Below are 57,671 nucleotides of genomic sequence, written 5' to 3'. Positions count from 1 at the left end.
TTCAATCAGAGTTTCTATATGATCCGAGACAAAGGAAATGGGCACAACTATTATGTTATCAACACCTTTAGCCACCAAATTTTTTAAAACGTCCCGGGTTTCCGGCCCCAGCCATTTCATTGGCCCCGTTCTGCTTTGATAGGCCAGAGAATAGTTGGAATGTGACAGTCTGTCTGTTAAAAGCTTTATCTGTTCATCAATGTGGCGGGCATAATAGTCACCTTCCCTGAGTGTATATTCAGGCAGAGAATGGGCTGAAAAGAGAATATAAGCATCATTAATGTCCACTTCTAATCTTTCAGCAGCACTTTTTATTCTTTTCAAAAGACAATTATTATAGGATTCATTCAAATGCCAGTGGGTAATTGCTTTGAACCTTTCAAAAGGTCTCATGTTCATATTCGCATAAAAACGTTTAAAACAGGCACCGCTTGTTGTATATGAGTAATGGGGATACATACTGATAACGTAAATGTGGTCATATTCTTCAGGATCGATGCTTTTAAGCGTGTCCTGAATGTAAGGATGGTAATAACACATCCCTATCCTTGTATCCAGGCTTCTGCCGTATTTTTCATGGTATATAAACTCAGTTTTTTCCAGCAGCGATTGCATATACTTCAGTTGTGGGGATCCCCCTCCCATTTTTTCGTATTCAGGAGCAATTTTTCTACTTCTTTTTGTTGATATTATTTTTGCAAGCCACTGCTGAGGTATCCTGCCGATTTTAAAATTAATTATATCTCTATCTGTAAAAAGATTATACAGGAACGGCTGTATAGACTGTATACTGTCAGGGCCTCCCATGTACATAGCAAACAGAAGATCATGCATCGGCTGTCTTTTCCTTTACGTAATCCACCATAAACTTTACATTTTCAACAGGGGTTTTAGGCAGAATACCGTGACCGAGGTTAAAAATATGACCTTTTATATCTTTTGCCTCCGAGATAATTCTGTCAATCTCATCTGCAATTGTTTTCTGATCTGCAAAAAGAACTGCCGGATCAAGATTTCCCTGCAGCACAAATTTGTTATCCAGAATATCTGCAGCATCGTTGAGAGCTATTTTCCAGTCCACTCCAAGTCCTGAACAGTTAAGCTTCTTAATATCTTTATAAAATGTAGCGCTGTCTTTTGCAAAATAAATCACATGAGCATTTTCCAGCTTGTTTACAAGTTTCTCAACAAAAGGATAGACGAATGTTTTATAGTCAGACGGAGAAAGAATCCCTGCCCATGTATCAAAAACCTGTACTATGCTGCAACCGTTATTTATTTGTGCCTGTAAATACCTGTAAGTACTTTCTGTAATTTTTTCCATAAGCTCAAAAAAGGCATCGGGATTTTTGTGCATGAGTGTTTTTATTTCCAGAAAATTCTTCGATCCGCTCCCTTCCACCATATAACATGCAAGAGTAAACGGTGCTCCTGCAAAGCCAATAAGCGGTACGTTTATATTATCCTTAATAAGTCTCACCGCTTCAAGGACAAACGGAAGTTCTTCCTCCGGGTCAACGGGTTTTAAACGTTGAACATTCTGAGAATTTCTTACAGGATTTGCTATTACCGGTGCCGGAGTGAACTCAAGGTCAACACCCATCGGTTCAATCGGCACGAGGATGTCGGAAAAAAGGATTGCTGCATCAAGTTTGAAAGCTTTCAGAGGCTGCAGCGTAACTTCACATGCCAGTTCAGGAGTTTTACAGAGCTCCAGAAATGATACTTTTTCTCTTATTTTTCTGTATTCACTCATATATCTTCCGGCCTGCCGCATGAGCCATACAGGTGTTCTTTCCACATCTTTTCCTTCCAAAACATCCAAAATCAATCTGTTGTTTTCCATAAGATTACCCCGCTTATTTAATCTGAAATATGAAAATGAAACAATACAATGTATCTTTTAACTTAAAAATATCAGTAAATAAAGGCAAAACAAACATTTTTTCCAAATTTTCTGTTTTTTACTATTTAAAAGACGTTTTTTCAATATGAGTCCTCTGTCCCTACCCTTTTTTAAATTTATACATCCTTAATAACCTTTGTGGCAACCACCATAACATAAAAAAATGTAGGAGAGCTTTGAATAATCCAGGAAGCAGGGCTTCAGCCCTGCAAAGCTTATTCCGAAACCCTGTATTATCAAGCATGCGGGACTACCAAGGCACTTAATTATTAAGTGCCTTGGCCTAAAACGGAGAAAAAGATATTAGTCAAAGCTCTCAATATGATTTATTTGGAAACCTTCATTGCCGGTAAGACAGGGAGATTGTGAAGTGGAGAGGTGGAGAAATTATAGGCAGAGGTAAAGGTTAAGGTTAAGGTTGATGCAAAGCTGTTTGGATGTATTTAAGATTGTTAGAGGTCGTTAGATGTTTATTCCTCATTGTTTAATCAAAGATTGAGCGCTTAAAGCGTTAAGTGCACAGTCGTTTTGAAAATTGAATTACATAAAAAAATATGGATCGACATCGAGTTTGATCTGCATATTTCCTTTCTTCAGCACTTCAAAATTTTCCCGGGCAATTCTACCTAAGACCTGAATTGTTGACACGTTCGGCGTTTTAATAATAAGAGAATATCTGTATCTGTTTTTTATTTTAAATATTGGAGCCGGAGACGGCCCCAGTGTTTTAGTTTCTGAAGATTTTGCTTCATTAATCTTCTCAGAAATAGTTTCCATCGTTTTCTTAGCTCTGTCTTCTTTTGTGTCGGAAATAATTATACGGACCATTCGCATGAAAGGGGGGTAATCATGTTCTTTGCGTCTGCCAAGCTCTTCCATATAAAATTTTTCCGAATCGCTGTTTAACAGCTGAAAAACAGGCATTTCAGGATTATAGGTTTGAATAAAAACTTCCCCTTTCTTAATAAAACGCCCTGCCCTGCCAGCCACCTGCATTAGCAGCTGGTATGCTCTTTCATTGGCTCTGAAATCAGGCAGAGACAAAAGGTTGTCAATGTTCAGGACGCCGACAAGAGTGACTTCCGGAAAATTAAAACCTTTGGCAATCAGCTGTGTGCCAACCATAATATTATATTTGCCGGAGTAAAAATCATTCAGAATACTTTGCATTTTTTTCTGAGATGTCACACTATCCGTATCGAGTTTTATTACAGTGTCGCCAAACAGTTCTCTCAGTATTTCAACGGCCTTTTCCGTACCATGTCCAAAATCAAGAAAATCATTTTCTCCGCACTCACTGCATTTGAAAAATTTATATATTTCCCCGCAATAAGAGCATTTTGCATAATCACCTTTTTTGTAATACGTCAGCGCTATAGAGCAGTTCAGGCACTGAAGGGTTGTTCCGCATTTTTTGCATATCAAATGTTTTGAGTAACCCTTTTTGTTGAGAAGAAGCAAAACCTGTTCATCCTGTTTAATTTTTTCAAAAATTTTATCATATAGTTTTACCGATAACAAATTGTCGATGATGTCGCTGGTTTTTAAATCAATAATTTTGATCTCCGGTAACTGTTTTTTATTGAAGCGTTTGTTGAGTTCAAGATATCTGTATTTACCGTTTAATGCATTGAAATAAGACTCCACACTTGGGGTTGCACTTCCCAGTACAACCGGGACATTAAGGATATCCGCGTACATTACAGCCATATCCCTTAGTTGGTAAGAAGGTGATTCCTCCTGCTTGAAACTGCTTTCATGTTCTTCATCCACTATAATAAGCCCGATGTTGTCAGAAGGTATGAAAAGTGCGCTCCTGGCACCGATGACAAGCGGATAACAGCCGGAATTAAATCCCCAGAAAACCTTTTGTTTTCGTTTGGGTGATAATTTTGAGTGATAAACGGGCACTGAAAAACCCAGTCTTTCCGATAAGCGTTGGACAATTTGCGGCGTGAGTGAAATTTCGGGAACAATATATATAACCTGTTTCCCTTTTTTAATACACTCTTTAACAAGCTCTATATATATTTCTGTTTTACCGCTGCCTGTTATTCCATGCAGCAGATTAGCCGAAAAACCGCTATCAATTATTTTAGTAAGGGAGGTGTAAATAGAGTGCTGATCATTGCTAAGGCTCAGCAGTATACTCTTATCAGAAATATCACAGTCCACACCCAGTTTCTCCGAACTGAGAATGGATTTTGCTAAAACTCCCCTCATGGCAATTCCTAACGGTGTTTGATAATAATTTGACATCTTGTTGAGCATTGTCAGATATTTTTTTGGAAATACCGGATTATCATCCAGGACTTCATTGATATTTTTGTAGCTGATGTCCGGATGAATTTTGTCGGCTTTCCCCTTTACAATGCCATGTTCAAGGCGGCTGCCGAAGAAAACCTTTACCCTTGAGCCGACAGGGATGTCATGTTCATATGTGTAAGTAAAGGTGCCTTTTGGGATTACAGGCAGTATTAAATCGTAATAGTTGAGCGACATTCTTTCTTTATCCTTATAAATAAAAATATTGTTCTAAAATTTCCAGCTTGACATTAATAATTATTTTTATTAAATTCTCATAAAATTTACAAGGAGGAATTAATGAAGAAGCTTTTTGTGATAATGTCAATCATGATTTTTGCTGTGATAGCTTATGCAGCTCAAAAAGGACCAGAGACAATCAAAATGACAGAAGTTTTTAATGTGCCAAACCCAACAAAAAAGGTTGTTGAATTTCCCCATGCTTTTCACCAGACAAAAAATGAGTGTACTGAATGCCATATGAATCCCGACGGTGGCAAGGCTTTGAAAAACATAAAAACAGGTGAAAAACTTGAAGTTGGAAAGGTAAGCGGTATCATGAACCCTGTCCATAAAGATTTCTGCTGGGCATGCCACACAAAGAAAAACGTGCCTCAGGGCAAATCCTGCAATAAATGTCACAAATAATTAAAAAATGAACATAAAAGCCCCTATTCAGGGGCTTTTTCTTTTATATAAATCTCCAGATTTTCCAACTGTTTTCCAAACATAGGCTCATGTACCCACTTTAGAGCTTCCTGCAGAAACTCCCTGCTTTTTTCAAGCATCTTCAGTTCTTCTTCTTTTGTTTCTGAGTTTTCGGATTGTTCAATAAGGATAATAGCATGCTCTCCCAGGGAGGCAACCATGCTCCTTATCTGATTTGCTTTGTCTATTTTCATTGCAATTCTCAGTCCCGGAATCACAATAATAAAAAAAAGCAGCCAGTACCAAAAACTAAACGAACCGGACAGCAGTACGAATGCGAGCGCTACTACGAGCGTTATAAAAAAAGCTACTGACAGTCCCGGACCTCCGATGAAATAAACCGGCTCATTTGCCCCGTCCTTATGTTTATAATATTTGAAAGGTCTGAAACTCCCGCCTCTGTAATTTTTTTTGCTGTTACTTTTGCAGAATTCACGAAATTCCTGAATAACCACTTCTCTTTTTTCCATCCTAACAGCCTCCTTATAAGTCGAGTATCACGACGGCTTCAAAATTTTCACCGGTTTTTTTAACGTTCAGTTTATGTTTTGTTGCAGCTTTTATCTCAGTTTCTATATATTCTGTATTTTTAAATATTGAATACTTTACTTCATTTTCGGATATAATCACGGGGTATATTAATGAATTTTTGGTAAAAAGCAGAAAAACAGCCTCATTTAAAAGTGAAAATATCAAATCTTCCGGATTTTCAAAAGTAAGTGTCTTCAAGTTGCTGTACCCGAGTTGATTAAACACATACGCTTCTTTATCAAAAGCTATGCAGTAAAAACCTCTCAAAAGGTTTCTGCATAAATCGGTTAAATCTGTGCCTTCGGCTTTGATGCCTGTGTCTGCTGTGGTATCAATTATTTCATAATCATTCATCAGTAGATAAACCTGCCTCCTAAGCGGTAATAAAAATAACCGTCCACATGAAGTACATTAATGTCAAATGAATTTTCAAAAGGTACTTTTCCCATATTCTTCAGCGCGTCAACAGCTGCCCTGTCAAGGTCGGGATATCCGCTGCTGCTAACAACCCTGATATTTGTAATACTGCCATCTTTTTGAATGCTGAATTGTATTCTTACCCTGCCCTGCTCATTATTCATAATGGAGTTTCTGGGATAAGTCCATACCTGATAGAGACTTCTCCTGAATTTATAAAAGTATGACGCATATTTGTTTTCCATGGAGTTAAAATTAACAGAATCCTCTCCCTCTTTCTGTTTCTTCTCCCCTTCAGCGTAATCCTGTATTATCTCTGATGGGTTAAAAATATTTTCCATCTGTTTTTTGGAAAGTTTTGTCTTATCACTTTTTTCTGTTTGACGTTTCTCTTGCATATCCTGCTGAGGTTGAGCTTCAGCATCTTTTGAAATTATTGCCGATTCCTTTTTGGTTTCAGCGGTTTCGGGTTTAGGTTTAGTCTTAGGTTTAGGTTCAGTCTTAGGTTGAGGTTGAGGTTGAGGTTGAGGTTGAGGCTTAGGCTGGGGCTGGGGTTTGCGATCCGGGATTTCTGGCTCCTCTTTTTTGCTGTCCGTTTTCTTTTTCAGATTAAGATTTTTGTCGCTGAGAATATCCGGCTTTTTCTTTGGCTTCTCAGGAGTTTCTTTTTTTGGCGGTTTGATTATATCGACAATCATAGGTTTATCTTTGCTAACATTGTCGGTATCTATTTTCAGGTATTTCAATAATAAGGAATGAAGTAGTATCGATATTATCAAAGCAATAAGAAACTTATAATTTTTCATAAATAATCATACCTTATAGTCCTTTCTGTGAAAATACACTTTTATTATTTCGAATAATATAATAATACAAAATCACCGATTGTTCAAAAATTAATTAGTTCAGCACACACAATCTGAATAACTAACTTAATATATCTTGACATAAACCGACTCAGATATTATATTTTCTATTAACTAATATAATCTGGAGGTAATTATGGCTATAGTAAGATGGGATCCTTTTAAGGATTTATTATCAGTGCAGGAGAGAATCAATAAGATATTTGATGAAACTGTCAGCAACGAAGCTAATATGCGCCAGGGGGACTGGAATCCTCCTGTGGATATATATGAAACTGACAGCGATATTATTCTGACCTTGGAGCTGCCCGGGACAAAAGAAGAGGATGTGGATATTCAGGTAAATGAAGGACTGCTTGTTGTAAAAGGTGAAAAGAAAGTTCCTTACAGCAAGAATGACAATAATTTTTACAGGCTGGAAAGACCTTACGGTAAATTCACACGATCTTTCAGCCTGCCGAATAATGCCGATCTGGAAGGGATAAAAGCTAAACTAAAAGACGGTATATTGGCAATCAAAATAACCAAAAAGAATGAATCAAAACCTGTAACAATTAAAGTGGATAAAGAGGACTAAAAGGGAGTCTTATGGCTAAAAACTATTATGAAATTCTCGGAATTGACAAAAACGCTTCTAAAGATGAGATAAAAAAAGCTTACAGGAAACTTGCAAGGAAATATCATCCTGATATTAATCCTAACAATAAAGAAGCAGAAAACAAATTTAAGGAAATTTCCGAAGCTTACGCCGTTTTGTCTGACCCTGAAAAAAGAAAGCAGTATGATCAAATGGGACATGATGCTTTCACACAGAGTGGCAAAGGATATGATTATTCAAATGTTAATTTCGAGGACTTCAGAAATTTTAATTTTGAAGGTTTTGATATATTTGATGATATCTTCAGTGATCTTTTCGGCGGGCGGGGCGGCAGAAACCGCCGCACAGAAAGACCCAGCAAGGGAGAAGATATATACTATTCTGTCCAGATACCTTTCGCAGATGCTGTCAAGGGGAATTCTTACGAAATAAACCTGAGTCGCCATGTCAACTGCAAATCCTGCGGAGGCTCCGGCGGAGATGTTGTCACCTGCCCTGCCTGCGGCGGTAAGGGAGTCAGTTCAGAAGGACGCGACTCAATCTTCGGATTCGGCAAACCCTGCCCCAAATGCGGAGGACAGGGGAAAATTCTGACCAATGTATGTACCAGCTGCAAAGGAAATGGCTTTGTACAGAAAACGGAAAAAATAAAGATAAAAGTACCGGCCGGTGTTGATAACGGTTCGAAAGTCAGGATTACCGGAAAAGGGCATGAAGGCAGAAATAATGCACCTGCGGGCGATCTTTATATCGTTACCAAAATAATCCCTCATGAGTTTTATGAGAGAAAAGGAAACAATCTGTATGTAAGTGTGGATGTGGACATGTTTGAAGCTGCACTGGGGGAAAAAATATCAGTTCCAACCCCATATGGGGCTGTTAACATTAATATCCCTGCAGGAACTCAGCCTGATCAGAAGTTCCGCCTCAGAAATAAAGGGATGCCTAAACTTAAAGGCGGCGGTCACGGTGATTTGTATGTTGTAATTAAAGTTAAAATCCCTCAGGTTGCTGTTGAAAATGACAGAGCGGCGCTGAAAGAAATGAAAAATCATTATGATATCGTTAACAGACAAAAAATTATGCAAAAAGGAAAACTGTAAGGGGTAAAAAATGAAAAACAGACCACTATATATGATAAGCGTCGTTGCTGAGATACTCGGCATTCACCCGCAGACACTCCGTCAATATGAGCGTCTGGGTTTAATAAAGCCCTCCAGAACAATAGGTAACACCAGACTCTATTCCGAGGAGGATATAGAGCAAATTAAATTTATTCTGACACTTACCAAAGATCTGGGAGTTAACCTGGCGGGTGTTGAAGTGGTTTTAAATATGAAACAGCAGCTTGAAGAAACACAGAAGCAGCTGGATTTATTGAGGGATTTTATAAGAAAACATGCTGACAACTTCGATATGGAACAAGGTGATAAAGGTTTGGTTCCTTTGAGGAACAGAGATATAATAAAAATAGAAATAGAAAATGAAGACGAGTAAGGAGGAACTATAAGTGATAAACTGGAACAAGATGACCATAAAAGCCAGTGAAGCTGTTCAAAGTGCAGTTGAGTTGGCAGAAAATAAAAATAATCAGCAAGTTGAGCCTGCACACCTGCTCCTTGCCTTGGTGAACCAGGAAGAAGGCTTTATTAAACCTTTGCTTCAGAAACTGGGTGTTAATATCCCATCCTTAAAAGATGATATTAACAACGAAATAGCAAGCCTGCCGGCAGTAAGCGGATCGGAGCAGGTATATATTTCAAATGATACTAAGAAAGCACTTGATTATGCTTTCAAAGTCATAAAGGAATTCTCCGATGAATATGTTTCCACAGAGCATCTTCTGCTTGGAATTGTGGAAAATGCCGGATATTCACTCAGACAAACCCTGCTAAAACACGGTATAGATAAAAAGGATCTAAAAAAAGCGATTAAAGATGTAAGAGGCAGCACTACTGTTACGGATCAAAATCCGGAAGAAAAAATGGAAGCCCTGGAAAAATATACCATTGATCTGACTGAAAACGCCTCAACAGGAAAACTCGATCCCGTTATTGGAAGAGATGAGGAAATAAGGCGGGTTATGCATGTACTTTCAAGAAGAACAAAAAACAATCCGGTTCTTATAGGTGAACCGGGTGTCGGTAAAACAGCAATTGCAGAAGGGCTTGCACAGCGTGTCGTTAACGGTGATGTACCGGAGACACTAAAGGATAAAAGGGTTCTGGTCCTCGATTTAGGCTCCCTAATTGCCGGGACAAAATACAGAGGAGAATTTGAGGACAGACTGAAAGCTGTTTTGAAAGAAATTAAAGATCGTGAGGGAGAGATAGTTCTGTTTATCGATGAAATGCATACACTGATAGGAGCCGGTGCTGCTGAAGGTGCTATGGATGCAGCAAATCTTTTAAAACCCGCTCTGGCAAGAGGTGAACTGCATTGCATCGGAGCAACAACTCTGGATGAATATAAAAAACATATCGAAAAAGATGCAGCTCTTGAAAGGCGTTTTCAGCCGATTTACATAAAAGAGCCTTCCGTAGAGGACACCGTTTCCATATTAAGAGGTTTGAAGGAAAAATACGAAGTACACCACGGTGTAAAAATAACCGACTCAGCCATTGTGGCTGCTGCTCATCTTGCTGACAAATATATCTCAGACAGATTTATGCCGGATAAGGCCATTGATTTAATAGATGAGGCGACGGCAAAGCTCAGAATGGAAATAGACAGCCTTCCAACTGAACTGGATGAACTTGAGCGTAAATTAAGACAGCTTGAGATTGAAAAACAGGCCATGAAAAAAGAGAAGAATGAGGCCGGTAAAATAAGACTGGGAAAAATTGAAAACGAAATCAGCAATCTAACTGAAAAAATTTCAAGACTGAAAACTCACTGGCAGAATGAAAAAACGCTGATACAGGAATCAAGGGAAATAAAAAAGGAAATAGAGGAAGCCAAAATAAGGATGCAGAATGCTGAAAGAGAGGGCAATTTAGAAGAGGCTTCCCAGATAAAATACGGAAAATTGGTGGAACTCGAATCAAAACTTAAAGAGACAAATGAAAAGCTGAAAAATATCCAGGAAGACAAAAAAATGCTTAAAGAAGAAGTGGACGAAGAGGATATAGCATCAATTATATCAAAATGGACCGGTATTCCTGTTACAAAACTGCTCGAGGAAGAAGCCGATAAGCTCATTCATATGGAAGATTTTATCCATCAAAGGGTAATCGGGCAGGATAAGGCTGTTGCGGCAGTTTCAGAGGCTATCAGGAGAAGCAGGGCCGGGCTCAGCAATCCGAAAAAGCCTATAGGCTCGTTTATATTTCTCGGCCCCACTGGTGTTGGTAAAACAGAGCTGGCAAAATCTGTTGCAGAGTTTCTCTTCGATACGGAAGATGCAATGATACGATTTGATATGAGCGAATTTATGGAAAAGCACTCTGTAGCTAAATTGATAGGCTCGCCTCCCGGTTATGTCGGATATGAAGAAGGCGGACAGCTTACAGAAAAAATCAGGAGGCGGCCTTACAGCGTAATACTTTTCGATGAAATAGAAAAAGCGCATCAGGACGTATTCAACATCCTGCTGCAGATACTGGACGACGGCAGATTGACAGATTCCAAGGGAAGAACTGTCAGCTTCAGAAACACTGTCGTTATAATGACTTCAAATATCGCAAGTGACCTGATACAGGAAGAATTTACGGGCGATTTGGACTGGGAAGACGAATACAGCAGAATAAATGCTCTGGTTTTCAATCAGCTTTCCAAACACTTCAAACCGGAATTTATTAACCGGGTGGATGATATAATTGTATTCCATCCGCTGAGCAATGAACATCTGAAAGAGATAGCAAAGCTTCTGCTGGATGACTTTGCCAAACGATTAAGTGAAAACATGATAAACTTCCATTATGATGATTCCGTTGTGGAGAAAGTGGTAAAAGCCGGATACGATCCTAAATTCGGCGCAAGACCGATGAAAAGAGCTATACAAAAGTTGATAGAAAACAAGATAGCCGATGAAATTATCAAAGGCAATATCACAAACAACCAGGAAGTGAAAGCCTCTATAAAAGACAATTCACTTGTTCTGGAATAAGATAAAGGGGAAATATTTCCCCTTTACTTTTTTTTGTGCTATAATTATGAACAAAATCATATAGTAACTGTCATTAAACATAAATATTTTCGGAGAGATTATGTCGGAAAAAAATCTGAAAGAAGAAATTGCAGAGGAAGAGGACGAACTTTTAGAGAAAGATGTGGAGGAAGACTCGAAGGAGTTGGAAAAGAAACTTGAAGAAGACCCCTCTGCCCTTGCCCCTGTTTCTGACGACATGCTCAAAAGTTATCTCAATAAAATTTCTCAGTTTTCCCCCCTCTCCCGTGAAGAAGAGTATGAGCTTGGGAAGCGGATTCAGGATGGTGATGAGGAAGCATTGAATAAACTTATCCTGAGCAATCTTAAGTTTGTAGTTTCCATTGCAAACAGGTATAAAAACTCAGGTATAAATATGACCGATCTGATTAACCAGGGTAATGTCGGTCTGGTGGAAGCGGCAAAACGTTTCGATCCTGAAAGAGGTGTCAAATTCATATCCTATGCCGTATGGTGGATAAGGCAAGCCATTATACAGGCTTTGGCCGAACAGTCCGGAACGGTTAAACTGCCAATCAAACAGGCCAGTATACTTTACAAAATAAATGGAGCTGTAGAAAAGCTGACAAAAGAATATGGCAGAGAACCCACTCCTTATGAATTATCACAGTATCTCGATATGGAAACGGAGGATATTGAAAATATATTGAGGGTATCCAGAAATTATCTTTCCCTTGAAGCACCCATCAAGGAGGGTGAAGACAAGAGTTTTATAGATTTGCTTGAATCCGAAACGGGGAGTGTTGAGCAGGAAATAATTCACGGCACTCTTACAGAGGCCCTCAGTGAAATTGTGGATGAACTTTCCGAACGGGAAGCCAAAATTATTAAGTGGAGATTCGGGATGGAGGGTGAAGCACCCAAAACCCTTGAAGAGGTTGGTGAGATGCTTCAAATAAGCAGAGAAAGAGTCAGGCAGGTGGAATCAAGAGCTCTCGCCAAACTGAGAAAAAAAGCTATGAAAAGAAAGCTGTCGGACTATTTAAACTGATCCGTCCGCGCCGGTCACGAATCTGCAGAGTATACACAAATGAAACTTTATGATTGATAATGTAATAAGATATATTAAAAACGGCAAATTTGCTTCGAGTCTTGTTTTTGAGCGGGAAATTCCATCCAAGCCCCCTGCTCTGGTTGACTACAAAGAAGATGTTGAATCTCTGCTTCTTCATTCAGCTCTGGAAAAATTCGGGATAAAGTCCTTATACTCCCACCAGACAGATGCTTATCAGGCCATTAAATCAGGCCGTGACACATTAATAACGACCCCGGCAGCTTCAGGGAAAACATTGTGTTACAACCTTCCCATTATGGAAGATATGATAAACAATCCGTCTGTAAAAGCCCTTTATCTTTTTCCAATAAAAGCTCTCGGTTACGATCAGAAAAAAGCATTCGAAAATCTTGCTGAGCAGATACCTCTGGGAGAGAAGCTTACAGCAGAGATTGTAGACGGGGATACAGGGAAACAAAAAAGACGGAAAATTTTAAAAACCCCGCCCAACGTTATTATCTCAAATCTGGATATTATCCATTACAGTATGCTTCCCGGAATATCCGAATGGCGGAATTTCCTTGATAATCTCAAATATGTTGTAATCGATGAAATCCACACTTATAAAGGCATCTTCGGCACACAGGCATACAATCTGCTTCAAAGGTTTCTTCGCTTAGTTCCCAATGTGCAGTTTGTATGTGCATCAGCCACCATTGGTAATCCGGTGGATTTGGTTGAAAATTTTACTGGACGTAAATTTTATCATATAAATGAAAATGGTGCCGAAACAGGGGAAAAAAATGTCTTAATTTTTAATCCGGACATTCCTGAGTCTGCGCTTGCCCAATACCTTCTGAAAATTAATCTTGATTCCGGAGTCAAGACCATCTGTTTCACAAAATCCAGAAAACAGACGGAAAAAATTTATGCCAAGCTTGTAGCAGGTGATCCCTCCCGGAAAAATGTTGTTTCCTCATACAGAGCCGGCTTTCTTCCCGAAGAAAGACGTAAAATCGAGCAGGCTTTTCATAAGGATACGTTAAAAGCTGTTGTGGCAACTTCCGCTATCGAAATGGGGATAGATGTCGGCGGTGTGGATTCAACAATACTGGTGGGATACCCGGGATCATTAATGAGTCTCTGGCAGAGAGCCGGACGTTCAGGACGAAGCAGTAAAGATTCACTTATCTGCCTGATAACTTCTAAAGACGCTTTGGACCAATATTACGCGAAAAATCCTGAGGAGCTTTTCACCGATAAATACGAAGTGGTGACTATCGACAGGGAAAACACGAATATCAACAGCAAACACATACTCTGTGCAGCTAATGAAAAGCCAGTTGAAAAGAATGAGCGGTATTATGATATCATGAAAAACGATATAGAAAAACTTGCTTCGGAAGGTAAACTTTTCACAGATAGGGACGGACTTAAATACGTATCCCTGGAAAGATATCCTCATAAAAATGTTGATTTCAGGATGGCCGGAGACACATATACACTTGTATGCAACGGCATCGTAATAGGTACCAATTCCGGTAGAAGGCTGTACACAGAGCACTTTGAAAATGCTGTTTATCTTCATCGGGGAGATTACTTTATCGTTAAACGTGTTGATCACAATAAAAAAGAGATTTATTTGGATCCTTTCAGGGGAAATTATTATACAATGCCCAAAATAAACAAAGAAACCATGATTTTATCCAAAGTGATGGATTCTGATGATAAAAATATACATGCCGGATTTTGTAATCTTCAGGTTTCCGAACAGCTGACAGGATATGATAAGATTTCGGGTAAAACCGGAGAAAAACTCCAGACAATTGATTTGGAAAAAGAACCGGTGCAGTTTGAAACAAAAGGTTTTTATCTTATTGTGACAGAGGAAGCCAGAGAAAAAGTAGAGGAAAATAATTTTAATTTCATGGGTAGTATTCATGCACTGGAGCACTCGCTTATTGCTATGGCGCCTTCTTTTATACTGTGTGACCGCTCCGACATTGCCGGTATTTCATACCCGTTACACCCTCAGCTGGAATCTTCAGCTGTTTTTATTTATGATTCGTATGCAGGCGGGGCGGGAATATGCAGCAGGGTTTTTGAAATAATCAGACCCCTTCTCGTAAGGACATTGAAAATGATAAAATCCTGTGATTGTGAAGAAGGCTGCCCATCTTGTATTTATTCACCTAAGTGCGGGTCCGGAAATTATCCTCTGGATAAAAAAGGTGCAGAATTCCTTATTGAATATTTACTGCAAGAGAACACCGGTGATGCAGGTAAAAGTGATATTAAAGAAACGTTTACCAACATAAAAAATATGCCTGAAAAAGATGATGATGTGCTTGTTTTCGATGTGGAGACAAAATATTCGGCCGACGAAGTGGGAGGTTGGAAAAAAGCTGATAAAATGGGAATTTCAGCACTTGTGGCATATTCCATGATTCATGAAAAATACTATATTTATGAAGAAAATGATATAGGAGACTTTATTGAAAAACTGTCTGCAGCAAAAGCGGTTATCGGTTTTAATATTATCAATTTTGATTTCAAAGTAATTTCAGGCTATGCAAAAGATACACCTGAAGATTTCAACAGGATTCTAAAAACTGTGATAAAGATTGATTTACTTCAGGACATACGAAACATCACCGGACGCCGTTTTTCTCTGGACAATCTTGCCCAGGCAACAATTAATGCCCAAAAATCGGCTGACGGACTGCAGGCATTGAAATGGTATAAAGAAGGAGAGATAAAAAAAATAATCGATTACTGCAAAATCGATGTCGATGTTACCCGTGATCTTTTCCTGTACGGCATAAACCACAATAAAATATATGCCGCGGTAAATGAACTTATTGTCCAAATCCCCGTAAACTGGAAACATTATCACAGATTATATTTATCTCAGCATACAGCCGGATAAAAACAATATTATTATTCAGCCTCCACACCCCTTTCAATAAGATAAAGGCAGGAAAGTTTAAGGGGAATGGTCAATGTATGGTTTTTGCCGTTCTGGTCATCTTTGATAATCATGGACAGCTGCTGAAGTGAAATTCCCGTCAAATCAGCCAGTGCTGATACTCCAATGCAGCATCTTTTTAACTCATCCACAAGATCCTTCAGCTTTACTGATTTCAAATAAAATTGAAGTTCTCCGGTGGTGGATATTTTATTTCTGTCGAGCTCTTCTTCAGTAGTGAAAACCCAGGGTGTATAAATATATGTTAAGCCCAATGCAGCAGCGTGCTTACAAAACATTTCCTTTGATGATGAACAGTCACATTTAAAATCAAGTGGGTCTGAATCAATTATCAGTTCAACATTATATACTCCATGGTTCCCTTTTATTTTTCCTCTCAACCTGTTTCCCTCAATTTCACATTCGTAAAATTTACCCACATAATTTTCTGCCCTCTGCAGGGTGATTCCGCTGGAAATGTTCTTCAGTTGCTCTTCCGTTAATTTTAAAAGCTGCATCGGCGACCTCCTGAATGTTTTATTAAATTATATAATATCATGAATGCTTAATCAACACATTTAACTGGCAGCCTCGCAAAATTTTTGTATTTAAAAAGCCGTGATGCGTAAAAACGTGACACGTAATGTGTGATACGTCGGTTCAATGTTCAAAGTTCAATGTCAAATGCCCAATCAACCAATACACCAATACACTACTCAACCACAGGAATTCAGCCAATGTTCGTTAAATCCAAAGCCTGCTTCCATCTGAAATGTAAAATTTCTTTCAAAACAATATGCTCCGGCTTTTCCAGAAACGGGTCATATTTCAGAATATTATCCGCATCGTTCCGCGCTTTGTTCAATATCGGGACATCTCTGACAATATTCGAAAATCTAAACTCTGGTAGCCCTGACTGACGGGTACCAAAAAAATCTCCCGGCCCCCGTATTTCCAAATCCACTTCCGAAAGTTTAAACCCGTCATTTGTGGATACCATGGAATTAAGACGTGTTTTGCCGTCATCTGAAATTTTATCCGAATAAACAAGATAACAGTACGATTTTTTATTGCTTCTGCCCACCCTGCCCCTCAGCTGATGTAACTGGGAAAGACCAAAACGTTCTGCATTTTCTATAACCATGACAGTTGCATCCGGTATATCCACTCCAACCTCTACTACTGTGGTTGAGACGAGTACATCGATATTTCCGTTTTTAAATTCAGTCATAAGGCTGTTTTTTTCAGAGGCTTTCATCCTTCCGTGCAAAAGTGCAACATTGTAACCGCTAAAACGCGAACTAATGTATTCAAAATTTTTGGTTGCATCTTTTAAATCAATTTTTTCACTCTCATCGATTAAGGGGTAAATAAAGTATGCTCTGTTGCCTTTCTCCAGCTCTTTCTCAGTTAGCTCAAGGACATTATCAAAATTATTAGCGGAGAAACTTTTTGTTTTAACAGGGGAACGGCCGGGAGGCATTTCATCAATAATGGAGACATTGAGATCTCCGTAAAACGTCAGCGCAAGTGTTCGGGGGATAGGTGTAGCCGTCATCAGGAGTATATCGGGGTTATACCCTTTATCCACAAGGTTTTTCCTCTGTAACACACCAAACCTGTGCTGCTCGTCGATTATTGCAAAGCCCAGATTTTTGAATTCCACGTCATCCCGGATAACGGCGTGGGTTCCCACAACAAAATCAACATTCCCATCTTTGATATTTACCATATCATTCTGTTTTTCATTTTTCGGAGTTGAGCCTGTTAACAGTGATACTGCGTAATCATTTTTCAAAAAATGGATAAGATTTATAAAATGCTGCTCGGCAAGAACTTCAGTGGGTGCAATAATAGCAACCTGGTAACCGTTTTTCACAGCAACAAGAGCGGCGATAAAAGCAACAATAGTTTTCCCGCTTCCCACATCACCCTGCAGCAGCCTGTTCATCTGATGCTCTGATTTCATGTCATTAAAGATATCTGCCAAAACCCGCCTTTGGGCAGTAGTCAGCTTGAACGGAATATATTTTTTTATGTCATCAAGATATTCCTGTTTTACATCATATTTTATTCCGTATATTTTGTTATAATTGGATTTTTTTATAAGGAGCCCCAGTTGAAGATAAAACAACTCTTCATACACAAACCGTATAAATGCCGGATGACGGTTTTCATTTAACAGAGTTATATCTTTTGCCTTTTCAGGAAAATGGATTGTGTGAAGCGCATTCTTTATATCCGGAAAATCATATTTTGCTATAATTTTCTCAGGAAGTGTTTCAACAATATCGCTTCCGGTGTAAGTAAATGCTCTGCGTACAATTTTTACAAACGATTGATTCTTAACATTCCCCGGTAAACTGTAATATGTTTTCACCTGTCCCCGGTCACTTTTATCCACAAAGACAGGATGAATAACAGAGGGCTTACCGTTAAAATTTGTATATTTACCATAAAGAGAATATTCTTTTCCGATTGAAAGTACAGGATCCGGATATTTTCTGGAAAAGTTAAACCATATGCCGTAATAATACCCGTCGTCACATTTGAATACAGCCTGAAATATTCTTTTTCCATATTTTGTTTTTATAACATTTTTGGAAGACAACACACCTGTAATGAAAAGCTTTTCTGACTTCAAATCGGTATCAACGAGCTCATATTTGTACGGAAAATGAAGGATAACATCCTGCAGTGTCTCTATACCGTTTTTTTTCAGAGAAGATGCCGTTTTCGGGCCTACTCCGTCTATATTTTCTATACTTATTGTCAGTTTTTGAAAACTGTCTCTTATGGACTTGTTACTGGAAACCAGGATATTTACTTCCTGAATAATTTTTTCAAGAGACAAAATATCGGGATTTTCATTATTCAGAATATCATTTAATTTGCCGGCCAAAAGAGGCGAAACCTTTTTTAATTCCTCAGCCAAATGAGTAAAATATTTTTTCGGATTATTTATCAAATCCTGACTGCTTAAATCCAGAGTTTTAAGAATCTTTTTAATATTAGAGACAGATTGCATATGCTCCGCTTTTACCGATAAGTTGTAATCTCACTATAAGTCTATAGTATTCGGTGAAAAAATTCAATTATTCTGTGTGGAGGTATGGGTATTATGGGTGGTATGGGTATTATGGGTAGTAGGGGTATTAGAGATGGCAACCGCGCACACAACTTTAGATACTGGTTATTTTACATAACGTAATGAATTCAATGTTCAACGTTGAATGCCCAAATCAACCAAGCATAGACGCAGAAATTATTAGCATATAGGAAGAAATACAGGTTCCCCTATGTTTCGCTCGGAATGTTAAGTACCCAAATCATGCCATCTCGATCGGAACGGAGTGGAGTCGAGAGATATATAGCGTTGTTTGACAATGAGACCTCTCCGCTTCAATCGAGGTGACAAGTATCTAAATGTGTCTATCATCTGCCTTATACCAATTTGCAATCAAAAAAGTAACAAATCCAAAAGGGAATACTTATCTTTTGGAAGTGGCGCTTCAGCGCCGCCATGACCGCAATGATAACTTTGCAAAACTACTTTGGCACGGCTAAAGCCGTGCTTCCTGTATTATTGAAAACCTTCAGATAATATTCAAACAAAGAACAGGGAATCCCCTGTTCTTTGTTCAGACAGAAGCAGTCTGGGTATTTTTCGGCGTGTTAAACTCATCAACCTGAATGACAACAGGCTCATAATTTTCAAGTTCTTCTTCATTATACATTGCATACGAAGCAATTATAACGAGGTCGCCCTTCTGAACATGTCTGGCAGCGGCACCGTTGAGACATATTTCACCACTTCCTCTTTCACCGTCAATAGTATAAGTGGCAAACCTTGCTCCGTTATTGATATTGTAAATTTCGACCTTTTCATAAGTATAGATGCCGGCTGCATCCATCAAATCTTTATCGATGGTTATACTGCCCTCATAGTTAAGGTCTGCATCTGTAACTGTTGCTCTGTGAATCTTTGACTTAAACATTTCTCTCAGCATATTACACCTCAAATATTTTATTATCTATTAGCCTTGCTTTTCCTACATAAACAGCCAATGCCAGCAAAAATTTATCTTTTATCAATCCTTTATATTCAAGTGTTTCAGGATCCACAATGGAAACATAGTCAATATTCGTATTTCTAAAACCTGAGATAAAATCAATTACCCTTTCTCTGATAACATCAGCATCCCTTTCACCTTCATCAAGGAGGTTCTGCACGACATCAAAAGATTTTACCAGGGACAGTGCCGACTTTCTTTCATCGTCGGACAGATAAATGTTTCTTGAACTTACCGCCAGACCGTCTTTTTCTCTGACAATGGTGATACCTTTGATTTTTGTGTTTATGTTTAAATCTTTTACAAACTGCTCAATTACTTTCAACTGCTGATAATCTTTCTTGCCAAAATATGCTCTGTCAGCATCGTTAATATTCAAAAGTTTGGTAACAACTGTGGCCACACCTTCAAAGTGACCCGGACGTTTGGCGCCACAAAGAGTCTCCGTGAGCCCTCTGACAACGACCTTGGTAGCAAAATTTTCCGGATACATTTCATCAACGGGCGGAGCAAAGACACAATCCACACCTTTTTCCTTAAGTAGAGAAACATCCCGGTTAAAATCTCTGGGATAACTTTCAAAATCCTCATTGGGACCGAACTGTGCCGGATTAACAAAAATACTAACAACTGTAATATCATTATCAGCCAAAGATTTATTAACCAATTCAAGATGTCCCTGATGCAAAAATCCCATCGTTGGAACCAGCCCTATTGATTTATTTTTTCCTTTCTCTTCTTTTACAAAATTTCTGACATCTTTTATTTTATGCAGTATTTTCATTTTTTAGCCTTAAAAGAATGTTCGTCATCGGGAAAATCTGAACTTTTCACTTCTTTTATATATTGCTTAGCCGCATCAAGTAAAACAGATTTGGTATCTGCATATTTTTTCACAAATTTGGGCACAAAATCATCAAACATTCCGAAAACATCATGATAAACGAGTATCTGACCGTCGCAATATTTGCCTGCGCCAATTCCGATTGTCGGTACATCCACATTTTTTGTGATTTCCTCAGCCGCTGAATCGATAATACCTTCCAGCACAATGGAGAATACACCTGCTTCCTGGAGTGCAATGGCATCCTGAAGGATACTTTCATATCCGTTTTTACCCTGCACCTTAAAACCACCCATTGTATGAACATGCTGAGGCATAAGGCCCAGATGACCCATTACGTTTATTCCGGAAGATGTAAGTTTTTCGATTATAGGGATTATCTCCCTTCCTCCTTCCAATTTTACGGCTTCTGCACCGGAAGTTTTTATAACATCCACACAGTTTTTAACAGCATCATCAATATTTGAATGATAGGTACCGAAAGGCATGTCCGCCACTAAAAAAGCTCTTTTCAATCCTCTTTTAACGGCTTTTGTATGATATATGATTTCATCGACTGTTACTGGCAGTGTATTTTCATACCCGTTCATAACCATCCCGAGGGAGTCACCCACAAGGACCAGATCGATGCCTGCTTCATCAAGAATCTTTGCAGATGTATAGTCATACCCGGTTAAGCAGGAGATTTTCTCCCCTTCAGCTTTCATTTTCTTAAAATGGGAAACGGTAATTTTTTTAACCTCAGAATATTTGCTCACACATACCTCCAAAAAAAAAGAGCCCCCCGGCAAAACCGAGAGGCTCAGTATCTATATATAGAATACATATTATCTTTTATCAAGCCGTCTCGGTCCCGCCGGGATCCAAGCGTATTTAAAATATCCACATTTAAATATACGCATATAATTGAAATGTCAAGTTTCTATTTATTTTCAAACCTATTGTTTTAAAAAAAGCCGTGGCTGTTTATTGGGGAGAGAGTGAAGTAGAGGTAGAGGTAGAGGTAGAGGTAGAGGAAAAGGTAAAGATAAATGTTGGGGGGTGTATTTGTTTTTGGTGAAAGCGGTTAGCACTCCACCATAAATAAAAGATTAAGCGGCGAAATAAAATTCAACTGCCTTAAATTAAATACCTCAAGTACATCAAATACCTTTAACTACCACAAATTAAACCACACATTACATTATGCGGGCCTGCTGCAGTTTGGCAGATAAATCAGAAGCTTGGGGGAGTTCCAACCCAGAAAGCCCTAGTCATACGGTCTGTTTTGTTTTTTAACTTATGGGGAAGGTTGGAACTGAAATATATTGCATCTCCTTCTGACAAGACATGCTCCTCATTTCCGATAACAACTGTCATAGTGCCTTCAAAAACATAGCCGAACTCTTCACCGGTATGCCGGTAAAAATCCGTTCCCGTTTCCGAATACGGATCAATCTCGATTAGCAATGGTTCCATCTTTCTGTTAATCATTTTATTTGCAAAGAAGGTGATACTCATGGTTTTATTTTTGAGAACTTTATAATCCTTTTTATCAAAAGTGTGAACAATATTTCTCTCATCTTCAAAAAGCTCGCTTATAGTCGTTCCCAAAGCATAGCAGATCTTCTTCAGAGAGGAGATTGAAGGTGAGTTCTTGCCATTTTCTATCTGGCTTATAAAACTTTTTGTGAAACCGGTTTTCTGTGAAATATCCTCCAGTGTCATCCCCAGTTTCTTCCGCATTTCCCTTAATTTTGACCCATAACTCATTTTATCTCCTTGCAAACATTTGTTGTTTAAATTATATATTAAAAATATGGAAAAAAGTCAAGGAAATAAGTTAACTTTTATCAACTCAAAGTTCTTTTTATTCGTAGTAGTTTTTGAAGTTTTAATCCTATTTCTTTTAATCAATAATCAATTATTTCCCTTGTATCTGGCATTTCTCACCGCCCAGTTTTTGTTTACAACGGCTGTTTGCGCAAAAAAACTGCACTACATGAAAACAGAAACCCAAAAGTGTTTATCTAACTATCATAAAAGAATAAGTGAAGATGAACGGTATATTTATGAACTGCAAAAGGAAAATAAAATTTTAAAAAAAGAGAAGGAACAATCATCCGAGCTCAACCACAGACAGAATAGTTTAACAACGGAGCAAGAGAATCTTTTTTCAATTATGGCTCATGAGCTCAGAAATCCCCTAAACTCAGTGATAGGTTTCTCCTCAATTATGCTGAACGAAGAATATAAAATTGATAAAAATGAGTTAAAAGAAATAATTTATATCATACACAATTCCAGCAGGAAACTGCTATGCCTGATTGACAATATAATTCACATTAGCACAGATAAATACACTTTAACGTCCCTGTCTTCTGATTATTGTGATATCTCACATGTATTACAGGCAGTTTCATCTATTGCCAAAGGATTAACGAAAAGATGTGAGAATATTTCATTCAAAGAAAATATCCATGATAATCTCCCGGAAGCTTACGCTGATGAGAGAGTTTTAGGCAAAGTACTTTCAGATATTATTGAACACATTATTTCTTATTCCGAAAACGGGGAAATTGTACTGAAAACCGTTGTTGAAAAAAACTATCTGAACATTCAAGTCAGCAGCAATTCAGTCTCAGAAAGATTAAAAGATGCTTTCCTTCCTTTTATTGACGAAGAAGCTGAAGACAGAGAAAAGAAGAAATTTTCATCAGCAGAAGCAAGTGGTTTGACAAAATTTGAATTCGTAAAGTACAGTTTAAGCAAAATGGACGCTTTAATTTCCACTGATACCTACAGCGGCGATCAGGCAGCTTTGGCAATAAAACTAAAAATAAAAGGATAAAAAATGGAAAATGTTTATAAAAGACTGAAAAAAAATTTGCTTTTACCAGAAACGGTTTTTACTGCAGACAATTCTGTTTTACTTGGTGATTTAAAAATCGGTGAACATACGAGCATTTGGTATAATGTTGTTATCAGAGCAGATGTGGAAAGCATAACCATTGGAGAATGTTGCAATATCCAGGACGGTACAGTAATCCATGTAACAAAAGATAAGCATGCAACAAATTTGGGAAATTATGTCTCAGTAGGTCATAATGCAACATTACACGGTTGTACCATAGGAAATAGCGTCCTGGTGGGAATAGGTGCAATAATTCTCGACGGAGTTGTTCTTGAGGGTAACAACCTGGTTGCAGCCGGCTCTCTGCTGCCCCCCGGGAAAAAATATCCAAAAAATACCCTTATAAAAGGAAGTCCGGCAAAGGTTGCAAGAGAGCTTAGTGAAAAAGAAATTTCCGACATAAAAGCTAATGCATTAAGATACACACAATATAAAGAAATTTATTTAAACCTTGAAAATACCTGAAAAACGCTGCTGTAAGACAGGCAGACAACTAAGCTTTAGCTGCTTTTCTTATGACTTCTTTAATATCCTGCCCCTTCATTCTTACACTTAAAATTTTCGAGGAATCTCCTGAAATACTTTCTGCATAGTGGGGTATTTTTGAGTTAAAAGCTATGGAATCCCCTTCTTTAAGGATAATTTTTTCATTATTTAGATAAAGACTTATACCCCCCTCAGAAAGAAACATAAACTCATAGCCCTCATGACTGAACAGCTTCTTTTCACTCGTACCGGGCTTTATCGTTACAATAAAGGTCTCAAATATATCGTTATTTTTTATATGAGCCAGCTCTTCGTATAAGTAACCGTGCTTTGCCCCTTCTTTAAAAACAAATTTACGCTCATTCTTTCGAACAATATAATAGTCACTGTAATCGATTTCTTCTTCAAAAAAATAAGTCATTTTCACATTGAGCACTTTTGCAATTTTGGATAATGTACTTATCGGAGGCATTACCACATTGTTTTCTATCTGAGAAATTAATGCTTTAGAAAAGCCGGTGAAATTTGCAACATCCTGAAGGGTAAGGTTTCGGTCATTTCTTAGTTTTTTTACTCTTCCGCCGATATTGATATCTACATCATCCATTTCGCACCTGTTTGAAGATATTAATCTTTGTTTAGTATTGCTTAAAATTTGAAGTTTGTCAACATCAATATAAATTAGCAACCTCCCTAAATTTTTGTACTTATGCAATTTGACAATACTTTATCTTAATATCGGGGTTTTCGCTCATGAAGATATCCCAATATTAAGCACAGTTGTATATTTATTCGTTATGTCGTTTCATATGGTAGAAATTTCTCACTTTGTTCGAAAGAATGCCTTCGGCTAGCACCAGTCCTTTAGACTGGTAAATATGTGTAACATCCTAATTTAGCTATCGCTGATAGACAGTAAGCATGTAATTGTCACCTCGAGCGAAGCCGAGAGGTCTCTTTGTAATATAACAGTAGAGATCTCTCCGCTCCACTACGTTCCGGTCGAGATTACAAAAAGTAGAAACCTGTCATCCCTCGTCCCGTTAAATGCCGTAGGCAATCAGCGAAGCTGATATTTAACAGGGCGAGCTAAGCTGAGGGATCTCTATCTATGTACTAACAATATCTGCGTATTGTCATAGCTCTAAAAAATGGGAGGGTGCTAACAATATAAAGCACCGCAGCGGGAGAAGTATTATGGTTTTATAATATAAATTCCTGAAAATCGATAGGTAAACATTCGGATTCTGTATGGTGAATTTTATAATGCTCATAAAGTGATTTTTCAACATCCCGGAGTGCTCTGTTAGCTTCATAGAAAAGACAGGGTAGATTCTTTTCACACGTATCGCCAAAAAACCCATTTTTTAATATCTTATCCCTTTTTAAATACAGTGATCTGACTGTTTCCATAAGATCCCCCTGCAAAATGCCCAACCCTGTCATTCTGAAGATAGCAAGATGTGAACTGATATTCTCAAATAAATTCTCCTGCCTGCCGTATTCTATGACGATATTTTCAATTACATTGATAGTTGGAACAGTGAATATTTTTTCTGTTCTATTTTTAGGGTGTTCGAGCAGAATTACAGAAGTCAGGTTGAACTTATTAATTTCTCTTAAAATAACTATATCAACTATCTTTTCCCTGCGTTCTTTCTCAAGAAAAGGCCACCTGTAATTGGCAATCAACCTTAGCTTCAAATATCCCAAGGGGAGAAAATATACGATTTTTTTAAGAGGAATTTTAATCAAAGCCATTGTTATAATATAATATTGTTTTACAATAATGCAACACTATTTTTTATCTGATTAATTAATCAAGTAGAAATTATTCTGCCTATTTGAGCATCTCACTGAAAGGAGCTTTGGACTTTTTTGCACAACGTGCTTTTATGTGTTTTTGAAAAGAGGAACTCCAAACCGGACATTGTACCAAAGAACTGTATACACTGAATTACAAAAGAAGATGTGCCCGTTTATCATGCCCGCAGCCGTACAAGAGCAGCTCATTCTGGCTTGATTAAAATCTTCTGAATGTTTTTTTGATTTTATACATACGTTCTATTATTTGACTTATTTGTGTTTGTTCATATAAAAGCTGGCAGCCGGAATTGAACCGTTTTAGATTAATGAGAGATGATTATAAATAGTTAATAATATTAGGTTGATGCAAAAATACGAACTATCTAAAATAACCTATTTTTATCTAAAAGTGTTACAAATGTGTTACATTTTCTTATTGTAACATAAATATACTAAATTTATCTCTCTGCATATAAAACTTTATGGATTTAAGACAAGGCAGTTCTTTTTCTGCTTGGTTTTGTAGAACTTAGTTTTAAAATTATTTATCTACTTGTTTGAGTGCAAAAAAATGACACAATTATGACACATTTATTCTAGAAGTTTATCATTATATTAAGCAGATCGTTGGCTGATGAAGTTCAGATTTTAAATATTACTTCCATGATTTTTTATATAACAAGTAGAAACTACCAGTAATTTATAGCACCGTTAATGATATTTAAGTTCAAATTTATATCTTCTATAACGTTGCCTTAAACGGGCGAAGCGCCGTTTTTGAAGGCTTTGTTATGCATTTTCCCTGCTGTATTATCTGGGAGTTCGCCGGACAACTCCCTGATAAGAAATTCTTCCAGCGCACTAGCCTCAAAAAATGTTTCTTCGGGAACCGCCCAGACCTTTAAATGAGTAGGAGGAGTGCTCCAATTATGCCCAAGGGTTGTAATGCAGCTTCTATCTTCACCATATCTAAAATAGCTGCCCTATCGATAACCAATCGACTGTTGGGAAGCTCTACCAATATACAGTAACTTTTCATGGCCAAAAATAGCGTAAATACCCCGGCTATCTGTAAGTGGCCAAGTGTCTGGCCAACAAATACCAGGATCCTCGCCGCTAATAACAATATCCTTGCTTAAACGATAGACTTCGCTTTCTTGAATTGGAGGAAGCCCTTCCTTTCGATATTTCTTTTATATTCCTCGATTTTTGCTCGCAGGTCATTTAGATTAGCCATTTATTTACCCCTTTTTATGCATAACGCTGCACAAATCACCGGCGGCAAAAAACAGAGCAACGAGGAACGAGGAGCGGCGCTTTTTGCCGTCCGAATGCATTTGCCTTGTTAGGGTTTTTTATACTCTTTTCTTTTGTTTTTTTTCTATTTCTTTATGGAACCAATCTGACCAGGACTCCATATCTAAATATAACTGTTGGGTAATATCACATAGGGGGCGAAGTTGGTGTAAATCAAAATGCCTACCCTCAAACTTGGCATGTTCTCCCCCTTTTTCTTTGTAAGAATAATTAAGACTTATATGAGAAAACAATTCTGTTGAAGTAAGTATTAAGACAGGATTGTTTGTTTTGCCTTCTTTCCAGTATTTCCTACCTTGCTTAACTAACGGTCTAAAGAGTCTTTTTTCTTTCTGAGTTAGTGTTGGATTTAAAGTTGCGAAGACAATAACTGCACCAGGGAACTCTTTTGATATGATTTTCATTCTATCAACATCTTTTTTCTCGAATCTATTGAATGTCTTGCATTCAATAAATATTAGTTCCCTTTTGGGTTTCCCAAATTTTGATTGTTGAAAAAATAGCGCTAAATCAGCTTCTATCTCTATAGTGTTTTTCTTTGCCTCAAAACTCATTACGGGAGTAGTTGCCCCGTCTAAAGTCCTTGCGAAAAAATGATAAGTAAGGAGAACCGTATACACACCAAAAGCTTGCTTAGGCAGGCTAAATGCCCCAAAAGAACGATAGGACCACTTAATGTCATCAGGGGAGTGGGAAGGTATGTCTGATGCATTTAAGCAAATTGGGCATGTTGTTTCATAATCAAATTCCGAGAGATTATGCCACGAACGTTGTTGACAAACCGGACACTGAATATCAAAACCAAGACGGAAAATTTTCAATTCCGTTAACCGTTGCAACAACCCTTTTGGATCAGGAGTAAATTTATCTTCCTGTGATATTTTTTGAATCTTACCCCAGAAGGAATTTTTCAGGAGGGGCTTACCACCGCTCATTTTGCTCAAGAGCTCAATCAGCCCAGGTCTTGTCAAGATAACTATGCCCCAACTACCACCTAGCTGTTTCAACATCTGGTTTGCAATTAACCCAGGTGATGAGACTCTGACTTCCCAACCTTTAGATTTCAACCATGAAATCATGACATTCTCAGCTAATGGAGGAGAAAAAGTCATTTTCCATTTGGGGTGTTCAGATAAATAAACTAGACCATTATCAGAAATACGCCATTCCCTGAAACCTATTGCTCCGATAGAATGAGCAATACCTTCTATGCCGTGTGGAATTACTTCTGCATAAGGCTTTCCATCATCACCATATATTCTGATGTCTACTTCATTGGCAAATCTATGTGTTCCATGGCCTCCAAATCGACTTACAAAGTCTGGATCAATTGTTCTTAGGGAAATATGGTCAGGTATGGGTTGTAGATCATGTTGTTCTTCTTTAACTTCAAGCTTACAAGCTCCAACCCCGTCATGTTCTCTTGCCAAATTATCCCACATGCGAGGATACCAATGTTGCTTTGAATATTTGAATTTTTCTGGGCTTTCAGGTTTCGGAATTTTTAACGATGCTGTGAAATCTTCAAACGCAGTTTCAGGGATGCTTCTGCTTTTTAATATGGTTGTTCCATGGAACATATTTGGATTGTGACGATAAAGAATGAAATTATCTTCTATAAACTCCAAGGCGATGGTTTTTACTGAATCCAAGGTGCATATTTGCTTGGCTATTGGAATGACATTCCAACCGCTTGCCCTAAGATTCCAGTAATCAATGATGTCGAGTGAATTGCTAGCATCCATGAGAAAAATACATTGGCCATCCCTATGAGAGTGGATTCTTAATGGATTAATTTCCAGCATAGTTAAGCGTCTTGGGAACAGCTTTCTACTCGAAAAATTATTTGTATAATCTTGAATTGTTACTGGTGGGCGCTCAATGCCTAATATTTTATCAAAATTTTCATTTACAACATTATCAATGCTTTTGGGTAACTCCCCAAAAAAACTAGATAGAAACATTTTAAATTTTGAACTGATTGTTGGAAATAAAATCTGTAATGGTTCTTTTCTTACGAATTTTATCTCTTTTCTATACATATGCTTTAGTAGTTCAAATACACCGATACCATAACGAGGGGTTCCATCATCTCTAAAGCCAGATATTATTTCATCTGGGTTAATGATTTTCTCTTCTGAAAATTGGTGGTCATCAATTTTAATATCTCCAATCGGAACGATGAAGTCTGGGTCGAAAGCTTTAATATACCCTTCAACAATATTCTTCCCGGTCACATTTCTTGTGAATTTATCCCCCCAAATTTTAGGGGTACGCCGATAAAAAGGAATGATAGGATTGAATACCCCACCCCAAAGGCAAGAATTGATTTGAACAGCCTTTAATAGGGAAGGTTTGTCTGAAGGGGATAAGAGGAAGGCCAGTTTTATAGGCCGTAATCTTATGTCAATTGTGCCTATTGGCATTCTCACCTCTGAAGATGCCTCATTATTATATCTGCAACCCTAATTCGTTGCGGATCAGGATCAGGAGCAAGACCGAGGCAAGCTTGCTTGCCGAAGGGATTGTCTGCTGAATCCGCTTGTTGTGAGGCGCTTTGTGCCGAACAAGAAGCGGATGTATACGCAACGAATTGTACCGGGCGCAAAGCGACCGGTACAACAAGTTATTATACAGTTCTGTATGTCTCTCATAAGTGCAGTATAGCTTGGCAATTAATTCGAAGTCAAGTAAAGATATTTAATTGGATAACATGATCATTTTAATATTTTGAGTGTATTGAAGCTATGTTGAAAGTTCCTCCGGCACTTCTTAAAAAATATGATCGCCTGTTGGTAAATAGCGATGTCCCACCTTTAGAATATGGAAGTTATAAGAAGTGGTTAAGATATTATCTGGATTCTTGTAAGAACTTGACCTTCTGGTGTTTCAGCTAGCAAATGGTAATGATTGTCCATCAGTGATATGCGTAAAATGTTAATGTCGCTGATATCTAAATCCTGATGGGTGTCTGGTGCAGCTAGCATCGGCTGATGCGGAAGCAATGAAGGCAAATCTTTCCTTAAGCCGATAAATTTGCGGTACTCAATAAACATTATGCTGACACAACATATTGAAAACACAGGTGCAGAAAAGTTGCTGAATCTGCAAAATATTATAGTTTTGTTAATAGATTGCATAAAGAATGCGAACAGTGGAGGAATATCTACTTGACAAAAAACTTGTTATGGGTGTCCCTGTCTTTCTTAACTAATGTGTATTATACATTTTAAGGGATTTTGTGAGAAAATGGCTCTCTTTACCGGAACACTGGCTCTGCTTTACCAGACTGGTTGCTCAATTTGACCCGGAATACTCAATAGTTATGGCAATAGTACGCCTATGCCGATTACAGATGTGATAAATGAGTTGCTAAAACAGCGATAGGATAGTAAATTAACTATCTAATTTTTGTAAAATGGGTAAAATGAAAATGGGGAGAATGATAATTGACAGAACAAGCTCAATGGGATTATGGCGATATGCAAATGAATTTTATGAATCTGCAAGATTGATAAGAAACATAAAAGGAAAGCTTTTTGTTCCATCCTACTATTTAATTTGTCATTCTATTGAGCTAGCTTTAAAAGCGTTTCTGCGCGGATGTGGTAAAGAATTAGATTTCTTAAAAAATGTATTGGGACATGATCTTAAAAAGTGTCTTGATGAGGCAAGAAATAATAATCTATCTGAGTATGTTAAAATTTCTTCAAAATTTGAAACATCTATAGAAGTTGTGAATCCATATTATATGAGTAAGCAATTTGAATATATAACAAGTGGAATCAAAACATTGCCGGATATAGATGATATAGATATTCTAATCGAAGGGACGTCGCAGATTATAAAGGATATTAAAAAGTTTTGTGTCGAAAAAAGAAAACTGCACTATAAAACTGATAGTGCTGACAAATAAGGCAATAAGCGATTTTTAGATTGGTGGCCGCATAAGCAAACCCTACAGCACTCCGTAACTTACCTAAAATAAAAGCCTGCCGGCAGGCAGGGAATTTCTGCCTTTTAGCGGTAATATAATTTATTGTCGAGAAAATATTCAATAAAGTATTATTAACCTGTCCCTATTTTTCCCTCGTGCAGCCGGTTGTTAGGGCTTCGTTCTTTAAATAATTCGGTAGATTTTGTCTTTCCTGAAGGACATGATCCATATACCCTTGTCGAAAGGATTCTTTCGCGAAGAGAGGATGCGCCGCCTGATATCGTCAACAACCAACTCCCAATCCCAACAAACCGGCGATGTGTCACAAATTACAAGGCCTACATTAGAGCCGTAGTCCTTTTCCAGCTTTTTTCGTATCCTGCCGACAATCATCTTAGTAACATTCCCCTGTAAGCAGCTCACCCTGTCCAATGGATTTGCTTTTCCGGCTTTTACCTCATCGAGATGCTTCCTCAGGGCTTCGAAACTTCTATGATTAGACCTCCCGAGTGAGGCTGCGATGTCTTTCTTCCGGTCTTCAGTCAAGGTGATCTCGAAATTGAATATGTTTCCCTTAAGATCCTTGCATCTTATATCTGGAGCATCCGAGTATTCGGTTATCGAAAAGGATGTTCTCATTTCGCGGTTGTATAATTCTATGAAAGCATCCGCCGTTGCTTTCTCAATTGCCTCCTTTTCGTTCAAGAACGCCTCTCCTTTCCTTGAGCCCTAACGTTGGCGATGAGCCGCGCTTGACGAGGCGCGTCGGCCTCGAACGCGTTGTTATGCCTAGCTTTCATCCTCACTACGTTCGAAAACGCAATCAGCGTTACTCGCTGGGCGATACTGGGCATGGTAACGGATCAACTCTTTTTCTAGTTTTGGAAGGCTAAAATCACCATCTGCGGTTTCTTCTTTCTCAGCGCCATTTTCATAGTCCAAAATGGCCTCGAATTTGGCAAATTCCTCGAGCTCTTTATTGCGTTCGGCAATCAGCTCCTCAGGCGGCAACGCTGGATCGCATTCTTCTTCATCGCGCCACGTTCCATAAGGGCTCATACGCTTTACGTAGATACGGATGTCTATATCAATGCCAATTAGTTCCGCCGCAGCCAACAAGCATACGCCTTCAAGAATTACGGGCCGGCCCGTACGTGAAAGTTTCTGGTTTATTGCCGTAATATCCAGATATCGCGTGTATCCGCCTTGATTTCGCTCTAAATAGTCATCGAGACTGATTACGTCCGCGGCTTGAGTTTCTGCCAGGGCGGCCGCGAGCCAGGACTTACCGGACCCATCCTTACCGTCTATACCAATGACATTGACGTCGCCTTCTTGCCGACGCTTCGAAATTTCCTCAGCCAGTTGTGCAACGGTAGTGAAGGTCTTCATCTCACGTTCTTTGGGCATAACAAGTTATTATATAGTTCTGTATATCTTTCATTATTTTATGATAGCTTGGCAATGGAATTGGGTCAAATCAAATGTTAAACGTTTAATCAAATAATAGATAAATTTGATATAGGCCTGTTTTTTTTAACTTGTTTTCCGAGCCTATAGTTTTTTAGTATGTTTCAAAAAGATAATTATCCGATTTTTTCTTGAAATCAAACCTTCCATAAGTTATAAATAATTCTCTGTAGCCTATTGTGGCTTGTGCCTTGGCATCTCCAGAGAGGGTGGATAAAACCGCCCTCTTGCCAAGGCTACCAACCTTCAAAAATAACATCCTGAAAAAAAGTTTTAGTCAACATCGGCCACCTGTGATGTATATGTGTGTACTTTTTAGGAGCAGGAACGGTTACTACATATACAACTTTTTGATGCTTTTTAGCCTCAACTAATAAGCCTACTAATGTCTTATCTGGCGGCGGCTCAAACCAATGGGATTTTTCATATTTATCTTTTTCCATGTATTTTTCCGGTAAAATATAGACTTTTTCAGGATTATATTTGTGCCATTTTCCGGCTTTTATAGCTTCGATTCTCGCCCAGCCGGTTATAGGTATTTCTGAGCCTTCAAATTCTTTCTCGCTTCTTCTGCCCCAGATGCATTGAATCTTAGAATTGTCTTTTGTAAAAACTTCTATTTTTGGATAAGGCTGTGGGAAATAAACTTTAAATAATTCACTGTTTTTACCATAAAAAGCCATGCCTCCGCACATATAGTCACCTATAAATACTTTCTATCCATAATTGGCACTATATAGTATAGTTAATTAAACCACTATTATAGAAGCCAATTTCCTTATTAAATAAACTCATAGTTTACTTGTATTAATACCATAATACTTTATACCGTTTTTTTCTATGTAATAATTGTTTGTTCTTTCGCTCTTTTTTACCCAAACCTTTCGCTCAGAATCCCATCCATAACGAAAAGGAAATCTATCTATATCACGAGCAACAAACTTTGAGCCATTTTCCCAAAGTCTCCACTTCATAGAATTATCAACTATTGCTCCTTTGCTTCTGAAACTGTTAATATTCTTTTCTAAAGTTTTACTAAGCTTTTTCATAGAATCTTTTGTAATAGGTGAATATTCTGTTGCAAGTATTCTGTTCCGTTCTGTTTCTATCCATACTTTTACCCAATCCCCCCTTCTGAGTTTTTTCTTCACAAAATATACTTCTCTATACTTTTTCCCTGAAGGAAAATAATAATCCACCATTTTTGCAGCATGTATTTTTGTACAATTATATTTCTTATGCTCAACCTTTTTATCTATTTCTTTACTATTCTCGTCGTTTTGATATCTTAATTTTTTACAGTTATCGCATATCCGATGTTCAGGTTCAGGGTAACAGTTATAAAAAGGCAATGGCTTTTCATCATTCCAAGTATCATTACCGATGTATAAGTTTTCTTCTGCTTTAATTTCAATCCAGGGAATTTCCTGATTAATTAAGTATTGTTTCTTTTCTTTGGACATTTCGTGAGACACAAGTACCTCAATTGCGCATATTAGACTGTTTTCTTTGAACAAAGATATATCTGGTCGGATAGAACCTATTTGGTACTCAATTTTTACTTCATCCCACCCTTCTAAAAATAATTGTTTTGGTCTTTCATTGCAGAAACCGTCACATCTTTTTTCTATATAGATTTTTTGAGCTTTTAATAATTGATGGTAAATGTGAAACTTTACATTCAGGTGCAATGCTGTTTCAGGATGGCTGTTGTACAAATATCTTCGGAGCTATGAGCATAATGATGAGCATTATATTCACCTAATTTTAAAATTACTGGTCGTCTGCAAACTGGACAAATTGCATGAGGACGCTTTTGGGGCGGCAGATGAGAAAACTTTGATATTTCATAAAGGTTTTCATTGACTAACACCCATTTAGGCTTAATGTCTTTTAAATCAGTCATTGTAATTTGTCCTATTTGAAAACTTATACTTACCTGCAAATACTTTCACAAGGTTCACCGTCACTGTTGCCGTCTAACCTTGTTAAGCCACATTTGTTGAAATAAAACATTACTTCTTCGCATGAATTCATTTGACTGCAATATCTCTTTTTACCACATTCGAAAGTACCGTCATCAGAAAAACTATTATTGCCTTGCTTTCGTTCACCTCTTCTGTAATTCCAGGGTTCTATTGGGTTAGGCTGACTCCACAAGCCCATATGACCTTCTCTGGCAAGAGTTTCTGCCCTATAGTATGTTCTATCTCTGCAATATCTATCATATACCCAAGCAAGCCCTTTTTTGACCTGTGTCAGGTTAATGTCAGTTCCGTTTAAGAATATTGTTCCAATGGTACGCCCATATCTATCAATGTCATGTTTTTGTACTCTAACATATTCTCCTGCAATTAAATCTATTAATGACCTCTTAGATCTTTGTCCGAAGTCCTGGCTTTTTTCTGGGGCATCAATGCAGTTTAGCCTAATACGGATTTGTGTATTGTTTGATGTTAGCAAAGTGGCTGTGTCCCCGTCCGCAACATCTACTATTTTACCCGTAATATTCTCGGCAAATACAGATAGCGATAGCAAACAAAAAATAACCGTAACTATAAAAATACGCATGTTTTGACCCCACTTCTTAATGTTAGTTTATTTTGTCAAAGAAGTTGCCAGCAATATTTTTGTATAATCATATATGCCAGGAACTTTTGAGCCCCTATTGCCAGCAACATTTAATACTTCAATATTATTTTTGTCCACAAACTTTCGTATATTATTTGCACTCTCTTTTATATCATCCGACATTTTGATTAGTAGGTAAGGCTTTCTATGTTTTTCAGCATACTTTACTGTCAGTTTTGTCCCGCCGGATAGGTTTTTGTAAATAATCAAAGTACCATCAGAGTTAATAACATTTTCTTCAGTTCTTACTTTATAATCAGAACTTTTACTTTCTATCATATTTCGATATTTTTCTTTTGTAAGCCCACCATCCTCTGATTTGAAGCCTTTTGGGACATATCCACCATATTCAAAATTATTTTCAATTGCAAAATCAAGAGCTGCCCGATCTACTCCTGACTGTCCGCCGGAAACTATTTTAAGCAATTGTATACTCCCGAGATGTGACTAAGTTATTGTAATACTTCTAACAAGTTACACACCTCGCCCTTGCAATCATAGTTATAACCACAATTTATTAAGGCTACCGTACAGAATAAATCTTTATTCCGGGCACAGGTTTTAAAAAAATCCCTATATTCTCCCATTTTTACTATTCTAACAGGGCACATATCGCATTTTTTCATATTGCACATTCTTGGTACAAAATCAAAACTCACATCAAATTGTTCAGGATAGCTTTCATCTAATTTGCTTTTATTTTTATCAAAATAATCTCTCAATATTACATTAAGACTCTTTTTTGACTCTTCATATTCTGTATTTTTCAAAATACATGATCGGAATATAGGGTTATTGTTCCAAACATCACCAGGAAGTTCTAATTGCCTCAATGATTCAAGAGATGTTAGTTTGTTAATTACAGCGGCTGATACACCTTCGTTTTCAAGTGATTGTGTAAAATATTTCTTAAACTCAGGTGATTTCAAAAAATCTCTTAGGCTGCACCATGCTCTTTTCTGATTAAAGATATCTTTTTTAGCAAATTTTATATAATTTTCTTCAAAATTATTAGATAATATATCAAATACTTTATTAGCTCTGGACTCTGCTTTTTTAATATTGCTATCAAAATCACTCATTTCATTTTTTTTAGGTTGACCGACTTCAAAATAAGTAATTAAATATAATGAGTATAAAATTCTTTTAATATAATTTTCTGAATTCTTATGTTTTTCAAATTGTTCTATTATAAATTTCGTGAAAGAAAAATCATAATTTTTAAGAATGCTAAAGGTATAAATAATAGAAAAATAGTCTGAGGGATAATATCTAGATGTAAATGTTACCCTGCTATCTGATTTATATCCGTAATAATTTTGAAGAACTGAATTTCCGTTAGATTTGGATTTGCTTATAAAAGAAAATCCTTCATTACCATTTTTACAAACAAAGCTATTCTCAGATTCTGGATTCAAAGCATCTAAAGATTTTGTTTTCTTTATCTGCTCAACTAAATCGGATAAAACAAAGCCACCAACATCCCATATTCTTTGAAAACTTGTTTGTCTGTCTGTGATATAACAAAGCCAATGAGTTAACAGTTTTGTATCATCATCAAGATTTTCATTGCAAAAATTAATAAGGTTATAATTACCTAAGGAACTCCAGCGGATTTCATCGTAAAATGAGAAAATATTAAAGATTTCTTTTAGCATTTATCACCAAGTCTGTTGTTTTGATCAAAGGCTTTCACTTTCTTCCTTTTTCTTTTTTTCCTCTTTCATTTCGCCAATAATTTTACTTCTTATATCATCAAAAATTGCGTTTGCTTCAGGAATTGTTAAATCTCCTCTATTGGTCTTAATACACAAACCAAGCCATAATGCATGTAATGCGTGGGCATTAGGATCATTTGGATACTTTTGTATCAATGCTTCATATTCCATTATAGTTTCCTTATCATCACAGTAATATTCAGGAGTTTTATTATCTTTTGCAAAAGAATTGAAAGACATAAGAAAAAATAACCCTACTATAAAAAATATGGATTTTTTAAGCATTCTAAAACCCCAATAAATTAGCACCTAAAAGTTAAGTTTTTTTATTTATGCATAGATTTTCTATGCATATAAAGATGTTAAATAACTACAGTGTAAAACTAAAGACTTACATCTCCCGCCACATCCAGATCACCCTTCCCATGATCTGAAAATTGTCCGGTTCTGAGATATCAATTTCCTTATTAGGATATTTTTTGTTATCAGACACAAGCTCCACTGTCCTGTCATCAATCTGGTGAATATGCTTTAGTGTCAGTCCATATCCGCCAAAACCGTCTGATATTTTTACCAAGTATACATTTGAAGGGATTATTGTATCCAATGCCGGTGGTTCACTATAAGGGAGTACTGCTACTAAATCATTTTCCCTTAACATTGGCTCCATACTATCGCCTTTAACTCTAAATGCAAAACACCGCTCAGATATATTTTTCGGAACATTCTCGGCACTAATACATACCCATCCGTCAACTTCATCTGAAGAAATTTCGATAATTGCAGGAGTTGCAGCAGCTTTGCTTCGGACAAGAGGTATTTTTATATGATCAGGGTATTTGTCATTTAATTCTTTTTTATCTCCGTAAAATATATCTATACCCATATCTTCAGCAAATGTTTCCGGATTTTCTGCAATATCAGAATTAGTGAAAAAATAATCAAGGCTTACACCAAGTGCTTTCGATAATTTATATAACGTATCCAGATTATTCAGCTTCCTATGTCCGTTGAGTATTCTTGAAAGAGACACTTGATGGATACCAGCTTTTTCGGCGAGTTTGGAGACGCTTAGTCCAGCTTTTTTCATAGCTTTCTTAAGTTTGTCTTGTAGGTTGTCATATTTTATCATGTTTTAATGATAACCGATTGGTTAATTGGGTGCAACAAAAACTTATAAAAATGATTAAGAATCTTTATAAAAAATTGTGGACATTTATTTGATAGATCTATTAAAGGAAATATATAAACAAAAACATGGTGAAGATTACACTGAGATTTTATCTTCAGATATAAAATATGTTATGAAAAGATACGATGTATCACAGCCAGAAGCGGCTGAAATGATATATGAAAATCTTCAGGGATATAAAAACGACTGGATCTTGTTTGATTGATAGCCACAACTTTTTTTGAGTTGCTTGATCGATTTTTTATCTTTATAAATTTTATTATCATATTTATATTTGTTTAACAATATTGAAGAAGTAAGAGAAATGACTTACTGGTGGATGATAGATTATAACGAGAAACGGCCACATGATTCTATTGACGATTTAACACCAGCTGAGTATATGACGAAAAAAACAGAATTTTCTAACTAAAAACTGTCTCCTTAAAGGGGAAGGATACGCAGTCAAAACAATAAATAATATACGCACATCAACAAAAGGAGAATAGATCATGGACATATCATGGAACATAACAGAATCAGATATTCTAACAGTAAAAAATTTTCTGGCCAAAAATGAAAATCCATTTGTTCAGGTTAGAAGAAAAAGAAATATAGAAAAGCAAAACATTGTAATTAACAAAGACCAAATCATTAAGGCAATGATAATTTGCCTTTTAACTTCCCAACAACGATCTGGACCGAATTCAATAGTTGGACAATTTCTCCAAAAAGAACCTTTTCCAATAACAATGAACAAGCTTGAATATATTAATGATACTAAAAAATACATTAAAGAGATTCTGCAAAACAATGGACTAAAAAGGTATATTAACAGGATAAGTTTTTATTTTGATTCAAATTTTGACAGGCTTAAAAAAGAAAAGTGGACAATAATCAATAAACTCAATTCTCTAATTGAAAAAGATTCAAAAACAGAAGAAAGAATTGTAGCCGACAGTTTGGCAGAAAAATTTAAAGGGTTTGGACCAAAACAATCAAGAAATTTCCTTCAGACTCTCGGATTAACCAAATATGAAATTCCAATAGACTCTAGAATTACTAATTGGTTAAACAAATTTGGATTTCCAGTTACATTAAGTTCTTCTCCATTAGGAGATAAGGGTTACTATCACTTTGTGTCAGACGGAATCCAGAAACTCTGCGATAAGGCAGAAATTTATCCTTGTCTCCTGGATGCTGCTATATTTTCAAGTTTTGACAATGGAAAATGGACAGAAAAAAATATAATGTTTTGAAAAAATAATCATTAGAACCAAAGAGGCAAGTCTTTTCTTGACATTTGGTTTATTGCTAACCTCACATCCTTCAGCAGATGAATGATATTGGTGAATCTACAAAATGCGAACCTTTAAAAAGATATATGAGCTTAATTCAACAGATAAGTGTTATAGAGTAATTTGACTGAAGTTTTAATCTAACAATCACATCAAAGGACGGCAAAAACTCGGTGGTATTTCAAAGCTTTGTACTGTGCACTATAGTCATTGGTTTTTAAAAATTTATAGCCACGCAATCTCGTCGCCCCTTATGCAAACGTTATACTTATTGACTAAAGATTTTAAAAATGGCTCTCTTTACTGAGTATTCCGGGTCAAATTGAGCCAGCGTTCCGGTAAGGAAAACCAGAACATTTTCTAAAATTAATCAGGTTTTCAGCCTGTATATTTTCTTTCCTATATTATACTCTTTCTTTGCCCCGACAAATGAAGGGCGTACAAAAGTCAGCTTGCCGGATTGCAATCGCCTGATATGTCCACGCCGGTAATGGGGAGATTTTTGACTGCCGGTTCCACTCAACCTGTTTGCTTTGTCAATAACCGTCTTGTTAAACATATCTATATCAATAATATGTTTAATGCTCTGAGGCATAAGATACGGCTTTTTGTGTTTTGTTTTTTCAAGCCTGTTATGCTCTTTTGCTGTCAATTTTTGAGTTTCCTCAACTTTCAAAAATATTTTTGTATTAATTATAGCATTGGGAAAAAATAGATCATGCGTGGACTCTTTCATATGTCTCTGGATTTCTGCAAACAACTTAGCCGGCATATCATTGGTAATAGTTTCAACATATCCTTCCGGGAAAAAAGGATCACCACTCTTTGCATTATTTTTAATAAATATGGTTACATTTGAATCTTTAATTATGTTTTCGAGAGCATATTTCGAGAATGCAAATTTTCTAATGTCAAGTTCAGGTTTGATTTTGTTCTCTTTTATAGTCAAATCTACAATACTGAACTCAGAACCGAAGATATACCTAAATTCCTCAGTGGCAGGATAATACTCAAAAGTGTTAAATTTCAACTTCCGGTTTTCCATTAAAGAACGATTAAAGTGATACAAGTAATAAGTTCCCTGCCCTATTGTTTTGATTAAGTTGTTTCTAAGATCTGCCCGTTTTTCCTCAGTCAGATTAAAATCTTTTGCAAAATGCTCAAGCTCTTTTTCCATGTCTTGCTCAAACTGCTGCCCGTGCTCTTCATCCATTTCTTCATATGAGGGCGAATACATAAGATAAAGCATATTTTCCGAAGGTGGCATCACAACAAGCTCTTTATGCTCAAAATCAAGCAAATCCGGCAAAGTAATATCCAATTGGGAAAGAGTGTTATTCACCATCTTTTTGTCTAAATACAAAATTTCGGCTTCGTCGAGATTATTGAAATATCGGGGGTATTTGTTGAAAATGTGCTTTTTGATTTTGCTCATTATGTTTGATAAGTCGGTTGGCATCGATTAGTTCCTTTAAATACTTACTCGGTAAAACAATAACTCAGCTATATATTGGATTATCAAAATTATGTACCATACCTTTCAAACCATCTTTCACTGCCCATTCCGGTTCCATCATCTTCAAAACCTATATAAAGGTCTTCTGCCATTCTTATTACCACATCTTTCAGATATAAATTTTCAGCCCAAACTTTGGGGATAGCTGCTTCACCGTGAATCAAGCCTAAAATATTCCCACTTATAGAGCCGGTACTGTCACTATCGCCGCTATGATTTATTGATGAAATTAAACCTTTTTCAAAATTATCTTTATAATACAGAGAACAATATAAACTTATTGCAATAGCTTCTTCACCAACCCAGCCACCTCCAAGTGTTTCAATATTTTCAGCTGACGGTTCTTTCGTTTCAGATAGTTTGATTGCCTTGTTTAAAGCTGATAAGCATTCTTCAGAATCTTCTTGTGTTTTTAGTATTGCCATGCACTCCTTTACAGCCTTCTCGATACTCACCCCTGAGTTCAATGCTGCAATTAAAGCTGCAAAAAAACCGGCTGACAGGTATCCGCTTGGATGACCGTGCGTTATTTGTGCTGCAATGACACCATTTTCAAATGCAAACTCCAGATCTTTATAAAAAACCAAGCCAACTGGTGCAGCTCTCATAACACCGCCACAGCCTTTACTGTTATTTAATATAGTCCCCGGTTTGTAATCTTCAGTTTCTAAAAGTGCAGTAAGGCAAGTGTTACCGGGAGCTCTTCTTTTGTATAAACCATCAACTTGCAATAACCAACTGTCTTGAAATTTTGTATTGGGTTTGTCATATCCTTGAGTTTTGAGCCAGTTGCAGTAGCAATGAAAGCATATTGTATTTATTGCACCCCATATTCCACGAGAATTGGCTCTGTATAATGTTCTGAGCATAGCTTCAGCGGTAAAAAGAGTCATCTGTGTATCATCTGTAAATTCTCCATGTCCGTCTTCAAATTCAACATATCCGGTTACGCCTTTAACCCCATATCTTGACTTGATTTCCTCCCAAGTATCAAATTCAATCGGAGCACCCAAAGCATCACCAACTGCTCCACCCAATAAACATCCGATATAGTTTTCTAATGGTAATTTATCCACCATATGCAACCCTATTGAATAATTTTAAATATATTACTTCATTTTGTTGAAATATATCAATATGATATTTTAAGGAAACTTATGTATTATTCATTTTAGCAAATGACTAGTGGTATCATCTAATTACAAATATTAGCTGATTTTGAAATGTCCGCTTTTAAGGGAAGCTTACGTCTAAAGATACTTATATCAATTGCTTAATCAAGGATGCCAATACTCCGTCTTCTCCATCAATCTTGGCATCTTTCTTTACTTCTTCTAGTGCTTTGTTAAAATGGAATTCTTCTTTCTTACTCATATGTCACTCCGCATTGTTATTTTATAACAGAGTGACACAAAAAAATAAAACGCTCCCCCACAATAGGCTACAGAGAATTATTTATAACCTATGGAAGATTTGATTTCAAGAAAAAATCGGATAATTATCTTTTTGAAGCATTATTAAAACTATATACCCGAAAATAAATCTTTTAGAAGAATCCAGGTGCTATCTCACTATTTTTTATAACTTCCACTTTTTTAAGCGATATTATCAGCAAAACATGTTATATGCCATGCAGGGAATCAATTTTATCAAGATAAGTTTGCTCATTAGCTTTAAACTCTAACATTGAATCTAATACTGTGGGTTCTATCTACTTTTCCATAACAACTCTTTTATCTTTAATACATTGTACATACTATCATAACAGTAGAGATAAAATATATTAACTTACAATGTTTTTATTTTTTCTTGTGCAAAGGTCTAATACTATAAATGTTTACTGATTATTATATCACAGGAAAATCTTGTCATCCCTTCATCATCAAAACTGCACGTGTATGATCCCGGATATAACTCCAGCATTTGTTATTATAAATATTAGCGACTTTTAACAAGTCCGGCATTTCAAAAAAGTAAGTCAAATTACTATCAACATTATTTAAATCGAGATATTCGGATTTCAGGTAGCATTTGGAGTACAAAAGGAGGAAGTTCTTTGTCTGTTCTTCTGAAAGCCTGACTTTGTTAAGATGGTTAAACCGCTGCCTCTGTATTTCTTCAATTATACCAAAATGACAGAGTGTTTTCAGAAATGATCTTACAGACCTTTTTACAACATCTCTGTCTCCATGTTCGGATTGCATTTTTTTCGTTAGCACCGTTGAAGATAAATACCCTTGAGAATCATAACTTATTTGCATCTTTTTGGTAATAAACCTCAAAACCTCATGATCCATCATCAGCTTCGCAAGGAACAATGGGCGCAATTTATGTTCACTGTATTGCTTCACCCAATCTAAGAAAATATTATTCTCAATGGGCGCCCTTTTTTCCTGAAATGAATAAAGAAAGCTTCTGAAAATAACCGTTCTTGCCTTTCTCTTGCCCTCTTTGCCGGTTAATTCCTTCGCAACATCCTCAAAAACTTTATTGTATTCGGTAGGATTGGTGCCCACTTTTATTTCTTTTAAAATATTGTATATCCATTCGGGTTTAATGGGTCTGTCGAAACCTATCAATTCTCAACCTCCGCAAAAGGAACAATTAATTCTTCCACCGTTATTCCGCCGTGAGTTATATCAAGTTTTCCCTTATATGAAAAGGAATGTCTGTTTGTGGACAATAATGCATATTTTCCTTTTATAAAAGGTATATCGTATTTATCCAAATCATAGTTTTTCAGTAAACTTGTTTCAGAAACAATAACACCTCTTTTACAGCTTTCTTCTATCAAATACTTCTCTACTTTATCTCCATTACCCTCAGCCACAACAGTTCCATGATCAGAACAGATGTAAATTATATAACCACATGCTTTCAATATGTTTATCTCTTTAAAAATAGTGGAGTTTAAAAGGTAGTCTTCTGCCATTTTGAAAAAACCGGTTTTGCTTTTGTTATTTGGATTAATAACTGCACCATGGGCACATTCATCAAAAACGTTATATATTAATTTTACGCCCTCTATTCCGATTAAGTCATCTCCAGATTTTATTTCACCTTCCGAAAATGACTTTGTAGATAGTTCTGGGAATTGCCGTTCAAATTCTCTGTTTTCATCAATTTTTTTATTTCCATAGACAGCTTCATATTGACCGGAAAAAATTGATGTTCTGGAAATTTTTGTCGTTGTGGGTATCAAAGAAAATAGATACCTTTCATTTGTACTGATATTATATTGTGATAGAAAACTTTTCAGTAACTCCCATTCAGAAACACCCATCCCGTCAAAACAGATTAATGCAAATTTTTCAGGTTGATTCTTATCTATGTAGCCGGTAATTTTATTTACTGTTTTAAGGTTATTTACAGACGAATAAAAAGCATCTTTTATACCCCCTTGAAGTATAAAATTTTTGACACCCTCATCCATTTCTGCAACTAACTCTCTGTCAATATCTGAATCCAAAATATACGATAAATAGTTAAGCTTACCGTACATTTCTCCGACTTTTATAATGTCATCGTAATTACTTAAATTAGACGATAACCTTCGTATTCTGCCGGACAGCTGATTTTTCTCATAAAGGAGATCGGACTTCCTGCTTTCTTTTAATATTAAATCGAAATTACCTTTATTAATAAAACTATACTCGATTTTTTTATAAAAGTTGTATTTGATAACCTTTCTTATGTTTTCCAAAGACCGAGTATTTAAAAGGCTGTTCTCTATAACAAAAGGCAGGCTGTTTTCATTATAAAAGTTTACATTAAATCTTTTAGAAATTAATTGAACTGTCTCATTCTTTAACAGGTTTTCAGATCTTAAAAATACATTAGGATTTTCTTTGGATAAAAGGACTATATCATCATAAGTGTCTGCAATTTCATAATCGATATTGTTTATGCCGAGAAAATCTTGAATATCATCATCATGTATAAAATAAAAACGGTCAACAATGACCTTTTTATAAGGTTTATCCAGATCAAGCTTTTGTATATATTGATCTATAAACTTCACCTATTCAAACTCCAAAAAAGCGGCCTGAGACAGCTGAATTTTAGGAATGATGTTTTTCTGTTTCTCAAGACTTAAAAGTTGATTTTCCTTTTCTTTGGTAATACTTCTCAGCCTACTTTCCCGTATGTTCGAAATAGCAACCTCAGTAATGCTGTTACGCTTAAACTGGTAATAATCGAAAAGTTTTCTTTCATATTTCTCAATACCTTCCATCCATTCATTCTTTATTGATATAAAGATTTCTTCAGCTTTAGCGTCTGCCTCTTCATTGGCTTTAGCATACATCTTGTGAAAATCATAATCACTCGTGATTTTGCGAAGAGGTTCATATTTTTCTATTACATTCTCATCCAAATACCTGCTTATTCTCCAATTATAAAACTCATCATCTTCCATGAATACGGAAATATTGAAAGTCTTACTCTTCACATTGTTTCCGATATTTAACTTAAAGACAAACCATACCCCGGATATACCTTCAAACTTGTTAATGCGAACTTTTAATGCTGAAACTTTACCTAATGAATCACGTCTGATTTCATTTTTTATAAGATTTATTATGGGGTGTTTTATATTTATTATCTCAGCTTTTTGGTTCTCAATCGCTATATCAGGCTTAAAAGCAACCTTTCTGAAAATATTTGGCAGATTTTTCAGCTGAGGAAAAGGGTTGTGAAAAAAATACATATCTTCGTATTCTTTATACTTGTTGATGTCAATCTTCCTGTATTTCAAATAGTCGAAAACAAGCTGTTTTACAAGAAACTGTAAACGGTTATTTAGCAGGTCCTCAGCATTCTCTTCAAAATTAGAAAAAGGCAGCATTAATTCATCATTCTTAAGAATTTCATTTGCCCTGTTGTATATCTCTTCTGCTTTTATGTTGATTTCTTTCTCAAGTGCTTCAAGTTTATTAAAAGCATCCACGTATATTTTATCAAATGAAAATTCATCTTCCAAAAGACTTAAAACATCGGAATACTTATCATCTCCATATTGGGTTTTTATCAACTCCAGTTTAGTTTCAAGAATTTCCCTCACTCTGTCCTCAACTGTACCTTTAAGCTGAAAGTTAAATATGCGGACATCCTTTTCCTGTCCGATCCTGTCAATTCTACCGATTCTTTGTTCCAGTCTTGCCGGATTCCAGGGCAAGTCAAAATTTATCATACAGTAACAGAACTGCAGATTTATCCCTTCACCACCGGCATCTGTTGAAACAAGGAATTGACTATTTTCTCTAAAATCTTCTATCTGATTAATTCTCTCTTCTCTGGATAGTCCGCCGTGCAATAATGCACAAGAATAACCCAGTTTATCAAGATATTTGATTATTGCTTCCTGTGTCGCTTTAAACTCTGTAAAAATTATGAATTTCAGGTCAGCCTTACCCTCACGTCTGCAAATTTCATTTACTGTTTCCAGCAGGTACTCAAACTTCACATCCGAAAAATTCCGGGTTACTCTTTCAGCAAGTGCTATACATTCTTTTATAAATCTTTTTTCCACTTCCAGGTATTTTTCATTTAAAGGTTCTATCTCCAGTATTTTACTGTCAGCTTCATCGCTGTATTCAAACTCATCAAATTCTTCATTGTTATAGTGATTTTGTATTTCAGCAACCCTTTCATTATAATTTTCCAGAAAATTTAGTCTCCTTTTGAGAGAAGCTAATACAGCAAAACTGCTTGAAGACACTATCCGCTGATATAATATCACTAAAAGTATATAAGCTTTGTTACCTTCTTCTTTAGCAATGTTGTAATACGTTTGTGTATATTCCGTTACCTTGTTATACAGTTCTATTTCGTCCCTATTTTTATTTTCATTCCTTTTAATTTCTATAATAGAGGTAATGCGATCCTTGAATATTCGGTTCCCGTCAAAATCAACAGCTGCACGTTTCTTATTTCTTACAGCCACTTCATTAATAATTTCCGGAATAAGTGACTTTTCGTTTATAAATAAAAAGGGGTCTATAAGCCGTAACAGATTTAAAAATAATCCGGCATCCCCCTGGTGGGGTGTAGCCGTTAAAAGAAGCATAATAGGAATTCTCTCACTTAGGGATTTACCTACCTTGTATCTTGCAGTCTCATCGCCTTTTTCTTTTTTACTTAATTTGTGGGCTTCATCTATGATTACTATGTCAAAATCAGCGTTACCAATATCTTCATATATATGTCTATTATGCCACTCACGTCTTTTTTTCTCTTCTTTTGATAATTTTTCATGGATTTTTAACGGCTTTACTGAATCTATAGAAGCAATAATATTGTCGTGAAGAGTCCAAACATTTGTTTCTTCACCATAGCTTTGTTTTAATGCCCTTACATACTCTTTGGAGTAGATTACGAACTGTTCATTAAATTTATTGGAAAGTTCTTCATGCCACTGTGTAATAAGCCCTGACGGTACGACAATTAATGTCCTGTTTATAAATCCTCTCAGTTTCAGTTCTTCATACACGAGGGCTGCTTCAATAGTCTTTCCCAGACCCACTTCATCTGCAATTAAGCATCTTGGATTTAATTTATTTATTACAAAGTTTGTGACTAAAAGCTGGTGTGGCAGGGGTTTTATCTTAAAATTTGCCGAAGTTACTACTTTGTCTTCAGATAAGTTCTCTTCAATTTTCAAAAGTAGATTATTGACCATGAAGATTAAAGGATTTTCAAACTGTTTTTCAGATAAGAGAGTCAATGTGTCTTTTTTCTGGATGATATCATCATACTTAGTGGTAATTCTGCTTCCATCACCAAAAAGTAACTCTACATGCTTTTCTCCGAAAATTTCATCAAAACCGATTACAATGGCTATACCTTTATCCTGATATAGTCTGCTTTTAACTTCGTCACCAACATTCATTCAAAATGCCTTTTTTACAAAATTAGATGTTACCTGTTTTGATTTCTGCTATCTCTATAAAATCTCTTATTTCAGAATTCCTTTCCAATATTCTTTTATCCAGCTTTTTGGCTACCGTAAGAATGTCATCAAAGTTGCCCTTCTGATAAAGTGTCTGAAAGCCGAAAACAAGCGCCTCGTTTCTGCAGGATTTAATTTTTTTCCTGGAACTTTGGGCATCGAAAAATAATGAGTTAAAATCCCTCATAAGTTCCTTTTCTCGTTTTTGTCTCACTCTTAACTCTTCACCTTCAGTCGATGGTCTTCTGTATTTATCGTTCTCGGGAATAAAATTGTTTTCCAGGATATCTTTCAGTTCCGGTATATCATCATCCGATATATTTGCGACTTTTGTGAAATAAGTGTATATAGTGCTGTAATCTTTTGGTTCTTCAAGAAAGTTATTAAGCCATATAATAGCAGTTTTTTCATCATATACTAAAAGTTTTTCGGCAGCATAGGCACTATCAACAATACCGTCTAATTTCATCTTCTTTTTGTATTCCATGTATTTTTCCAGCTGATCTCTGTTTGCAAACCAGTATCCATCCTCTTCATAAAATGTTTCTTTCAGCATTGAATAAAAATCTCTTGAGTCATACCTGACTATATATCCATGCCTCAGATAATATGAAAGCATTTTGGAATACAGCATCTTTTCCGTCCTCTCAATGTTTGGTGTGGGTGTGAGATTATTCAGCTGCATCCTGATAAAGTCTTCCTCCATACCCTCTCCGGCATTTTCCAGGAATTGTTTCTCAAAACCCTTAGGCGGTTTATAAGCGGAAATCACAAGGTCATTTTTCACTGCTCCTGTTGAGGTTACCTGTTTAAAAGACCCTTGCTGTTTATCCAGAATACTGACATTGGCTATTACAAATCCTGCTTTTATCATGGCTTCCTGTATTGCATTCCATACGGATGATTTTGAGTTATGAAATACTACAGTAATCCACCTTTTAGGTTTCAGTACTCTATAGTACTCCTGAAAGGATTTTAGCATAAGTTCGGAATATTCAACCAAAGATTTACCCTGGCTTTTATTTACAATTGCTTCTGATTCGTTGTTTGTGAAAACTTTCAGCCATGCTTCCCAAAGAAAGTTTAACTCGGAATACATTAGGTTATCGCCAAAAGGTGGATCAGTGAAAATATAGTCAACTGTTAGGTTGTTGATATTATTTTCAATTAAGCTATTAGTAGAAATTATATTATAAGAGTCAGGTATATTTCTGGCTGCATTTACAATTCTTTTTATTTTATTATAATATGCTATTAAAACATTAGATTCTGATATTTGAGATGAAATATAAAGTGTCCCACTTAAAGGGTTATATGGGAAGCTTACACTTGGTCTACTTCTGTTTAATTTGCTAATATTTATAAGCTGAGAATTAAAAAGCAATTTTGCTAACGGTGGTTGACATTTATCTTTTAAACAAGCGAGTATCCATAAATTCCTTTTAGTATAAAAATGATGAACATGAGTTATTCCATAATGTACCCCTTTACGCCAAGTGTCCCCCCATTTACTCCCCTTGTTCATCATTTCATTTGTTGGAAACCAATACGGGATATCCATACTATTTATTTTATCAATTAAGGTGAAATCATTTTCATCAGGAGTCTTCTCATATCTCCTCCCGTCATATGAGTAATTAATCATTACAGGTATTTGTTTTGCCTGTGTCACTTCTTTTCCTATAACATGGTCATAAAATTTTATACATGATCTTTCACACTCGTTTTTTGTTATTTCTGCACTACATGAGGGGCATTCAAAATTTTTCAGCACCTTGCCATTTTCTTTATCTACTGCAGCATCCCAGAATACTATTTCACCGCCGCAGTAAGGACATAAAAACACATCAGACCATACGGTATAATTTATCTTACCTGAACCTAAATGCTTTCCGCCATCATCGTATTTTTCATCTTTATAATGATCTGTCTCATACATCCAGCCACATTCTTCCTCCACTTCTTCCAGGATTCTTTTTGCTTCACTTTCAAATTCTTCTACATTTACAGGTGTGTTGTAATTATATGCTATAAAGGTGGCAGCAGGTGACAAATCAGACAAAATAGCTTTTCTGCCCAGCTTTTGGGCACCTACTCCGGTCATACCTGTGCCGCAAAATCCGTCAAATACTATGTCCCCTTCATCGGTATAATGTTCGATATATTTCATTATAGCCTTATAAGGCACTTTTGTATGATATGTGTGTGCATTATAGATGGGGTCGTTTTTCCCTTCACTTACATCCCCCACAAAAGGTTCTCTGTGATAATTATCGGTTTCTTCATCATACGGAGTGCCGTATTCTTCAATAAATTTATTGATATAGGGATTGGGGCAGGCTGTATAATATGGCGGATCAGATAACTCCAAAATATCCTCATCTCTGCCATGTGGGTAACCCTCTATTTTTTTTATTTCATCCAAATATTCTCTCAAAGGTTTATCAATCTTCATTGCCACTCTCCAATTTTATACGAATATTTGCTTTGTCTTTTCCTGCCAGTAAATCGGATAAAAATTTATTAAAATTTTCTTCTATTTCTTCCACAGTAAACATCTCTTCACCGGGGAAAATCTTATTTTTAAAATCATCTTCTTTTATATCCACTACTGAGATTTCACGGAATAATTTATTTATAGTGTTAACAGTGTCAGTATCCAAAGTATCCGGAAGTTTTTCATTTTTTAGGATATCGTTGATAAGCTGTTTTTCACTGTCTTTGTCAAGAAATTTCACATTATCTCTATATTCTCTGATATGCTTTAGCGTATTTTTTTCATATTGTTCCAAAAGTTTCTCAAATTCATCTCCGATATTATTTATCTCAGATAATATCGATGAGTAATTTATATCGTCCTTCGGGAAAAAGCATTTCTGACAAAATATGTGTGAGTCCAGTTCATCAAAAAGTCCTTTGTTTTTGCACTCAACTCCTGTCAACTCCCGGACTTTTGAGGTCAGTTGATTAAGTTTTACATCGTTGATAAACTTAACTCTGCTGAGTAAATTCAATCTTTTGAAAGTTTCATTATATAAAAGGTCTTTCAGGGATTTCCAGTCAACCTTAGAACCCACATATTTCTCATGTGCCGGATAGTAGATATCTTTTTTGTAGATAGATTTGAACTGGTCGATTTTACCTTTAACAGCATTTCTTGTGACTATGTCCATAAACGACGCAAAATCACCGCATTCACTGATGATATTGTCATATAACTCCATTATTTTGTTTCTTTTCTGTGTGTTTGTAACAATAAATTTGTTCTGTTCAATCAAATCGTTAGCCTTATGAACATATTCGATATCGGGTTTTATCTGTAAATATTCATTCAGTGCGCTTTCGACATCTTCTATTTTTTTAATCAGATTCTTTACTTTTGCAATGTCTCTCTCATATGATTTTAGCTTATAGAATTGAGTTACATTAGCCAGATCGAATTCTTCCCATTTTATTTCGTTGATTGATTCTATCTCATTGCTGACATCTTCAAGATTAATATAAGAATCAAACCTGTTTTGTAATTTGTCATAAATTTCATGGATATTTTTGATACTGTTTAATACTTCTGCGACTTTTTCCTTGTAATCTTTAAAAGCACGCATCCTTGTTTTATCATTTAAAATCTCATCTCCGTTTCCTCCAAAAGCATTCAGTATCAATGCTGCAGTATCATAAGACTGGTTTTTCTCCAACTTGACATAAAGGATATTTTCAAAGGTACTTAATGAACCCAGCTTACCCTGAATATTATCGATATTTATTGATATACCGCCTTTTGCCTGCAAGATTGTTTTCCCCAGTATTGTTGTTAAAGACAGAATAAAGTAAACAACCTCTTTCTCTAAACCGTATTCACCTTCAGATAATGGTCTGGCAATATCATCGTCAATTTTAACGGCCTGTTCAGATTTGTCTTTAATAGTATTTATTATAAATTCTGCCACAGGGGATTCTGAAATACTGGGATATTTATTTTCATCAAGCAGTTTTAATGAACTGAGAAATTGTACAGTATTTTGCTGCAGTTTATTGAAATTGCCCTTTTGCAGTTCGTTAAGATGATTATCCAGTGTTTTTACAATGTTCAAAGATGAAAAATTAGAAGGGTACTTAGGATGCAAGGGATATTTACTGTTAAACAGTGGATCAAAAAGATTGGTTTTTATTTCTTCCAAAGTCTCATAAAGGCCTGCATCTTTTGTTGTTAAATAATGAGAGATATTGATATTTTCATCATTGAGGATAAAGCTTCCATAGTTAACGATAATTTTTGACAGTCTGTGGGCAAAACCAGTATGGATGATACCATCTTTTCTGTGCCCATTTATTTCCTCATCTAATTTCTTTCCCATAATAGTCTTTTGGAAGTTTAAGTTATAAAGCTGCCTGATCGCAGCTATTTTCCTCAAAATGTGTACATTATCCCCGCTTTTTATTGAGATTTTTATTTGAAGCTGATTATCTCCAACAGGGGAAACATTTTCATCACAGTACGGTGAAGTAAAAACTATCTCGTAATCTCTTTTTCCCAAATTTTGTGTCAGAATATTTTCTTTTTTATTGAATAATATATAACCTTTTCTAAAAGACTTTTTACTCTTCCACTCGCATTCATCCTCAAATACGTCTGGTATATTCTTATAGCGATGAATATCCAGTTCTAATAATCTCTCAAGCTGTCTAAAAAGTTCCTGTTCCATTTCATCATCGGAAACACTATCAATTCTTTGCTGAATCTTTTCATCAGGATCTATGCCAAGTTTCGTGTCAAGAGTGATATATTTGTAGCCAGTGGATTTGTCATCACGCATCTTGAGATATTGACCATCGGAAGCTTCACGTATTTTTTTGATTATCAAGCTTACATAATCTTCTGAGGAAAGACTCTCCATGTGAGGTAAAAGCATCAGTTTATTTGCCAATTCTTTTGCTGTTGTACCTTCATTAGTATCCCTGAGAGATAAAACAACCAAACCTTTTATAATTTTTATGGCATCTTCCTGATATTTTCTATCAACAGTGCTTTTGATCTTATCAAAAAGTATGGAAGAAACCCTGATATAGTCTGATACTTCCTGTAGATTCTTTTTATTAGGGTCTATGGAGATAATATCGTAAATTTTCTCAAAAGTAAGCAGGAAGGGGAAAGGCTTATCCAAACTTTTCTTAATCTCAGATACAGCAAACTGGATCACACCTCTTTTTTCAAAAAACGGTAAGGAATTAAACATTTCTATCAGTGTTGGTGTAAGTGGAAAAAGGTCTATATAGCTATTAAGATTATTGCCGACATCTTCTATTTTCTTTAAAAAAGGCTTGAATTTTTCTTCAAGATGATGTTTTTGTTCGTTTGTTTTGGATACTATCCTTTCTGATATTACTTTTTCTACATCCTCTTTAACTATGATTATATTTTGAAATCTTTCCCTTACACGGGATATCTCAGATGCAGCTTCTTTAAACATAGAACTGCTGAAAATATCTTCCTGCATAGAACCGACAAACATAATGTCATTTTCCTGGGCTACCTGTCCGACTACTCTTAAAAACTGTAAGTCCTGTTTCATGGGTTCTTTATTCTTCATGGACAAAAAGTCTGAGATTTCATCAATTGCTACAAGTAAGCCGGCAGCGGAGTCTTTCTCTTTGATTTTTTCAATCACATATTCGATATTTTTCTTATCATCATAATCTTTCTCAAAATCAAACTCTTTAATATGTATGTCATACTTCTCCGCAAGCTGGCTTTTACATTTATCAAAAAACCATCTTCTTAATTCCACTGGTCCTGACTGTAATTCAAAATAAACCGTATAGAATTTCCGGTCATATGTTTTTAATTGTTCTTTAATCTTATTATTGTTTACAAATTCAGATAGTTCCGGATTTTCGACTATCGATGTAAGCATTGCCACCAAATGCGATTTACCACTCCCGTAATTACCAATGATGTTTCTTGCTTTGTGGACAGGCTTGACTAAGTCATCAAAAAATTCTGAAACCTGCTCTTCCAGTTTATCTGAAAAGATATAGCTGCTGACTACCTGCTTTTTACGATCTTTAGTCTTAAGTGTATCAATATCGACTACATCTTTAATCGTTTTAAAATTAAAATATCTCCCTATGGCATCATCAGGCAGATCTTCTACATCATATTCAAGGTTTTTATCTGGTGTTCTGATTGTATCTTCGTGCTTTTCGAAATCATCAGAAATTTCCTCGATGGGTACCAGATTAATATCTCTGATTTCTTTGTCGTAATGGTTTTCATTACCTAATTCTCCGTAATAAAGTCTGTTACCAAGCTTCTGTTCATCATCCAAAAACATTACTACTGAGTTTTTACCTCGTGTATTATACTTGAAAGCCTCAATGGGTGAAATCTTGGTTAAATCATCTAAGTACAGTATACTACCATGCAAAAGAATAAGTTTATCCGGCATTTTCATAAACCATTCTTTCAGCTTAGATCTCATATCAACTTCATTTTTTATCTCGTTTTCATATTCCTTTTTCAGTTTGCTAAACTCTGCTTCAATGTCTACTACCTGCCAGCCTTTATCTGTTAAATAATTAATAATCTTATCTTGCTTTTTCTTATCCCTGCCTATAATTGCAAGCAAATGATATGTGATATTTTGAGTCTGATAGATTAGAGAATTTAAGTCTTTTAGCTTTTCTTTCTGATTTTTAGCCATATAATTTCCTCCGAGAAAAATAACAATTACATTGTAACTTAACTGACAATAGATTTCCAGTCGAATGGATATATTCTCTGCAAGTTGATGATTTTTCAAAAATAATTTTTCCACTGTAGTTTACTTGTACAATTCAACACATTTATTTCTTTCATATTTATTTCATCATAAATAAAAACTTAAAATAGCACTTTAGCTAATTCTATTTCTGTTTTGATAAAAGCCAATTGTTAGAAACTTTAGAAATAAGTCAACTATATTTAATTACGAAAAATTCTCTTCTTGTAAGTAAAGCAAATATGGTTCTCAGTAGCTTATTGCATAGTGCGATCATAGCCTTCCGGTGTGACATCCCCTCTGATTTCTTTTTCAAATAATATGCCCTGAAATAATCATTGAATTTCATAACCCCAGTGGCCATAAGATATAACGCTCTCCGAAGGGATTTGTTCCCCTTTTTGGTTACTTTCCCTTTGATATTTACGCTAGTACCAGACTCCTTGAACGAGGGATCAATGCCTGCATAAGCAGAAAGTTTATTCCTGTTCTCAAATCTGTTAATATCCCTTACCTCTACAATAAAATGAGCAGCTGTGGTATTTCCTATGCCTTTGATAGAACTTAGTATTTCCATATCATCTTTTTTGGAATCGTTTATCTTATCTATAAAATCATTTGAAATCTCCTCAAGCTGGCTCTGAAGAAATTTAAGACTTTTTATATTATGCTCCACAATCTTTGCATAACCTTCTGATGATATACCTATGGAATCTAAGGCAAGTTCTTTAAATCTATCATAAGTCAAAGAAAGATTCCTGCCCTTCTTGCCCTTCGATGCTTTGTTAAACACTCCTTTCAATTTAGACTTCGGAGCCTTTCTTATACTTTCAGGGGTAGGGAATACCTCAAGGATATTAAGAATTGTATCATTGAAAATGTTGCATTCTTTGACAATCTCAGGAAATACCAAATTCAAATTCTGTTTGAGTTGGGTTTTTGTTTTGGCTATCTCTTTTACTATATTTTCCCTGAGCCTTGCCAATGCAGTCACCTCGTCCACCGAATAAGGAACAAAGCGATCTAAATATTCGATATTTTTAAATATAAACTTTCCAATTGTAACAGCATCAAGCTCATCCGTTTTTGTCTTTCTCAGGCTTGAGCCCTCAGAAAATTTTTTTATCAAAGCGGGATTAACAAGAGCTGTTTTGAAATTGTTTGCACCTAAAAAAGACAACAGGTTTATGTGATAACTGCCGGTGGATTCCATAGCAATTATGATATCCTGGTAAAAATCTAGCTTGGATTTAAACTCCTCGAATCCAGTCCTGTTCATTTCAATGCAGCCATTGTCAATGTTCTCAAGGTCACCATTGATAACTGCAAAATTGAACTTATCTTTTGATACATCAACACCGATAAAATACTTGAACATTTTTATTTTATATATCCTTAATAACCTTTGTGGCAACCACCATAACATAAAAAAAACGTAGGAGAGCTTTGATTTATTGATAAATTTATTAAGTTTTTAAAATCGATATTCTACACCAAACCCTTTTCCCTCATCATAGTCTCCAGTTCCTTGCCGGTTACTATCAAATATACCGAAGTATTTAATATTGAAGAATGGCCTAACAGTGCCTGAATATGATTCAACGGCATACCGGCATTTATTAGTTCTATTGCCCTTGTGTGCCTTAATGCATGTGGATGAACCTTATCTTTAGCAATTTCTGCTCTTTTTCCAATTTCCTGCATTTTTTTGTAGAAATTGGGCTGACTTAGTTTAAATACTTCACCTTTCATATCCGGAAACATCGCAAGATATCTTAAAAGCTCGTTTATAGCCTCGATAGGTACTGGGACAGTCCTATATATCTTTCTTCCCTTTTTCCTCTTCAGTGTTATCAGCTTTACCCTGCTGTTCCTGAAATCTATATCTTTTGTGTCATCTATGTTTAACACTTCCGATATTCTCGCCCCGGTGAATCTTAAAAACAAAAATGTGATCCAGTATTTACCGGCATTCTTTTTCTTTTTAGCCTTGTCATAATAATCCTGAAATTCCTTAGTCAGACGATTAAGTTCATCCTCTTCAAAATATTTTATCTTGCTTGCTTCTTCTGCTAACTGAGGAAGACCCGGAATTTGAATATTAGCCACCGGCAGTCACCAATTTAAAAGCTTCTTTTCTTTTGTTATTAATCCTTTTGTCCAAACACTCTTCGCAGACAAATTCACCAGAATTCACCAAATCACCCAATTCAGGCGTAAAGTACCTTAATTTATAATTACTCTTTTTCTGGCCACAGTCTGTACAAGCAATATCTTTGTTCATAGCACACTCTCCTTTTATGCTTTCCTAAGTTTTTCCCCGCAGTATTTGCAGGCATATTCAGCTTCTTTACGTTTAATGCGGTTATGTCTAATTGAGCTTAGTTTATATGTGTTGCACCCGCATTTATAAAAATACCCTTTAACTTTTCTTGCTTTTGTTGTGGGCATATTATGAGTGGTTTTCGGATTATCCAGCCCCAGAGTCCTGGCTACATATTTCCACTCTTTACCGTGAGGCTTTGCATTAGGCGATATAGAAAAAGTCACAAAATGTGCAACTTCGTGAACCAAGACTTCATTAGTCATTTTTTCCGGATATTTTAAACAGAGTTCTTTGTTTAACCTGATCTCTTTTTTAGCAGGATTGACTATTCCTGCTCTTTGACCTTTTAGATTATATGAAATTTTCAGGTTGGATATATCAACACCGAATTTTGATTGAGCTAACCTATTCAATTCATCTCTTTTTTCAATAATTTCATGTTTAAAATAACTGCTAATTTCCTGCAATTTTTTACCTTTATTAATATTAATACATATTGTAATAATATACTTTAATGCCAAAAAAATCAAGTGTTTTTTGACAGATATTTTGCTTTTATTACTTATTATACAGGGATTGAATCGGAATTAATTTATCTATATGATTATAACTAAAATCATATAGTTAGTCATTATAACAATATTTTTTAATTAGATGTACTTTTTTTCGTATTTCAATAATAATTATTCAGATACGAAAATTACAGGCATTTTGATTTTTGGAATGTTATAAACAAAGATGCAAAGTCGAGAGATCTCTTTCAAATAATATAATATAATATACTATACAAATATGCGTGTGTGCTTAATTCATCCAGACCTACAAATCAAATGACCTATACAACCTCTAAAACCATTACGACTTCTACAATATTAAAAATATATATCTTAACCGTCAAACTCGTCACGTATTCTGGCAAACTCTTTTTCCAACGCCATAAACGCTTCCGCCACATCAGGATCAAAATGCGTACCGGTATCTTTTTGAATAATCTCCACCGTTTTTTCATGGGGGAAAG

General features: G+C 36.0%; 48 protein-coding genes and 1 pseudogene (1 of these 49 running past the window's edge). 12 read left to right on the top strand and 37 right to left on the bottom strand.

The features are described 5' to 3' along the window. From hemH to priA, 3 genes are all read right to left on the bottom strand, one after another. Positions 1 to 834, bottom strand: partial view of a ferrochelatase gene (gene hemH, locus UMU13_RS10125; RefSeq protein ID WP_328218867.1) — the 5' portion only. It extends 120 nt beyond the left edge of the window; only the first 834 of its 954 coding nucleotides appear in the window; its start codon is at positions 832 to 834; its stop codon lies off the left edge, out of view. Next, positions 827 to 1,846: a uroporphyrinogen decarboxylase gene (gene hemE, locus UMU13_RS10120; RefSeq protein WP_328218865.1), complete on the bottom strand. Its 1,020-nt coding sequence runs from the start codon at positions 1,844 to 1,846 to the stop codon at positions 827 to 829. The genes hemH and hemE overlap by 8 nt, the downstream gene beginning before the upstream one ends. Before the next feature lie 600 nt (positions 1,847 to 2,446). Then, positions 2,447 to 4,408, bottom strand: a complete 1,962-nt coding sequence (gene priA, locus UMU13_RS10115) for a replication restart helicase PriA (RefSeq protein ID WP_328218864.1) — start codon at positions 4,406 to 4,408, stop codon at positions 2,447 to 2,449. A 102-nt stretch (positions 4,409 to 4,510) separates the two neighbouring features. Here priA and UMU13_RS10110 point away from each other — a divergent pair, with 102 nt between their 5' ends. Beyond that, the gene (locus UMU13_RS10110; RefSeq protein ID WP_328218863.1) at positions 4,511 to 4,858 is read left to right on the top strand and encodes a cytochrome c3 family protein; all 348 of its coding nucleotides are present in this window, start codon (positions 4,511 to 4,513) and stop codon (positions 4,856 to 4,858) included. A 23-nt stretch (positions 4,859 to 4,881) separates the two neighbouring features. Here the strand turns inward: UMU13_RS10110 and UMU13_RS10105 are convergent, their stop codons facing one another. Genes UMU13_RS10105 through UMU13_RS10095 form a run of 3 tightly spaced genes read right to left on the bottom strand, consistent with a single transcriptional unit; the run spans position 4,882 to position 6,672 of the window. Next, entirely contained in the window at positions 4,882 to 5,388 is a 507-nt protein-coding gene (locus tag UMU13_RS10105; protein WP_328218862.1) for a hypothetical protein, read from the bottom strand. A gap of 13 nt (positions 5,389 to 5,401) precedes the next feature. Next, a complete protein-coding gene (locus tag UMU13_RS10100) occupies positions 5,402 to 5,803 on the bottom strand; it encodes an archease (protein WP_328218861.1) in 402 nt (133 codons plus the stop codon). Further along, positions 5,803 to 6,672 carry a TonB family protein gene (locus UMU13_RS10095; protein WP_328218860.1) on the bottom strand — a complete coding sequence of 290 codons (870 nt, stop codon included), beginning with the start codon at positions 6,670 to 6,672 and terminating at the stop codon, positions 5,803 to 5,805. The genes UMU13_RS10100 and UMU13_RS10095 overlap by 1 nt, the downstream gene beginning before the upstream one ends. Positions 6,673 to 6,868: 196 nt before the next feature. On the opposite strand from UMU13_RS10095, the gene UMU13_RS10090 reads away from it, so the two are divergent. The 6 genes from UMU13_RS10090 (at position 6,869) to UMU13_RS10065 (ending at position 15,421) form a co-directional block, all read left to right on the top strand. After that, positions 6,869 to 7,309 carry an Hsp20/alpha crystallin family protein gene (locus UMU13_RS10090; RefSeq protein WP_328218859.1) on the top strand — a complete coding sequence of 147 codons (441 nt, stop codon included), beginning with the start codon at positions 6,869 to 6,871 and terminating at the stop codon, positions 7,307 to 7,309. Positions 7,310 to 7,320: 11 nt separating this feature from the next. Beyond that, the gene (dnaJ, locus tag UMU13_RS10085; RefSeq protein WP_328218858.1) at positions 7,321 to 8,433 is read left to right on the top strand and encodes a molecular chaperone DnaJ; all 1,113 of its coding nucleotides are present in this window, start codon (positions 7,321 to 7,323) and stop codon (positions 8,431 to 8,433) included. A 10-nt stretch (positions 8,434 to 8,443) separates the two neighbouring features. Then, on the top strand, positions 8,444 to 8,827 hold the full coding sequence (locus tag UMU13_RS10080) for a heat shock protein transcriptional repressor HspR (protein ID WP_328218857.1): 384 nt from the start codon (positions 8,444 to 8,446) through the stop codon (positions 8,825 to 8,827). A 13-nt stretch (positions 8,828 to 8,840) separates the two neighbouring features. Further along, on the top strand, positions 8,841 to 11,438 hold the full coding sequence (gene clpB / locus UMU13_RS10075; protein ID WP_328218856.1) for an ATP-dependent chaperone ClpB: 2,598 nt from the start codon (positions 8,841 to 8,843) through the stop codon (positions 11,436 to 11,438). A 100-nt stretch (positions 11,439 to 11,538) separates the two neighbouring features. Next, positions 11,539 to 12,489, top strand: coding sequence for a sigma-70 family RNA polymerase sigma factor (locus tag UMU13_RS10070; protein WP_328218855.1), 951 nt, complete (start codon positions 11,539 to 11,541; stop codon positions 12,487 to 12,489). 49 nt (positions 12,490 to 12,538) lie between these two features. Beyond that, entirely contained in the window at positions 12,539 to 15,421 is a 2,883-nt protein-coding gene (locus UMU13_RS10065; RefSeq protein ID WP_328218853.1) for a DEAD/DEAH box helicase, read from the top strand. Positions 15,422 to 15,432: 11 nt separating this feature from the next. On the opposite strand, the gene UMU13_RS10060 is transcribed toward UMU13_RS10065, so the two are convergent. The 6 genes from UMU13_RS10060 to UMU13_RS10035 form a co-directional block, all read right to left on the bottom strand. Beyond that, positions 15,433 to 15,978 carry an SWIM zinc finger family protein gene (locus UMU13_RS10060; RefSeq protein ID WP_013886289.1) on the bottom strand — a complete coding sequence of 182 codons (546 nt, stop codon included), beginning with the start codon at positions 15,976 to 15,978 and terminating at the stop codon, positions 15,433 to 15,435. Between the two features lie 212 nt (positions 15,979 to 16,190). Beyond that, complete coding sequence (gene recG / locus UMU13_RS10055; RefSeq protein ID WP_328218851.1) at positions 16,191 to 18,488, bottom strand: ATP-dependent DNA helicase RecG; 2,298 nt, start codon at positions 18,486 to 18,488, stop codon at positions 16,191 to 16,193. A 613-nt stretch (positions 18,489 to 19,101) separates the two neighbouring features. Further along, positions 19,102 to 19,470: an aspartate 1-decarboxylase gene (panD, locus tag UMU13_RS10050; RefSeq protein WP_328218850.1), complete on the bottom strand. Its 369-nt coding sequence runs from the start codon at positions 19,468 to 19,470 to the stop codon at positions 19,102 to 19,104. A gap of 1 nt (position 19,471) precedes the next feature. Then, positions 19,472 to 20,317, bottom strand: a complete 846-nt coding sequence (gene panC / locus UMU13_RS10045) for a pantoate--beta-alanine ligase (protein WP_328218849.1) — start codon at positions 20,315 to 20,317, stop codon at positions 19,472 to 19,474. Then, complete coding sequence (gene panB, locus UMU13_RS10040; protein ID WP_328218848.1) at positions 20,314 to 21,135, bottom strand: 3-methyl-2-oxobutanoate hydroxymethyltransferase; 822 nt, start codon at positions 21,133 to 21,135, stop codon at positions 20,314 to 20,316. Before panB ends, panC begins: the two co-directional genes overlap by 4 nt. Positions 21,136 to 21,592: 457 nt before the next feature. Continuing rightward, complete coding sequence (locus tag UMU13_RS10035; RefSeq protein WP_328218846.1) at positions 21,593 to 22,129, bottom strand: helix-turn-helix domain-containing protein; 537 nt, start codon at positions 22,127 to 22,129, stop codon at positions 21,593 to 21,595. 46 nt (positions 22,130 to 22,175) lie between these two features. On the opposite strand from UMU13_RS10035, the gene UMU13_RS10030 reads away from it, so the two are divergent. Next, a complete protein-coding gene (locus UMU13_RS10030) occupies positions 22,176 to 23,207 on the top strand; it encodes a sensor histidine kinase (RefSeq protein WP_328218844.1) in 1,032 nt (343 codons plus the stop codon). A gap of 3 nt (positions 23,208 to 23,210) precedes the next feature. Next, positions 23,211 to 23,735 carry a gamma carbonic anhydrase family protein gene (locus tag UMU13_RS10025; protein ID WP_328218843.1) on the top strand — a complete coding sequence of 175 codons (525 nt, stop codon included), beginning with the start codon at positions 23,211 to 23,213 and terminating at the stop codon, positions 23,733 to 23,735. Between the two features lie 28 nt (positions 23,736 to 23,763). On the opposite strand, the gene UMU13_RS10020 is transcribed toward UMU13_RS10025, so the two are convergent. The 3 genes from UMU13_RS10020 to UMU13_RS10010 all read right to left on the bottom strand — a co-directional run bounded on the left by UMU13_RS10020 (position 23,764) and on the right by UMU13_RS10010 (position 29,305). Then, positions 23,764 to 24,444, bottom strand: coding sequence for a helix-turn-helix domain-containing protein (locus tag UMU13_RS10020; protein WP_328218842.1), 681 nt, complete (start codon positions 24,442 to 24,444; stop codon positions 23,764 to 23,766). 515 nt (positions 24,445 to 24,959) lie between these two features. Continuing rightward, positions 24,960 to 25,517, bottom strand: a complete 558-nt coding sequence (locus UMU13_RS10015) for a hypothetical protein (protein WP_328218841.1) — start codon at positions 25,515 to 25,517, stop codon at positions 24,960 to 24,962. Between the two features lie 1,400 nt (positions 25,518 to 26,917). After that, a complete protein-coding gene (locus UMU13_RS10010) occupies positions 26,918 to 29,305 on the bottom strand; it encodes a hypothetical protein (protein WP_328218839.1) in 2,388 nt (795 codons plus the stop codon). 992 nt (positions 29,306 to 30,297) lie between these two features. On the opposite strand from UMU13_RS10010, the gene UMU13_RS10005 reads away from it, so the two are divergent. Continuing rightward, positions 30,298 to 30,795 carry a hypothetical protein gene (locus UMU13_RS10005; RefSeq protein ID WP_328218837.1) on the top strand — a complete coding sequence of 166 codons (498 nt, stop codon included), beginning with the start codon at positions 30,298 to 30,300 and terminating at the stop codon, positions 30,793 to 30,795. A gap of 204 nt (positions 30,796 to 30,999) precedes the next feature. On the opposite strand, the gene UMU13_RS10000 is transcribed toward UMU13_RS10005, so the two are convergent. The 11 genes from UMU13_RS10000 to UMU13_RS09955 all read right to left on the bottom strand — a co-directional run bounded on the left by UMU13_RS10000 (position 31,000) and on the right by UMU13_RS09955 (position 37,767). Then, a complete protein-coding gene (locus tag UMU13_RS10000) occupies positions 31,000 to 31,521 on the bottom strand; it encodes a hypothetical protein (protein ID WP_328218836.1) in 522 nt (173 codons plus the stop codon). Between the two features lie 84 nt (positions 31,522 to 31,605). Beyond that, positions 31,606 to 32,226, bottom strand: coding sequence for a hypothetical protein (locus UMU13_RS09995; RefSeq protein ID WP_328218834.1), 621 nt, complete (start codon positions 32,224 to 32,226; stop codon positions 31,606 to 31,608). A 154-nt stretch (positions 32,227 to 32,380) separates the two neighbouring features. Further along, a complete protein-coding gene (locus UMU13_RS09990; protein WP_328218832.1) occupies positions 32,381 to 32,536 on the bottom strand; it encodes a hypothetical protein in 156 nt (51 codons plus the stop codon). Continuing rightward, the gene (locus UMU13_RS09985; protein ID WP_328218830.1) at positions 32,523 to 32,969 is read right to left on the bottom strand and encodes a hypothetical protein; all 447 of its coding nucleotides are present in this window, start codon (positions 32,967 to 32,969) and stop codon (positions 32,523 to 32,525) included. Before UMU13_RS09985 ends, UMU13_RS09990 begins: the two co-directional genes overlap by 14 nt. A gap of 108 nt (positions 32,970 to 33,077) precedes the next feature. Next, the gene (locus tag UMU13_RS09980; RefSeq protein WP_328218828.1) at positions 33,078 to 34,004 is read right to left on the bottom strand and encodes a hypothetical protein; all 927 of its coding nucleotides are present in this window, start codon (positions 34,002 to 34,004) and stop codon (positions 33,078 to 33,080) included. Then, entirely contained in the window at positions 33,968 to 34,192 is a 225-nt protein-coding gene (locus UMU13_RS11805; protein WP_442902150.1) for a competence protein CoiA family protein, read from the bottom strand. Before UMU13_RS11805 ends, UMU13_RS09980 begins: the two co-directional genes overlap by 37 nt. Positions 34,193 to 34,221: 29 nt before the next feature. Continuing rightward, positions 34,222 to 34,857 carry a thermonuclease family protein gene (locus tag UMU13_RS09975; RefSeq protein ID WP_328218826.1) on the bottom strand — a complete coding sequence of 212 codons (636 nt, stop codon included), beginning with the start codon at positions 34,855 to 34,857 and terminating at the stop codon, positions 34,222 to 34,224. Positions 34,858 to 34,884: 27 nt separating this feature from the next. Next, the gene (locus UMU13_RS09970) at positions 34,885 to 35,343 is read right to left on the bottom strand and encodes a putative molybdenum carrier protein (RefSeq protein ID WP_328218824.1); all 459 of its coding nucleotides are present in this window, start codon (positions 35,341 to 35,343) and stop codon (positions 34,885 to 34,887) included. A gap of 26 nt (positions 35,344 to 35,369) precedes the next feature. After that, the gene (locus UMU13_RS09965) at positions 35,370 to 36,575 is read right to left on the bottom strand and encodes a hypothetical protein (RefSeq protein ID WP_328218822.1); all 1,206 of its coding nucleotides are present in this window, start codon (positions 36,573 to 36,575) and stop codon (positions 35,370 to 35,372) included. 24 nt (positions 36,576 to 36,599) lie between these two features. Beyond that, positions 36,600 to 36,920 carry a hypothetical protein gene (locus tag UMU13_RS09960; RefSeq protein WP_328218820.1) on the bottom strand — a complete coding sequence of 107 codons (321 nt, stop codon included), beginning with the start codon at positions 36,918 to 36,920 and terminating at the stop codon, positions 36,600 to 36,602. A gap of 106 nt (positions 36,921 to 37,026) precedes the next feature. Beyond that, positions 37,027 to 37,767 (bottom strand): XRE family transcriptional regulator, encoded by a 741-nt coding sequence (locus tag UMU13_RS09955; RefSeq protein WP_328218819.1) that lies wholly within the window; start codon positions 37,765 to 37,767, stop codon positions 37,027 to 37,029. Positions 37,768 to 38,095: 328 nt separating this feature from the next. Here UMU13_RS09955 and UMU13_RS09950 point away from each other — a divergent pair. Together UMU13_RS09950 and UMU13_RS09945 are read left to right on the top strand one after the other, a co-directional pair. Beyond that, positions 38,096 to 38,239 (top strand): annotated as a pseudogene (locus UMU13_RS09950) (integrase core domain-containing protein); the annotation flags it as partial. A gap of 79 nt (positions 38,240 to 38,318) precedes the next feature. After that, on the top strand, positions 38,319 to 39,065 hold the full coding sequence (locus UMU13_RS09945) for a hypothetical protein (RefSeq protein WP_328218817.1): 747 nt from the start codon (positions 38,319 to 38,321) through the stop codon (positions 39,063 to 39,065). Between the two features lie 409 nt (positions 39,066 to 39,474). Here the strand turns inward: UMU13_RS09945 and UMU13_RS09940 are convergent, their stop codons facing one another. From UMU13_RS09940 to UMU13_RS09890, 11 genes are all read right to left on the bottom strand, one after another. Continuing rightward, positions 39,475 to 40,563, bottom strand: a complete 1,089-nt coding sequence (locus tag UMU13_RS09940) for a hypothetical protein (protein WP_328218815.1) — start codon at positions 40,561 to 40,563, stop codon at positions 39,475 to 39,477. A gap of 65 nt (positions 40,564 to 40,628) precedes the next feature. Further along, positions 40,629 to 41,699, bottom strand: coding sequence for an ADP-ribosylglycohydrolase family protein (locus tag UMU13_RS09935; RefSeq protein WP_328218813.1), 1,071 nt, complete (start codon positions 41,697 to 41,699; stop codon positions 40,629 to 40,631). Between the two features lie 789 nt (positions 41,700 to 42,488). Next, positions 42,489 to 43,199, bottom strand: coding sequence for a hypothetical protein (locus UMU13_RS09930; RefSeq protein ID WP_328218811.1), 711 nt, complete (start codon positions 43,197 to 43,199; stop codon positions 42,489 to 42,491). Beyond that, complete coding sequence (locus UMU13_RS09925) at positions 43,196 to 44,641, bottom strand: PglZ domain-containing protein (RefSeq protein ID WP_328218809.1); 1,446 nt, start codon at positions 44,639 to 44,641, stop codon at positions 43,196 to 43,198. Before UMU13_RS09925 ends, UMU13_RS09930 begins: the two co-directional genes overlap by 4 nt. Beyond that, the gene (locus tag UMU13_RS09920) at positions 44,642 to 47,509 is read right to left on the bottom strand and encodes a DEAD/DEAH box helicase (protein ID WP_328218807.1); all 2,868 of its coding nucleotides are present in this window, start codon (positions 47,507 to 47,509) and stop codon (positions 44,642 to 44,644) included. It abuts the gene before it with no gap. A 22-nt stretch (positions 47,510 to 47,531) separates the two neighbouring features. Beyond that, on the bottom strand, positions 47,532 to 50,024 hold the full coding sequence (locus tag UMU13_RS09915; protein ID WP_328218805.1) for a DNA methyltransferase: 2,493 nt from the start codon (positions 50,022 to 50,024) through the stop codon (positions 47,532 to 47,534). Next, positions 50,014 to 54,270 (bottom strand): DUF6079 family protein, encoded by a 4,257-nt coding sequence (locus UMU13_RS09910; protein WP_328218803.1) that lies wholly within the window; start codon positions 54,268 to 54,270, stop codon positions 50,014 to 50,016. The genes UMU13_RS09915 and UMU13_RS09910 overlap by 11 nt, the downstream gene beginning before the upstream one ends. Before the next feature lie 250 nt (positions 54,271 to 54,520). Beyond that, a complete protein-coding gene (locus UMU13_RS09905) occupies positions 54,521 to 55,705 on the bottom strand; it encodes an IS110 family transposase (protein WP_328218801.1) in 1,185 nt (394 codons plus the stop codon). Positions 55,706 to 55,815: 110 nt separating this feature from the next. Then, positions 55,816 to 56,436 (bottom strand): tyrosine-type recombinase/integrase, encoded by a 621-nt coding sequence (locus UMU13_RS09900; RefSeq protein ID WP_328218799.1) that lies wholly within the window; start codon positions 56,434 to 56,436, stop codon positions 55,816 to 55,818. Next, positions 56,429 to 56,611 (bottom strand): hypothetical protein, encoded by a 183-nt coding sequence (locus UMU13_RS09895; protein ID WP_328218797.1) that lies wholly within the window; start codon positions 56,609 to 56,611, stop codon positions 56,429 to 56,431. The genes UMU13_RS09900 and UMU13_RS09895 overlap by 8 nt, the downstream gene beginning before the upstream one ends. 14 nt (positions 56,612 to 56,625) lie before the next feature. After that, positions 56,626 to 57,066 carry a SprT family zinc-dependent metalloprotease gene (locus UMU13_RS09890; protein ID WP_328218795.1) on the bottom strand — a complete coding sequence of 147 codons (441 nt, stop codon included), beginning with the start codon at positions 57,064 to 57,066 and terminating at the stop codon, positions 56,626 to 56,628. Between the last annotated feature and the right edge of the window lie 605 nt (positions 57,067 to 57,671).

Source organism: Flexistipes sp., assembly GCF_036172515.1.
Lineage (GTDB): Bacteria > Chrysiogenota > Deferribacteres > Deferribacterales > Flexistipitaceae > Flexistipes.
The sequence above is the reverse complement of the archived record's forward strand: the minus strand, read 5'-3'. Positions and strand labels throughout refer to the sequence as shown.

What these genes read in the sequence shown, in the direction of transcription:
- hemE (WP_328218865.1), bottom strand. Translation starts at nt 1,846, where the DNA reads ATGGAAAACAACAGATTGATTTTGGATGTTTTGGAAGGAAAAGATGTG.
- priA (WP_328218864.1), bottom strand. Translation starts at nt 4,408, where the DNA reads ATGTCGCTCAACTATTACGATTTAATACTGCCTGTAATCCCAAAAGGC.
- UMU13_RS10110 (WP_328218863.1), top strand. Translation starts at nt 4,511, where the DNA reads ATGAAGAAGCTTTTTGTGATAATGTCAATCATGATTTTTGCTGTGATA.
- UMU13_RS10105 (WP_328218862.1), bottom strand. Translation starts at nt 5,388, where the DNA reads ATGGAAAAAAGAGAAGTGGTTATTCAGGAATTTCGTGAATTCTGCAAA.
- UMU13_RS10100 (WP_328218861.1), bottom strand. Translation starts at nt 5,803, where the DNA reads ATGAATGATTATGAAATAATTGATACCACAGCAGACACAGGCATCAAA.
- UMU13_RS10095 (WP_328218860.1), bottom strand. Translation starts at nt 6,672, where the DNA reads ATGAAAAATTATAAGTTTCTTATTGCTTTGATAATATCGATACTACTT.
- UMU13_RS10090 (WP_328218859.1), top strand. Translation starts at nt 6,869, where the DNA reads ATGGCTATAGTAAGATGGGATCCTTTTAAGGATTTATTATCAGTGCAG.
- dnaJ (WP_328218858.1), top strand. Translation starts at nt 7,321, where the DNA reads ATGGCTAAAAACTATTATGAAATTCTCGGAATTGACAAAAACGCTTCT.
- UMU13_RS10080 (WP_328218857.1), top strand. Translation starts at nt 8,444, where the DNA reads ATGAAAAACAGACCACTATATATGATAAGCGTCGTTGCTGAGATACTC.
- UMU13_RS10070 (WP_328218855.1), top strand. Translation starts at nt 11,539, where the DNA reads ATGTCGGAAAAAAATCTGAAAGAAGAAATTGCAGAGGAAGAGGACGAA.
- UMU13_RS10065 (WP_328218853.1), top strand. Translation starts at nt 12,539, where the DNA reads ATGATTGATAATGTAATAAGATATATTAAAAACGGCAAATTTGCTTCG.
- UMU13_RS10060 (WP_013886289.1), bottom strand. Translation starts at nt 15,978, where the DNA reads ATGCAGCTTTTAAAATTAACGGAAGAGCAACTGAAGAACATTTCCAGC.
- recG (WP_328218851.1), bottom strand. Translation starts at nt 18,488, where the DNA reads ATGCAATCTGTCTCTAATATTAAAAAGATTCTTAAAACTCTGGATTTA.
- panD (WP_328218850.1), bottom strand. Translation starts at nt 19,470, where the DNA reads ATGCTGAGAGAAATGTTTAAGTCAAAGATTCACAGAGCAACAGTTACA.
- panC (WP_328218849.1), bottom strand. Translation starts at nt 20,317, where the DNA reads ATGAAAATACTGCATAAAATAAAAGATGTCAGAAATTTTGTAAAAGAA.
- UMU13_RS10035 (WP_328218846.1), bottom strand. Translation starts at nt 22,129, where the DNA reads ATGAGTTATGGGTCAAAATTAAGGGAAATGCGGAAGAAACTGGGGATG.
- UMU13_RS10030 (WP_328218844.1), top strand. Translation starts at nt 22,176, where the DNA reads ATGGAAAAAAGTCAAGGAAATAAGTTAACTTTTATCAACTCAAAGTTC.
- UMU13_RS10025 (WP_328218843.1), top strand. Translation starts at nt 23,211, where the DNA reads ATGGAAAATGTTTATAAAAGACTGAAAAAAAATTTGCTTTTACCAGAA.
- UMU13_RS10015 (WP_328218841.1), bottom strand. Translation starts at nt 25,517, where the DNA reads ATGGCTTTGATTAAAATTCCTCTTAAAAAAATCGTATATTTTCTCCCC.
- UMU13_RS10010 (WP_328218839.1), bottom strand. Translation starts at nt 29,305, where the DNA reads ATGCCAATAGGCACAATTGACATAAGATTACGGCCTATAAAACTGGCC.
- UMU13_RS10005 (WP_328218837.1), top strand. Translation starts at nt 30,298, where the DNA reads ATGGGTAAAATGAAAATGGGGAGAATGATAATTGACAGAACAAGCTCA.
- UMU13_RS09995 (WP_328218834.1), bottom strand. Translation starts at nt 32,226, where the DNA reads ATGCCCAAAGAACGTGAGATGAAGACCTTCACTACCGTTGCACAACTG.
- UMU13_RS09985 (WP_328218830.1), bottom strand. Translation starts at nt 32,969, where the DNA reads ATGGCTTTTTATGGTAAAAACAGTGAATTATTTAAAGTTTATTTCCCA.
- UMU13_RS11805 (WP_442902150.1), bottom strand. Translation starts at nt 34,192, where the DNA reads ATGACTGATTTAAAAGACATTAAGCCTAAATGGGTGTTAGTCAATGAA.
- UMU13_RS09975 (WP_328218826.1), bottom strand. Translation starts at nt 34,857, where the DNA reads ATGCGTATTTTTATAGTTACGGTTATTTTTTGTTTGCTATCGCTATCT.
- UMU13_RS09965 (WP_328218822.1), bottom strand. Translation starts at nt 36,575, where the DNA reads ATGCTAAAAGAAATCTTTAATATTTTCTCATTTTACGATGAAATCCGC.
- UMU13_RS09960 (WP_328218820.1), bottom strand. Translation starts at nt 36,920, where the DNA reads ATGCTTAAAAAATCCATATTTTTTATAGTAGGGTTATTTTTTCTTATG.
- UMU13_RS09955 (WP_328218819.1), bottom strand. Translation starts at nt 37,767, where the DNA reads ATGATAAAATATGACAACCTACAAGACAAACTTAAGAAAGCTATGAAA.
- UMU13_RS09945 (WP_328218817.1), top strand. Translation starts at nt 38,319, where the DNA reads ATGGACATATCATGGAACATAACAGAATCAGATATTCTAACAGTAAAA.
- UMU13_RS09940 (WP_328218815.1), bottom strand. Translation starts at nt 40,563, where the DNA reads ATGCCAACCGACTTATCAAACATAATGAGCAAAATCAAAAAGCACATT.
- UMU13_RS09935 (WP_328218813.1), bottom strand. Translation starts at nt 41,699, where the DNA reads ATGGTGGATAAATTACCATTAGAAAACTATATCGGATGTTTATTGGGT.
- UMU13_RS09920 (WP_328218807.1), bottom strand. Translation starts at nt 47,509, where the DNA reads ATGAATGTTGGTGACGAAGTTAAAAGCAGACTATATCAGGATAAAGGT.
- UMU13_RS09915 (WP_328218805.1), bottom strand. Translation starts at nt 50,024, where the DNA reads ATGAAGATTGATAAACCTTTGAGAGAATATTTGGATGAAATAAAAAAA.
- UMU13_RS09910 (WP_328218803.1), bottom strand. Translation starts at nt 54,270, where the DNA reads ATGGCTAAAAATCAGAAAGAAAAGCTAAAAGACTTAAATTCTCTAATC.
- UMU13_RS09905 (WP_328218801.1), bottom strand. Translation starts at nt 55,705, where the DNA reads ATGTTCAAGTATTTTATCGGTGTTGATGTATCAAAAGATAAGTTCAAT.
- UMU13_RS09895 (WP_328218797.1), bottom strand. Translation starts at nt 56,611, where the DNA reads ATGAACAAAGATATTGCTTGTACAGACTGTGGCCAGAAAAAGAGTAAT.